44 protein-coding genes, 1 tRNA gene and 1 pseudogene (1 of these 46 running past the window's edge) are annotated in these 57,671 nt (G+C 46.8%); 16 read left to right on the top strand and 30 right to left on the bottom strand.

All coding sequences use genetic code 11. The features are described from left to right. Positions 1 to 138: 138 nt before the first annotated feature. Positions 139 to 1,920, bottom strand: a complete 1,782-nt coding sequence (locus Q1A40_RS19930) for an autotransporter domain-containing protein (RefSeq protein WP_300004492.1) — start codon at positions 1,918 to 1,920, stop codon at positions 139 to 141. A 629-nt stretch (positions 1,921 to 2,549) separates the two neighbouring features. Between Q1A40_RS19930 and Q1A40_RS19935 the strand changes: the two genes are divergently transcribed. Further along, positions 2,550 to 4,133 (top strand): MFS transporter, encoded by a 1,584-nt coding sequence (locus tag Q1A40_RS19935; RefSeq protein ID WP_300004338.1) that lies wholly within the window; start codon positions 2,550 to 2,552, stop codon positions 4,131 to 4,133. 4 nt (positions 4,134 to 4,137) lie between these two features. After that, positions 4,138 to 5,277, top strand: coding sequence for a glycoside hydrolase family 105 protein (locus tag Q1A40_RS19940; protein ID WP_300004341.1), 1,140 nt, complete (start codon positions 4,138 to 4,140; stop codon positions 5,275 to 5,277). A gap of 230 nt (positions 5,278 to 5,507) precedes the next feature. Here Q1A40_RS19940 and narI read toward each other — a convergent pair whose 3' ends face one another. The 5 genes from narI to Q1A40_RS19965 form a co-directional block, all read right to left on the bottom strand. Next, positions 5,508 to 6,185 (bottom strand): respiratory nitrate reductase subunit gamma, encoded by a 678-nt coding sequence (narI, locus tag Q1A40_RS19945; RefSeq protein ID WP_300004344.1) that lies wholly within the window; start codon positions 6,183 to 6,185, stop codon positions 5,508 to 5,510. Between the two features lie 2 nt (positions 6,186 to 6,187). Continuing rightward, a complete protein-coding gene (gene narJ / locus Q1A40_RS19950; RefSeq protein WP_300004347.1) occupies positions 6,188 to 6,889 on the bottom strand; it encodes a nitrate reductase molybdenum cofactor assembly chaperone in 702 nt (233 codons plus the stop codon). Beyond that, on the bottom strand, positions 6,886 to 8,421 hold the full coding sequence (narH, locus tag Q1A40_RS19955; RefSeq protein WP_300004350.1) for a nitrate reductase subunit beta: 1,536 nt from the start codon (positions 8,419 to 8,421) through the stop codon (positions 6,886 to 6,888). Before narH ends, narJ begins: the two co-directional genes overlap by 4 nt. After that, complete coding sequence (locus Q1A40_RS19960; protein ID WP_300004353.1) at positions 8,418 to 12,164, bottom strand: nitrate reductase subunit alpha; 3,747 nt, start codon at positions 12,162 to 12,164, stop codon at positions 8,418 to 8,420. The genes narH and Q1A40_RS19960 overlap by 4 nt, the downstream gene beginning before the upstream one ends. A 527-nt stretch (positions 12,165 to 12,691) precedes the next feature. Next, complete coding sequence (locus Q1A40_RS19965; RefSeq protein ID WP_300004356.1) at positions 12,692 to 14,083, bottom strand: NarK family nitrate/nitrite MFS transporter; 1,392 nt, start codon at positions 14,081 to 14,083, stop codon at positions 12,692 to 12,694. Positions 14,084 to 14,389: 306 nt separating this feature from the next. Between Q1A40_RS19965 and narX the strand changes: the two genes are divergently transcribed. Further along, positions 14,390 to 16,174, top strand: coding sequence for a nitrate/nitrite two-component system sensor histidine kinase NarX (narX, locus tag Q1A40_RS19970; protein ID WP_300004358.1), 1,785 nt, complete (start codon positions 14,390 to 14,392; stop codon positions 16,172 to 16,174). After that, positions 16,167 to 16,817 (top strand): two-component system response regulator NarL, encoded by a 651-nt coding sequence (narL, locus tag Q1A40_RS19975; RefSeq protein ID WP_300004361.1) that lies wholly within the window; start codon positions 16,167 to 16,169, stop codon positions 16,815 to 16,817. Before narX ends, narL begins: the two co-directional genes overlap by 8 nt. 14 nt (positions 16,818 to 16,831) lie before the next feature. Here narL and Q1A40_RS19980 read toward each other — a convergent pair whose 3' ends face one another. Then, positions 16,832 to 17,548 (bottom strand): Crp/Fnr family transcriptional regulator, encoded by a 717-nt coding sequence (locus Q1A40_RS19980; protein ID WP_300004364.1) that lies wholly within the window; start codon positions 17,546 to 17,548, stop codon positions 16,832 to 16,834. Between the two features lie 148 nt (positions 17,549 to 17,696). Between Q1A40_RS19980 and Q1A40_RS19985 the strand changes: the two genes are divergently transcribed. Together Q1A40_RS19985 and Q1A40_RS19990 are read left to right on the top strand one after the other, a co-directional pair. After that, complete coding sequence (locus tag Q1A40_RS19985) at positions 17,697 to 18,044, top strand: cupin domain-containing protein (RefSeq protein WP_300004367.1); 348 nt, start codon at positions 17,697 to 17,699, stop codon at positions 18,042 to 18,044. A 3-nt stretch (positions 18,045 to 18,047) separates the two neighbouring features. After that, on the top strand, positions 18,048 to 18,818 hold the full coding sequence (locus Q1A40_RS19990; RefSeq protein ID WP_300004370.1) for a class I SAM-dependent methyltransferase: 771 nt from the start codon (positions 18,048 to 18,050) through the stop codon (positions 18,816 to 18,818). A gap of 120 nt (positions 18,819 to 18,938) precedes the next feature. Here the strand turns inward: Q1A40_RS19990 and Q1A40_RS19995 are convergent, their stop codons facing one another. From Q1A40_RS19995 to Q1A40_RS20005, 3 genes and pseudogenes are all read right to left on the bottom strand, one after another. Next, entirely contained in the window at positions 18,939 to 19,193 is a 255-nt protein-coding gene (locus Q1A40_RS19995; protein WP_300004373.1) for a putative Se/S carrier-like protein, read from the bottom strand. Beyond that, positions 19,183 to 20,262, bottom strand: a complete 1,080-nt coding sequence (yedE, locus tag Q1A40_RS20000; RefSeq protein WP_300004376.1) for a YedE family putative selenium transporter — start codon at positions 20,260 to 20,262, stop codon at positions 19,183 to 19,185. The genes Q1A40_RS19995 and yedE overlap by 11 nt, the downstream gene beginning before the upstream one ends. A gap of 136 nt (positions 20,263 to 20,398) precedes the next feature. Further along, positions 20,399 to 21,732: pseudogene (locus tag Q1A40_RS20005) on the bottom strand (NCS2 family permease). 173 nt (positions 21,733 to 21,905) lie between these two features. Between Q1A40_RS20005 and adeD the strand changes: the two are divergent. Next, positions 21,906 to 23,672: an adenine deaminase gene (gene adeD / locus Q1A40_RS20010; protein WP_300004379.1), complete on the top strand. Its 1,767-nt coding sequence runs from the start codon at positions 21,906 to 21,908 to the stop codon at positions 23,670 to 23,672. 46 nt (positions 23,673 to 23,718) lie between these two features. Here adeD and Q1A40_RS20015 read toward each other — a convergent pair whose 3' ends face one another. The 3 genes from Q1A40_RS20015 to Q1A40_RS20025 are packed head-to-tail and all read right to left on the bottom strand — an operon-like array spanning position 23,719 to position 28,391. Next, the gene (locus tag Q1A40_RS20015) at positions 23,719 to 24,084 is read right to left on the bottom strand and encodes a helix-turn-helix transcriptional regulator (RefSeq protein ID WP_300004382.1); all 366 of its coding nucleotides are present in this window, start codon (positions 24,082 to 24,084) and stop codon (positions 23,719 to 23,721) included. 48 nt (positions 24,085 to 24,132) lie between these two features. Continuing rightward, positions 24,133 to 27,234 carry an efflux RND transporter permease subunit gene (locus Q1A40_RS20020; RefSeq protein ID WP_300004385.1) on the bottom strand — a complete coding sequence of 1,034 codons (3,102 nt, stop codon included), beginning with the start codon at positions 27,232 to 27,234 and terminating at the stop codon, positions 24,133 to 24,135. A gap of 29 nt (positions 27,235 to 27,263) precedes the next feature. Continuing rightward, positions 27,264 to 28,391 (bottom strand): efflux RND transporter periplasmic adaptor subunit, encoded by a 1,128-nt coding sequence (locus Q1A40_RS20025; RefSeq protein WP_300004388.1) that lies wholly within the window; start codon positions 28,389 to 28,391, stop codon positions 27,264 to 27,266. 134 nt (positions 28,392 to 28,525) lie between these two features. On the opposite strand from Q1A40_RS20025, the gene Q1A40_RS20030 reads away from it, so the two are divergent. Both Q1A40_RS20030 and Q1A40_RS20035 read left to right on the top strand, forming a co-directional pair. Then, positions 28,526 to 29,221 carry a response regulator gene (locus tag Q1A40_RS20030; protein ID WP_300004390.1) on the top strand — a complete coding sequence of 232 codons (696 nt, stop codon included), beginning with the start codon at positions 28,526 to 28,528 and terminating at the stop codon, positions 29,219 to 29,221. A gap of 4 nt (positions 29,222 to 29,225) precedes the next feature. After that, positions 29,226 to 30,275 (top strand): ATP-binding protein, encoded by a 1,050-nt coding sequence (locus Q1A40_RS20035; protein ID WP_300004393.1) that lies wholly within the window; start codon positions 29,226 to 29,228, stop codon positions 30,273 to 30,275. 45 nt (positions 30,276 to 30,320) lie between these two features. On the opposite strand, the gene tolA is transcribed toward Q1A40_RS20035, so the two are convergent. The 8 genes from tolA to ptsP form a co-directional block, all read right to left on the bottom strand. Beyond that, positions 30,321 to 30,683 (bottom strand): cell envelope integrity protein TolA, encoded by a 363-nt coding sequence (tolA, locus tag Q1A40_RS20040; protein ID WP_300004396.1) that lies wholly within the window; start codon positions 30,681 to 30,683, stop codon positions 30,321 to 30,323. 258 nt (positions 30,684 to 30,941) lie between these two features. Next, the gene (locus Q1A40_RS20045; protein WP_300004495.1) at positions 30,942 to 31,328 is read right to left on the bottom strand and encodes a PTS fructose transporter subunit IIB; all 387 of its coding nucleotides are present in this window, start codon (positions 31,326 to 31,328) and stop codon (positions 30,942 to 30,944) included. Next, positions 31,328 to 32,182 carry a helix-turn-helix transcriptional regulator gene (locus Q1A40_RS20050; protein ID WP_300004399.1) on the bottom strand — a complete coding sequence of 285 codons (855 nt, stop codon included), beginning with the start codon at positions 32,180 to 32,182 and terminating at the stop codon, positions 31,328 to 31,330. The genes Q1A40_RS20045 and Q1A40_RS20050 overlap by 1 nt, the downstream gene beginning before the upstream one ends. Before the next feature lie 248 nt (positions 32,183 to 32,430). Further along, entirely contained in the window at positions 32,431 to 33,381 is a 951-nt protein-coding gene (gene tal / locus Q1A40_RS20055) for a transaldolase (RefSeq protein WP_300004402.1), read from the bottom strand. Between the two features lie 68 nt (positions 33,382 to 33,449). Further along, positions 33,450 to 33,767: a PTS fructose-like transporter subunit IIB gene (locus Q1A40_RS20060; RefSeq protein ID WP_300004405.1), complete on the bottom strand. Its 318-nt coding sequence runs from the start codon at positions 33,765 to 33,767 to the stop codon at positions 33,450 to 33,452. A gap of 18 nt (positions 33,768 to 33,785) precedes the next feature. Next, entirely contained in the window at positions 33,786 to 35,039 is a 1,254-nt protein-coding gene (locus Q1A40_RS20065) for a class II D-tagatose-bisphosphate aldolase, non-catalytic subunit (protein WP_300004409.1), read from the bottom strand. A 16-nt stretch (positions 35,040 to 35,055) separates the two neighbouring features. Next, on the bottom strand, positions 35,056 to 36,117 hold the full coding sequence (locus tag Q1A40_RS20070) for a PTS fructose transporter subunit EIIC (RefSeq protein WP_300004412.1): 1,062 nt from the start codon (positions 36,115 to 36,117) through the stop codon (positions 35,056 to 35,058). Between the two features lie 40 nt (positions 36,118 to 36,157). Continuing rightward, positions 36,158 to 38,668, bottom strand: a complete 2,511-nt coding sequence (gene ptsP, locus Q1A40_RS20075) for a phosphoenolpyruvate--protein phosphotransferase (RefSeq protein WP_300004416.1) — start codon at positions 38,666 to 38,668, stop codon at positions 36,158 to 36,160. A gap of 389 nt (positions 38,669 to 39,057) precedes the next feature. Between ptsP and Q1A40_RS20080 the strand changes: the two genes are divergently transcribed. Both Q1A40_RS20080 and Q1A40_RS20085 read left to right on the top strand, forming a co-directional pair. Further along, entirely contained in the window at positions 39,058 to 39,777 is a 720-nt protein-coding gene (locus tag Q1A40_RS20080) for an HAD-IA family hydrolase (RefSeq protein WP_300004418.1), read from the top strand. A gap of 33 nt (positions 39,778 to 39,810) precedes the next feature. Continuing rightward, positions 39,811 to 40,545, top strand: a complete 735-nt coding sequence (locus Q1A40_RS20085) for a phosphatase (protein ID WP_300004420.1) — start codon at positions 39,811 to 39,813, stop codon at positions 40,543 to 40,545. Between the two features lie 448 nt (positions 40,546 to 40,993). Here Q1A40_RS20085 and Q1A40_RS20090 read toward each other — a convergent pair whose 3' ends face one another. Both Q1A40_RS20090 and Q1A40_RS20095 read right to left on the bottom strand, forming a co-directional pair. Continuing rightward, entirely contained in the window at positions 40,994 to 41,914 is a 921-nt protein-coding gene (locus tag Q1A40_RS20090) for a formate/nitrite transporter family protein (protein WP_300004423.1), read from the bottom strand. Positions 41,915 to 42,567: 653 nt separating this feature from the next. Beyond that, positions 42,568 to 42,644 (bottom strand) — tRNA-Ile (locus Q1A40_RS20095). Positions 42,645 to 42,767: 123 nt separating this feature from the next. Between Q1A40_RS20095 and mug the strand changes: the two genes are divergently transcribed. After that, on the top strand, positions 42,768 to 43,274 hold the full coding sequence (gene mug, locus Q1A40_RS20100) for a G/U mismatch-specific DNA glycosylase (RefSeq protein WP_300004425.1): 507 nt from the start codon (positions 42,768 to 42,770) through the stop codon (positions 43,272 to 43,274). Positions 43,275 to 43,368: 94 nt separating this feature from the next. Here the strand turns inward: mug and rpoD are convergent, their stop codons facing one another. The 3 genes from rpoD to rpsU all read right to left on the bottom strand — a co-directional run bounded on the left by rpoD (position 43,369) and on the right by rpsU (position 47,485). Next, a complete protein-coding gene (rpoD, locus tag Q1A40_RS20105; protein ID WP_300004427.1) occupies positions 43,369 to 45,213 on the bottom strand; it encodes an RNA polymerase sigma factor RpoD in 1,845 nt (614 codons plus the stop codon). 153 nt (positions 45,214 to 45,366) lie between these two features. Then, positions 45,367 to 47,112 carry a DNA primase gene (dnaG, locus tag Q1A40_RS20110; RefSeq protein WP_300004429.1) on the bottom strand — a complete coding sequence of 582 codons (1,746 nt, stop codon included), beginning with the start codon at positions 47,110 to 47,112 and terminating at the stop codon, positions 45,367 to 45,369. Between the two features lie 157 nt (positions 47,113 to 47,269). Then, complete coding sequence (rpsU, locus tag Q1A40_RS20115) at positions 47,270 to 47,485, bottom strand: 30S ribosomal protein S21 (RefSeq protein WP_001144069.1); 216 nt, start codon at positions 47,483 to 47,485, stop codon at positions 47,270 to 47,272. A 242-nt stretch (positions 47,486 to 47,727) separates the two neighbouring features. Between rpsU and tsaD the strand changes: the two genes are divergently transcribed. Next, on the top strand, positions 47,728 to 48,741 hold the full coding sequence (tsaD, locus tag Q1A40_RS20120) for a tRNA (adenosine(37)-N6)-threonylcarbamoyltransferase complex transferase subunit TsaD (protein ID WP_300004456.1): 1,014 nt from the start codon (positions 47,728 to 47,730) through the stop codon (positions 48,739 to 48,741). A 76-nt stretch (positions 48,742 to 48,817) separates the two neighbouring features. Here the strand turns inward: tsaD and plsY are convergent, their stop codons facing one another. After that, complete coding sequence (gene plsY / locus Q1A40_RS20125; RefSeq protein WP_300004458.1) at positions 48,818 to 49,450, bottom strand: glycerol-3-phosphate 1-O-acyltransferase PlsY; 633 nt, start codon at positions 49,448 to 49,450, stop codon at positions 48,818 to 48,820. A gap of 106 nt (positions 49,451 to 49,556) precedes the next feature. Between plsY and folB the strand changes: the two genes are divergently transcribed. Next, positions 49,557 to 49,925 (top strand): bifunctional dihydroneopterin aldolase/7,8-dihydroneopterin epimerase, encoded by a 369-nt coding sequence (gene folB, locus Q1A40_RS20130; protein ID WP_300004498.1) that lies wholly within the window; start codon positions 49,557 to 49,559, stop codon positions 49,923 to 49,925. A gap of 199 nt (positions 49,926 to 50,124) precedes the next feature. Here the strand turns inward: folB and Q1A40_RS20135 are convergent, their stop codons facing one another. From Q1A40_RS20135 to Q1A40_RS20145, 3 genes are all read right to left on the bottom strand, one after another. Continuing rightward, positions 50,125 to 50,973 carry a DUF1460 domain-containing protein gene (locus Q1A40_RS20135; protein ID WP_300004460.1) on the bottom strand — a complete coding sequence of 283 codons (849 nt, stop codon included), beginning with the start codon at positions 50,971 to 50,973 and terminating at the stop codon, positions 50,125 to 50,127. 282 nt (positions 50,974 to 51,255) lie between these two features. Next, a complete protein-coding gene (locus tag Q1A40_RS20140) occupies positions 51,256 to 52,503 on the bottom strand; it encodes a multifunctional CCA addition/repair protein (protein ID WP_300004463.1) in 1,248 nt (415 codons plus the stop codon). A 142-nt stretch (positions 52,504 to 52,645) separates the two neighbouring features. Beyond that, on the bottom strand, positions 52,646 to 53,266 hold the full coding sequence (locus Q1A40_RS20145; RefSeq protein WP_300004465.1) for a TIGR04211 family SH3 domain-containing protein: 621 nt from the start codon (positions 53,264 to 53,266) through the stop codon (positions 52,646 to 52,648). Between the two features lie 473 nt (positions 53,267 to 53,739). On the opposite strand from Q1A40_RS20145, the gene Q1A40_RS20150 reads away from it, so the two are divergent. After that, complete coding sequence (locus tag Q1A40_RS20150) at positions 53,740 to 55,038, top strand: inorganic triphosphatase (protein WP_300004467.1); 1,299 nt, start codon at positions 53,740 to 53,742, stop codon at positions 55,036 to 55,038. Between the two features lie 22 nt (positions 55,039 to 55,060). Next, positions 55,061 to 57,671: the 5' portion of a bifunctional [glutamate--ammonia ligase]-adenylyl-L-tyrosine phosphorylase/[glutamate--ammonia-ligase] adenylyltransferase gene (glnE, locus tag Q1A40_RS20155; RefSeq protein WP_300004470.1), read on the top strand. It continues 245 nt past the right edge of the window; the window shows 2,611 of its 2,856 coding nt (coding positions 1–2,611); the start codon lies at positions 55,061 to 55,063; the stop codon falls past the right edge of the window.

Here is a 57,671-nt window from a genome sequence, read left to right on the forward strand (position 1 = left end):
GAACCGCCGTATACGGAACCGTACGTACGGTGGTGTGAGAGGACGGCAGGAGTGATCCTGCCTCCTACTCGATGTGCTCCCCACGTTGATGGGGAACGCCGGATGGAGAATAAAACCGTACCCTTGTGACAGTATTTATCAGAAATTAATGGTTAAACGGGTGTTCGCAGAATTTTCATGCACACCCGACCCTAGCTGACCAATATACGAAATGCCAAGCACAGCGCTTGAGGTAAGATTAAAATCGATACCGGCTTCCATCATCCCCACATTTTTAGCTACTGCGGCGCCGGTCACGGTGAATGAGTCACCGGAGGCAAAGCGCTGGCTGGTGGACGGAGTGATATCACCAAAGGCATGATGCCAGCCCAGTCCGGCGCGAGCAACGGAGGGTACGCCAGCAAGGTCAAACGCCGTCTGTGCATTGAAACCTAAAGTGGAGAAGGTCGTATCCATAGAGGTGCCGTTTGACGTGAGCGCAGCAGCCCCTCCTGTTTCTGAGAAACTGTTTGTTTTAGACCAGACATGAGCAAGGCCTGCATAGGGTTCGATGCTCAGCTGATCGGTACCAATCGTGTAGCCTAATTCACCGAAAACTTGATAAGTATTTCCATTACGATCTGAGGAGAGTGTATTGTATAGCGACGAATCGCCCATCGCCGCAATATTCACGCTACGGTCTGTCTCAATGCTATGTCTGGTATAGCCAAAACCTGAGCGGAAAGACAGCGCGTTTATTTTGGTTCCACCATAGATGCCGACATGATAGTCATGACTTTTTCCTGATGAATATGATTCGTCAAACTTGGTACGGCTATATCCACCGCTCAAACCGACAGTCCATGTATCAAATACTGTTGCATCAGCCCCCATCAATAACCCCCCGACATTTCTGTCAAGGCCATGACTGTAGGAGCCTTTAGAACCCAGCCCCGTCATCCAGAATGCGTTATTTTGTGTCTCTGTCGGTGTCTTCAGCTCTGAAGCGTTACGAAGACGATTAGTGATCGCACTACGGAAAAGCTGTGTATCCTGAACCAGAATTGATTGCACTGAAGCATTGCTTGATCCTGTCAGTTGTTCTAATGCAGAAGAAACGCCATCATTTGCCAGATATGTTGCACTGTAAACATCGCTCAATGGCGCCATATCGTTGATAACTTCGGCTACTGCTTTCTGGTTTGAGTTGGTCGCAGCAATGCGGAAGTCAGGGCGCAGATGAACGTTTTCTTTCAAAAACTTCATGCTGTTAGCGATGGTCTGAGCGGCATCATTCGGATTATCGTGTTCAATCAAGTAGAGTTCAGCACCAGACGCATAGACTGCCGGAATGATTGCTTCCCAGTCCATGACACCGGATCCGACATCGGCAAAGCCACTTTCAGGAAGCGTATTGTAGCCGTCCATACCCGTCCCAACTAATCCTTCGATATTGTCTTTTGCATGAACGGCATAGATGCGACCGTGTAGCCGTTTGAGAACTTCGACAGGGTCGGCACCCGCACGCGTCACCCACGCCAGATCAAGCTCGCTTTTTACATCCGGGCCTGCAGCATCAAGCAAAATCTCAAGCGCGTACTTGTCACCAAAGCGCTCTAATTCATCATTATGATTGTGATAAGCAAGAGTCAGTCCTTCGGCTTTGAGTTGCTCTGATATCCCCTTCAGTTTTGTTCCTAATGCAGCCCAACCAGCAGCATCTGTTGGGCGAACGTCTGCATTTAAATAAGGCAATACAAGCACATCATTACCAATGGTTTTGTTGTAAGCGATAAGTTCGGGTAACTCATTTTCGAAGTCGTTCAGTTGAATATGGGTCGATGTCACTTTCATATCGTACTTTGTCAGCAGGTCTTTTAACTCGCCAGCGTCATATTTTCCTGTCTGACAGGAGGTTTGAGATGGACTTTGTCTGTGAATTGCAAATCGTCTGCAAACATGACGACCGAATGGTTGATGGTAATAACCTGATCTAAACGACTTTTGCTTCCTGTGAAAGGATAACTGTCACGTCTTTTAGGATCCTGAAATAAACACTCAGTTTGAAAGCGCAATATCTTTTTTGACCGCAATACCACGGTAATACGTATTCAAATAGAACATTTCCTCCTGAGTAAGCCAGCAAAATAGCTGTCTGTTCCTGAGTTGTACTGACAGGATTACAGAAAGTCATTTTATTCGGTTATTAATATCCCGTCGTACTTCAAGTTTTCTGGGAATTGCGGGCGTGAGGCGCGTCTACAAGTCACTCGAATTATTTTGGGTATAAATCCACAAAATAACTATGTGGAATTAATTTCTTTTTAAAAATTTTCTTTATCTGTCATTGTGACAATTAAATTGACCCATCGTTTTTATTTAAAAGAAACGTTATTTTATAAATTAGTGACAAGCATAAGGAGACTCTTTGAATTTTTGCCATTTACCCCTTTTGGGTGGCAGAAATAGAAAGGTATCAAGCGTTTGATGCTTTTACTGTAGCTGCGTATCCACTCCTGAATGATCTTTGCTTACAGGGAGTTCCCTAAAATTGATTAAGGTTGGTGGCAATGAAAACACGTAAAATTGGCTTAGCAAATTATCTGGCTTATGGGTCAGGTGACTTCCTGGGGGCGGGAACTACCGCCCTTACAGCAGCCTGGCTTTTATATTTTTACACGACTTTTTGTGGACTTACCCCGATAGAAGCAACCTTTATCTTTGCCGCGGCAAGGGTACTGGATGCGGTTATTAGTCCGTTAATGGGCTTTATGACGGATAATTTTGGTACAACCTGGCTTGGTAAACGTTTTGGTCGTCGAAAGTTCTTTATTTTGCTTGGTATTCCCTGTGTATTCAGTTATTCCCTGATGTGGGTAGGGGATATGAATTTTTGGTATTACCTGTTGACCTACCTGGTATTTGATATTGTCTATACCATGATTCTGGTGCCGTATGAGACGCTGGTACCGGAAATGACGGATGATTTCAAACAGAAAACCAAATTCTCGGGCGCCCGTATTTCTATGGCACAAATGTCGGCGATCCTCGCTTCATTCCTGCCTGGGGTCTTGCTCACCCATTTTGGGAAAGACAATGCTATCTCCTTTTTCTACGCCAGTTTAGTTTTCTCCATACTGTGTGCGGTGATGCTGATTTTTGTCTGGTTCTTTACCTGGGAACGTCCGCGTGAGGAGTGGAGTGAAGCCGCGTTGCGTGCAGAAGAAGAAAAGAAACAACTCTCTCTACGGCAGAGCATTACCCGTTTGTTTGTCGAATTAAGTTCGACTCTGCGTATTAAAATTTTCCGTCAGCATCTGGGAATGTATCTTGGTGGATATATTGCGCAGGATGTTTTTAACGCTGTCTTCACCTATTACGTCGTTTTCGTTTTGATGCAGGAAGCCTCTGTGGCATCTAATTTGCTGGGCACAATGGCCATCTTCCAGTTTATTGCAGTGATAGCCATGATCCCACTCTGTATCCGTTTCGGGGCTGCACCATCCTACCGTGTTGTTGTGGTGTTATTTGGTCTGGCTTCTCTTTCTTATGCCCTGCTGTATTACGCGGGTCTGAGTGATATCTACTCATTGTTACTGCTGATCTCTGCAGTCGCGGGTCTGGGACGTGGGGGCATCAACTATGTTCCGTGGAATACCTATACCTATATTGCTGACGTGGATGAAGTTATTACCGGCCAGCGTCGTGAAGGGATCTTTGCGGGCATTATGACCCTGACACGTAAGGCCTCTCAGGCGGGAGCGATAATGTTGGTGGGGATTATCATGCAAATGTCCGGCTTTGTGAGCGGTCAGAAAGTTCAGTCTGCTGAAGTCAGCGACACCATACTGGTGATTCTGAGCGTGGGCACTCTTGCTGTTCTGCTGTGCGGTTTCCTGGTTTCTCTGCGTTTTAAACTGAATTTACAAACACACAGTGTATTACGTGAAGAAACGGCAAAAATGCGTGAGTCGGGTCGTGCTATGCCAGAAACAGCAACACCGCAGGCCCGTGCGACGGTAGAAATGCTTGCCGGTATGCCTTACGAATCATTGTGGGGTAATAACAATATCGGTTATCTGAATCGCAATAAACCCGCAGCACCTTTGTTGAAGGACAGTGCGGTACTCAATTCGACATATAACAGAGGTTAACATTATGAAAGTTTGGCCTGTCAGACAGAGTCCGCTATTACGTCAGCCAGAGCATTTTATCACCCGGGATGAATTGAAAGCATTAATCCAGAAAGTGACACATAACCTGGTCAATATTCAGGATACGACGGGTGAGTTTTTACTGCGACTGGATGACGGGCGCATCATTGATACCAAAGGATGGGCGGGCTGGGAATGGACGCATGGCGTAGGTCTTTATGGTATCTGGCAGTATTACTGCCAGACCGGCGATAAGGCGATGCGCGATATTATTGATAGCTGGTTTACCAACCGATTCGCAGAAGGTGCAACCACTAAAAATGTGAATACTATGTCACCGTTTCTGACTCTGGCATACCGGTATGAAGAGACAAAAAATCCGGCATGGTTACCCTGGTTAGAAAACTGGGCGGAATGGGCGATGAACGAAATGCCGCGTACTGACCATGGCGGCATGCAGCACATCACTTTGGCAGAAGAAAACCATCAGCAGATGTGGGACGATACGCTGATGATGACGGTATTGCCGCTGGCAAAAATTGGTAAGTTGCTGAATAAATCTGAATATGTTGAAGAAGCGGTATATCAGTTTCTACTGCATATACAAAACCTGATGGACAGAGAAACAGGCTTGTGGTTTCACGGCTGGAACTACGATGGACACCATAACTTTGCGAATGCCCGATGGGCGCGCGGCAATAGCTGGTTAACCATTGTGATCCCGGATTTTCTTGAGTTAGTCGATTTACCTGAAAATAATGCCGTACGCCGTTATCTCGTTCAGGTATTAAATGCCCAGATTTCAGCTCTGGCACAATGTCAGGATAGTAGCGGTCTCTGGCATACGTTGCTCGACGATCCGAATTCTTATCTTGAGGCATCTGCCACGGCTGGATTTGCCTACGGTATTCTGAAAGCGGTACGCAGGCGTTATGTGAAGGCTGAGTACGCTGAGGTAGCGGAAAAAGCAATCCGGGGCATTGTGAAAAATATCTCGCCGGAAGGTGAGTTGCTACAAACTTCATTTGGCACCGGCATGGGCAGTAATCTGGAGTTTTATCGTCAAATCCCACTGACCTCTATGCCCTATGGCCAGGCGATGGCTATCCTGTGCTTAACGGAGTATCTGCGGAAATACTTCTGAATACAGAGGCTATCTGAACCAAGAAAATACCTGGCTTTCGCCAGGTATGAGACTGATGACAAAGCTAAAGTGATATCTAATTCTCAGCGCTTATTTATGAAAATAAACAGGAAAATCAATTCATTGATTTTCGGCTGATAACACAAAGAAGGAAAAACCACGTTTTTTCCTTCTTTGTCAGCAATCTGATACCTGGCTTTCGCCAGGTATTTTTACATCAATCATTCAGCTTAGCGGCGTGTACGAACCAGCTGATATTTGCGGGTCAGATATTCCACCGGTGCGCTCCAGACGTGCACCAGACGGGTGAACGGGAACAGCAGGAACAGGGTCATACCCAGCACCAAATGCACGCGGAAGATAAATGCCACACCGTCGAGATGCTGAGAGGCATCACCACGGAAGGTCACCACGGTTTGTGCCCAGGCCACCAGTTTCATCATCTCGCTACCGTCCATATGCTGAGCTGAGAAGGGTATGGTCAGTAAACCTAAAGCACACTGAATCATCAGCAGGCTGAGGATCAGAATGTCCGCCGTGGAGGAAGTTGCCCGGATCCGGGGATTGAACAGGCGGCGTTTAAGCAGTAACAAACCGCCCACGAGCGTCATCACGCCACAGATCCCCCCGGCAATCATGGCCAGTTTCTGTTTTGTTTCGACAGCCAGAAACGGCTCGTACACCCAGTGTGGTGTCAGCATGCCAAAGAAGTGTCCGAAAAAAATCCCCAGAATACCGATATGGAACAGATTCGAAGCCAGATTCATGCCTTTGCGATCCAGCATCTGGCTGGAACCTGCTCGCCATGTGTATTGTCCGTAATCGTAACGCAACCAGCTTCCTATCAGGAACACGGTGCCGCAGAGATACGGATAAATGTCGTAGAAGAACACGTTAAGAAATTGCATGATTATTGTCCCCCAATATTCAGGTATTGCGGCGCAACGGCCCCGGCAAAACGGCGCTGATGCTGGCTAATTTCAGACTCTCCACAACCCGCCTCGGCAATAAATTTCACTTGTTCTTCTTCCCAGACCGCATCGAGAGCTTGAAGGGTATCGTCCCGGGCTTCACCGGCGATTTGCTCGCTCACACTCTCAACAGCAACATTGCTTTGTGACAGGCTAAGCAGCACATCAAACAGCACTGCATAACCGCTTTCACGTTGCTTCAGGCGTGCTGCAAGTAATGCCAGAATTGGCGCAATATCTTGTAAACCATCACGGGCTTCTGACTCGTCTCGCTGAGAAAGATATTCCAGATACAGCGGCAGATAGTCTGGCAGTTCACGACTATCGATCTCCATGCCTGCCTGCTGGTACTGGCCCATCAGATTGACCATGGCCTGGCCACGGTCACGAGACTCGCCATGCACATGTTCAAAAAGCAATAGTGATGTGGCACGCCCTCTGTCGAAGAGTTCGCTGTAGCTTGCCTGGGCATCAAGCAGATCCTGACGGCATAAGTCAGCAATAAACTGATTCAGCTGAGCGGCCTGTTGTAAGGTCAGTGCTTCACCTTCAACCAACGCCTCATGAAGTTCCTGCTGATGCTGCCACAGGGCAGCATCCGGATACTCAAGCACACGGGAAATAACCAGAAGTTCAATCATGAACGTGTCTCCGTTTTACTGGACACATCAATCGCATCAATACGCTTACTATTGAACAGATTGAATTTACTGTCTGAACCATGGCAACCATCCCCAAAGCTGAAACCACAGCCATTACGCTCAGGGAAAGCGTCTGCTGCGAGCTCACGATGGCTGGACGGCACCACAAAACGATCTTCGTAGTTGGCAATTGCCAGATAGCGATACATCTCTTGTGCCTGAGCTTCAGTTAAGCCAACCTCTTCCAGGGCGCGAGTATCATTAATCCCTTCTACGGTTTCAGCACGTTTATAGTGGCGCATAGCCATCATGCGTTTAAGTGCGCGTAATACCGGAGCGGTATCACCAGCGGTCAGCAAGTTCGCCAGATATTCCACCGGAATACGCAGACTTTCTACATCCGGCAAAATACCGGTATGGGGTAATTCACCTGCGTCAGCGGCAGACTGAATCGGCGACAACGGCGGCACGTACCAGACCATCGGTAGGGTGCGGTATTCCGGATGCAGTGGCAGGGCGAGTTTCCAGTCCATAGCCATCTTGTAGACCGGAGACTGCTGCGCCGCATCGATAACACTCTGTGGCACGCCATCTTTCAGCGCCTGTTCGATAACCGCCGGATCGTTTGGATTAAGGAAAATACTTAACTGACGTTCGTAGAGATCTTTTTCATTCTCAGTGCTGGCAGCCTGTTCGATAGCATCCGCGTCATACAACAACACACCGAGATAACGAATACGGCCGACACAAGTTTCGGAACAAACGGTTGGCATTCCGGCTTCGATACGCGGATAGCAGAAAATACACTTCTCTGACTTACCACTTTTCCAGTTAAAGTAGATTTTTTTGTACGGGCAACCGGTGATACACATCCGCCAGCCGCGGCATTTATCCTGATCAATCAGTACAATGCCGTCTTCTTCACGCTTATAGATAGCGCCGCTCGGGCAGGTTGCGACACAGGCCGGATTCAGGCAGTGTTCACATAAGCGTGGCATATACATCATGAAGGTATTTTCAAACTGGCCGTACATCGCCTTCTGCATATTCTGGAAGTTCTGATCTTTGGCGCGTTTCTCAAACTCACCGCCAAGAATTTCTTCCCAGTTAGGGCCGGTGGTGATTTTGTCCATCCGTTGTCCGGTAATCAGTGAACGCGGGCGGGCAATAGGCTGATGCTTTCCTTCCGGTGCGTTGTGCAGATGCTGGTAGTCAAAATCAAAAGGCTCGTAATAGTCATCAATCCCCGGCAAATGTGGGTTGGCGAAGATTTTGCCTAATAGCGTGGCCTTGTTACCCATGCGCGGTTGTAACTTGCCATTGATTTTACGTACCCAGCCACCTTTCCATTGCTCCTGATTTTCCCAGTCAGCGGGATAACCGGTACCCGGTTTACTTTCGACGTTGTTAAACCACGCGTATTCCATACCTTCACGGCTGGTCCAGACGTTTTTGCAAGTCACAGAACAGGTGTGACAGCCGATGCATTTATCAAGATTCAGCACCATGCCGACTTGTGAACGAATTTTCATTTTACGCTCTCCTGTTTCTGGTCATTGCCTTCACCATCCAGCCAGTCAATATTTTTCATTTTACGCACAACAACGAACTCATCGCGGTTGGAACCGACTGTGCCATAGTAGTTAAAGCCGTATGCCAGCTGGGCATAGCCTCCGATCATATGGGTCGGTTTCGGGCTAATACGGGTCACTGAGTTATGAATACCACCACGCTGGCCAGTTATTTCTGAGCCCGGTATATTCACGATGCGTTCCTGGGCGTGGTACATCATTGTCATACCCTCAGGAACTCGCTGGCTTACTACCGCGCGTGCTGTCAGGGCGCCATTATTGTTGAATACTTCAATCCAGTCGTTATCTTCGATGCCCAGATCTTTGGCGTCGATTTCACTCATCCAGACAATCGGACCGCCGCGTGACAGGGTCAGCATCAGCAAGTTATCGCTGTAGGTAGAGTGAATGCCCCATTTCTGGTGCGGGGTCAGGAAGTTCAGCGCTTTCTCAGGGTTGCCGTTGGACTTCTTATTCATCACGCCTCGTACCGAACGCGTATCAATCGGTGGACGATAGACCAGCAGGCTTTCACCAAAATCACGCATCCACTGATGATCCTGATAAAGCTGCTGGCGGCCTGACAGGGTGCGCCATGGGATCAGTTCATGAACGTTGGTATAACCGGCACTATAAGAAACGTGCTCATCTTCAAGGCCGGACCAGGTCGGACTGGAGATGATTTTGCGCGGCTGGGCCTGAATATCGCGGAAGCGGATCTTCTCCTCTTCTTTGTTAATCGCCAGGTGGGTATGGTCGCGTCCGGTAAACTCACTCAGAGCAGCCCAGGCTTTCACAGCTACCTGGCCGTTAGTTTCGGGTGCCAGGGTCAGGATCACTTCTGCGGCATCAATCGCTGAGTTGATCATCGGCTGGCCTTTGGCCGGACCTTCGGCTTTGGTGTAATTGAGTTTGCGCAGTAGATCCATCTCTTTCTGGGTATTCCAGGCAATCCCTTTGCCACCGTTACCCAAGGTATCCATCAATGGACCAACCGACGTAAAGCGCTCATAAGTGGCCGGATAATCACGTTCAACCGCTACCAAATGTGGCGCCGTTTTACCCGGGATCAGGTCGCATTCACCTTTTTTCCAGTCCACCACACCCAGTGGCTGCGCCAGCTCCGCGGCAGAGTCATGCTGGACAGGTAAAGTCACGAGGTCGGTTTCTTTACCTAAATGTCCGACACAAACTTCAGAGAATTTTTTGGCAATGCCTTTATAAATTTCCCAGTCGCTTTTTGACTCCCAGGCTGGATCCACGGCAGCAGAAAGAGGGTGAATAAACGGATGCATATCCGAAGTATTCATATCGTCCTTTTCATACCAGGTAGCGGTTGGCAGCACAATATCGGAGTACAGACAGGTACTCGACAGGCGGAAGTCCAGGGTGACGACCAGATCCAGTTTGCCATCCAGTCCGTTATCGACCCATTCGACCTCTTCCGGCATCACGCTGCCTTCTTGGCCCAAATCTTTCCCCTGAATACCGTTCTCAGTACCCAGCAGATATTTGAGCATGTACTCATGGCCTTTACCGGAAGAACCCAGCAGGTTGGAGCGCCAGACGAACAGATTGCGTGGATGGTTGTTACCCGCATCTGGCTGCTCAGCGGCAAAACGGATCTCGCCACTTTTCAGCTGTTGAGCGGTGTAGTCCGCCGGGCTCATACCGGCCGCTTCTGCCTGTTTCGCAATGGTCAGTGGGTTGGTATTAAGCTGAGGCGATGACGGCAGCCAACCCATACGTTCAGCCCGCACGTTAAAATCAATCAGGTTGCCACTGTAGCGGGATTTATCCGCCAGGGGGGACAGCAACTCCTCAGCCTTCAGTGATTCATAGCGCCACTGGCTGGAATGGTTATAGAAGAATGAGGTACTGTTCATATGGCGCGGCGGACGCTGCCAGTCGAGGGCGAATGCCAGCGGGGTCCAGCCCGTTTGTGGGCGCAGTTTTTCCTGGCCAACATAGTGGGCCCAGCCGCCTCCGCTTTGACCAATACAGCCACAGAACACCAGCATATTGATCAGACCACGGTAGTTGCTGTCCATGTGGAACCAGTGGTTCAGCCCTGCACCGACGATAATCATCGAACGGCCGTGGGTTTTATTGGCGTTATCGGCAAATTCACGGGCGATACGGATGATGTTCTGACGTGAAACACCGGTAATTTTTTCAGCCCATGCCGGGGAATAGGCTTTGACATCGTCATAACTTGTGGCGCAGTTTTCGTCGTTCAGACCACGATCCAGGCCGTAGTTTGCAAGCGTCAGGTCATAAACGGTAGTGACTAGCGCAGAACTTCCGTCCGCCAGAGAAATACGTTTCACTGGCAGTTTATGCATCAACACGTTGTCGAGTTTCACGTTATTGAAGTGCTCTGAACTTTCACCACCAAAGTAAGGGAAGCCGACATCTGCGACATCATCATGATTGCCCAGCAAGCTTAAACGTAGTTCAGCTTCTTCACCGCTGGTGCCATCACGTTGCTCGAGATTCCATTTGCCTTTTTCACCCCAGCGATAACCAATCGAACCATTAGGTGCCAGTAACTCACCATTCTGGCTATCGATAGCGACAGTTTTCCACTGCGGATTATTTTCCTGGCCCAGACCGTCAATCAGATCAGAGGCACGCAACATGCGCCCTGCAGCATAGAATCCGTCACGTTCTTCCAGCATTACCAGCATCGGCATGTCGGTATAGCGACGCACGTAATCGGTAAAGTACTGGCTCGGTTTATCGAGATGGAACTCACGTAACATCACATGGCCCATCGCCAGCGCCATCGCGGCATCAGTACCTTGCTTAGGTGCCAGCCACTGATCGCAGAGTTTGGCTATTTCGGCATAATCTGGCGTGACAGCAACGGTTTTGGTGCCTTTGTAGCGTACTTCTGTGAAGAAGTGGGCGTCAGGAGTACGTGTTTGCGGAACGTTAGAACCCCAGGCAATGATATAGCTGGAGTTATACCAGTCTGCGGACTCCGGTACGTCGGTTTGCTCACCCCAAGTCATGGGAGATGCAGGAGGTAAGTCGCAATACCAGTCGTAGAAACTCAGACAGGTCCCGCCTATCAGAGACAGATAACGCGCGCCAGAAGCGTAAGAGACCATCGACATGGCCGGAATAGGTGAGAAGCCAGCGATACGGTCAGGGCCAAAAGTTTTGGCGGTGAAGACGTTTGCCGCGGCAATCAGCTCATTCACTTCCTGCCAGCTTGAACGGACAAATCCGCCGCGACCACGCGCTTGTTTATAACTTTTTGCCTGCTCGGGATCGTTGATGATGGAAGCCCAGGCATCCACTGGATCCGCGTGCCTTGTTTTCGCCTCGCGCCACAGTTTGATCAGGCGTTTACGCATTAAAGGGTATTTCAGGCGGTTGGCGCTATACAGATACCAGGAATAGCTTGCACCACGCGGGCAGCCACGTGGTTCATGGTTGGGCATATCCGGACGCGTGCGAGGGTAGTCGGTCTGCTGAGTTTCCCAAGTCACCAGGCCGCTTTTAACATAGATCTTCCAGCTACAGGAGCCCGTGCAGTTTACGCCATGTGTGGAACGGACAATTTTGTCATGCTGCCAGCGCTGGCGATAGCCTTCTTCCCAGTCACGATTGGTATCGAGCTGCTGGCCATGTCCATCGGCAAAAGTTTCACCTTTCTGTTTAAAGTAACGAAACCGGTCAAGAAACTTGCTCATCGGTGTTCTCCTGATGTGGAGCCTGGAGGCTCTATCTTATAAATACGACATTGCTTATTTGATTTGCACGATATCCCGACTCATTGCGTGGATAATTGATAACGATCAACTGTGAAAGGGATGATTGAGGCGGTCGTGGGATATATACCACTAAAGTATCAATAGGCTAACCTCTCTCAATCAATTGAAAATAATATGTTTTTTATAATAAATACCTGATTGTGGTGATGGCGATTGAGGCTGTCAGTTATTAAGGGGTAAGTCTCAGCGGAGAAGAGGAAGTGAATGGTGCAGCCATTCATACAGGGAATTTTAAGATAAAAAAGTGCGGCCTGAGCCGCACCGGGAATGATGAAAAACCTTAAGTTAACTCTGAATAAATAAAGACCGCCTAATAAAAACAAGGAAAATCAATTTATTGATTTTCGGCGGCTTACCACAAAGAAGGAAAAACCACGTTTTTTCCTTCTTTGTCAGCAATCAAAGTGCGGCCTGAGCCGCACCATAAATTACGATATTCGGTTGCACTATTTTGAAGATTTACGGCCGTAAACAGCCCAGGTCACCACCACACAAACGACATAGAACACGAGGAAGATTTTCATCGCTCCTGCGGGAGAACCGGTTAATGCCAGTGAGGTTCCGAATGCTTTAGGAATAAAGAATCCACCAATGGCGCCAATCGCGGAGATAAAGCCGAGCGCTGCAGCGGTATCAGTGGCGGCCTCACGTAGCGCCTGATCTTCACTTCCTCCCTGTGCTTTGATGCGATCCATGGTTAATTTGCGGAAGATAACTGAGATCATCTGGAAGGTAGAACCACTCCCCAGACCCGCGGTTAAAAACAGCATCAGGAACACCACGAAGAAGGCAATAAAACTGCCCCCAACCCCGTTATTAGGCAGTGTGAGGAAGAGTAGTGCGCTGAAAATGGCCATAAAGATAAAGTTTATCAGCGAGACTTTAATTCCGCCGAATTTGTCGGAAATAGCACCCCCAGCGGAGCGCGCTAAAGCACCCAGTAACGGACCAAAGAAAGCAAAATGCAGGATATTGATATCAGGAAACTGGGTTTTTGCCAGCATGGCAAAACCGGCAGAAAAGCCAATAAACGAACCAAAGGTTGCCAGATAGAGTGCGCCCATAATCCATAAATGCGCACGCTTAAGCACCGGTAACTGCTCTTTTAAAGAGGCTTTAAATGTTCCCAGATCGTTCATACCAAACCAGGCCGCCAGCGTACATATTGCCAGCGGTAGCACCCAGATCCATGCCGCATTTTCAAGGTATAGCTTTGTGCCATCTGCCTGGTCAATACCCGTTCCGCCGAAGACCGCAAACATAGAAAGTGAGATAGCCAGCGGCGCAATCAGCTGCATCACGCTCACGCCCAGATTACCCAGCCCACCGTTAATACCCAGGGCTCCACCTTGTTTGGCTTTCGGGAAGAAGAAACTGATATTCGCCATGCTGGAAGCAAAGTTTGCCCCGGCAAAACCACAGAGTAACGAGATAGTGATAAACACGCTAAACGGCGTTTCCGGGTTTTGTACCGCTATGCCTAACCACAGACAAGGGATCATCAGGATCCCGGTGCTGAATGCCGTCCAGCGACGGCCACCACATATCGGGATCATAAAAGAGTAGGGCACCCGCAATAAAGCACCGGAAACAGAGGGGAGTGCGGTTAGCATAAAAAGTTGATCGGTGGTGAAGTTAAAACCGGCCCTATTCAGATTAACCGCAACGGCGCTGAATAGCATCCAGACACAGAACGAAAGCAATAAACAGGGTACTGAAATCCATAAATTCCGTCGGGCAATACCTTGCCCTCTGCTTTGCCAGAATACGGGATCTTCTGGTCTCCATTCGGTGATAAGAGATCCCGTGTTTTGGCGACTATCGGGTGACTGAGACATAAACACCTCAAAAAGTGTGGGTAAATCTCGTCACATTAGGTATTCACCAGGAATTAAAATTGATGTGAATCAAGGGACAACCTATCAGATTAACAACTGAAAAAGAGACATCATTCTTAGTGAGTAATACAAAACACGGAAAATAGTGTGTTTTTTCACATGGCTGAAAACGATTCGCTGTCAGTCTGTATCTTGATATACCGCCTTTGGCAATTAGTGAGTAATCCTTACGGAGTATGGGTATACTCCGACTAATGTCCGAGAATATTTGACTGGCTTTTCTCTTGCCCCGGAGATCCTTTGTTCATGCTTAAACGTTTATTGACACCACTCACTCTGTTCAACCAACTGGCCTTAATTGTGTTGGTATTGGCGCTGTTGGGGGTTGCGGGCATGAGTCTTTCCGGCTGGCTGGCTCAGGGGATTCAGGGGAATGCACACGCAATCAATAAAGCGGGATCGATGCGTATGCAAAGCTATCGTTTATTGGCAGCAGTTCCGCTAAATGAACAAGATAATGCCCTGTTAGAGGAGATGGAAAAAACCACGTTCAGTGTTGATCTGCAAGTCGCAGCAGAACAGGACTCTCAGCAAGACAGACTAAAGGCACTGCAGCGTTACTGGCGTGAAGAGTTAGCTCCCTCCCTGCGGCAAGCGAAAAATATTGAGCAAGTTAAACCATATATTACTGATTATGTCGGGAAGATTGATCGGTTAGTGACGAATTTTGATCGTATGACCGAATCACGTTTGCAGCGCATTGTGCAGCTCCAACTGGGTATGGCCGTGTTGATGGGGTTGCTGATTATTTTTACCGTTATCTGGCTATATCAGCGATTGATACGCCCGTGGCAAGAATTACTGCTAACAGCAAAGGCTATCGGAAAACGGGATTTTACCCACCGTGTAAAAATCCGGGGGCGTAATGAGATGGCGAGCTTAGGGGTGGCCTTAAACAGTATGTCCGCGGAGCTGTCAGCAAGTTATGCCAGTCTTGAACAGCGAGTGAGTGAGAAAACCACCGGACTTGAGCAAAAAAATCAAATACTGTCATTTCTCTATCAGGCCAATCGACGCCTGCATTCGCAAGCACCGTTATGCCAGCGTTTGTGTTCAGTGCTGAATGAGTTACAGCATTTAACCCCACTACAAAATATCGAACTGCGGGTTTATGAATATGAAGATGAAGAGAGCTATGAAAAATATTCTTATCAACCAGACAGTAAGTGCGCGGCCCGGAGCTGTACTCTCTGTCCCCGTGAAGCCCCCCCACCTGTTGGTGAAGGCGTAGTGCAAAAATTTCGTCTGGCCGATAACCATACCCAGTATGGTTTGGTGCTTGCTTTGCTGCCGGAAGGCTATACGCTCACGAATGATGAGCAACAGTTTATTTTAACCTTGATGGAGCAGCTGACCGTTACCCTGGCCCTTGAACGGCAGTTTGAACGCAAACAGCAACTGATGGTCATGGAAGAACGTTCAGCGATTGCCCGCGAGCTACACGACTCTATCGCACAATCCCTTTCTTGTCTGAAAATGCAGGTCAGTTGTTTGCAAATGCAAAGTGAGGCGCTGCCCGGTGAAATGCAGACATTGTTGGGGCAGATGCGTAATGAACTGAATACCTCATGGCTGCAATTACGGGAATTACTGACGACCTTCCGGCTGCAGTTGACTGAGCCGGGTTTGCGGCCGGCACTGGAAGCCTGTAGCCGGGAATTTAGTGAAAAACTCGGGTTCACGGTTAGTCTTGATTATCAGGTCCCACCGTACTGCGTCCCTTCACATCAAGCGATTCACTTAGTGCAAATTACCCGGGAAGCACTCAATAATAGTCTGAAACATGCTGGTGCCACCGCCTGTGGCATTAACGTCATTTATAATAATAACCAAATAACATTAACTTTATGGGATAACGGTCGGGGGATATCCGACAACGGTGAACGGAAAAATCATTACGGAATGATTATTATGCGGGACCGCGCGCAAAGCTTGAAAGGTGACTATCAGGTGAGCACACGTCCGGGTGGTGGTACCCAAATCATCGTCAGCTTTCATCCCGAAATACCCACAGGAGTAAATCATGAGTAATCCGGAAGCATCGACTATTTTACTGATTGATGATCATCCCATGTTGCGCACCGGCGTTAAACAATTGATCGGTATGGCCCCTGATCTGAAGGTCATCGGTGAAGCGGGAAATGGGGAAACCGGCGTAATGCTTGCTGAGGAGCTGGATCCGGATTTGATTTTACTGGATCTTAATATGCCCGGTATGAATGGCCTGGAAACGTTGGATCGTCTGCGTGAAAAATCGCTCTCTGGCAGCATTGTGGTATTCACCGTGTCAAACCATGAAGAAGATGTGGTTACCGCGCTGAAAAGAGGTGCAGATGGTTATCTGTTAAAAGATATGGAACCGGAAGATTTACTCAAAGCATTACAACAAGCGGCCTCAGGGGAAATTGTTTTAAGCGAAGCATTAACCCCGGTACTGGCGGCAAGTTTGCGGGCCAACCGGGCAACATCTGACCGGGATGTTAATCTCCTCACCCCGCGTGAGCGCGATATTCTGAAACTTATCGCCCAGAGTTTGCCTAATAAAATGATTGCGCGTCGCCTGGATATTACGGAAAGCACGGTAAAAGTTCATGTTAAGCATCTGCTGAAGAAGATGAAGCTCAAATCCCGTGTTGAAGCTGCGGTGTGGGTGCATCAGGAACGTATTTTCTAGCGTTTTCCCGGATATTAAAACGGACGCTGGGCAGGTATTGCCAGTGCTGTCAGATAGGATATGTCAATAATGTGTATCCTGTCTTTATCTATGTCAATCAAGGCTTTATGTCGCCATCCAGAAAGCAGGCGACTGAGCGTTTCATAGCGAATACCCAATTTTGTTGCTAACTGCCCGCGCGATAACGGCAGCATGATGTCATCGGATTGCTGACGGCGTTTGAGATCAAGCAAATAAGCGGCCAGACGCTGCTCTGCGGTACTGGAGGTCAGCCAGTCAATATGGTTAATATTTTCGTAAAGCTGCAAGCTGAACTTAGACAAAAGCTGAACCATAATGGCCGGGCAGGCATGGCACAATGACAAAATAGCCTGTTTTTCCAGCATCAGTGCACTACCTCCTGTGTGTGCCCGCAGGCTCATCGGAAAGCGATTATGGGGCATAAACACTGCAGCAATAGCCACCAAATCTCCCGGAGTAAACATCCCAAAGACTTTTTCTTCACCCGACCAGGTATGACGTAACACGTCAATCTGTCCGGTAATGATTAGCGGGCAGACTTTTACCTCCTCACCTTCACGGCTAATCAGCGTCTCTGCCGCAAACTCACGATAGCTGCAGGTCTTGAGAAGCACAGCTAAATCGTCCTCTTTTGCTGCTTTAAAGAGTGGGCAGGATCTGAGAATTTCCAGGGATTGTTCGGGGGGAAGGGGCTTTGTGACAAATGTCATAGGTCTTTCCTCTCAGTGCGGCCAGAATGTAACGCAAATAATAACCACTCGCATTAAGTAATGTACCTCATCCTTTTGTATTAAGTACAGGCGCTGAGGCTATATGACCAGGCCCGGTATTGACCTATAAAATTTAAGGATATCGAATATGACGACCAATACGATTACACCTGCAGAAGCTCTGACAATTACAGGCCTGGTGAATTATACCGAGCAGGGGATTGCCAGCCGCGTTCTTGCCAGAAACGGTGGCGGTAATATTACCCTGTTTGCCTTTGATAAAGGCCAGTCACTGTCTGAGCATAGCGCGCCATTTGATGCGATTGTCATGGTACCAGAAGGTTCACTAATCCTGACGATTGCCGGTAAGCCCGTACTGACAAAACCGGGGGATATTGTACGTATGCCTGCCAATATTCCCCATGCTGTTGATGCGCCTGAGCAAGCCAAAATGCTGCTGGTGATGTTACGTGAACCAGAGAAAAAACAGGATTAAATCATGGACAGCGCAAATACAGGTCATGAAGCCGGACACAAATTTTTAGCTCGCCTGGGGAAAAAACGTTTACGTCCTGGGGGGCGCATAGCCACCGAATGGCTGCTATCACGCAGTGGTTTACACGCTGACAGTCAGGTCTTAGAAATTGCCTGTAATATGGGTACCACTGCAATTGAAATTGCTCAGCGTTTCCAGTGCCATATTACCGGGATTGATATGGATAAGCAGGCGCTGACTAAGGCCCGCGCCAATATTCTTAGCAGTGGACTGTCTAATCTGATTACCGTGCAGGAAGCGGATGCCTCAAAGCTACCATTTCCGGATAATCATTTTGATGTAGTAATCAATGAAGCGATGCTGACGATGTACGCTGATAAAGCCAAAGCGCGTTTATTGCAGGAATATCTCCGGGTACTGAAACCGGGCGGGCGTCTGCTGACCCATGATATTTCTCTGACAGTTCCGCGAGAGGAGGATAATGTCGCCCAGAAAATGCAGGCGGCTATCCAGGTGAAGGCCCAGCCGATGCTGACTGATGCCTGGCTGACATTGTTCCGCGGTGCGGGTTTTCATGACGTCAGCTATTCAGAAGGAATGATGACTCTGATGACACCAAAAGGCATGTTATATGATGAAGGAGTATTCGGAACGCTGAAAATTATCCGTAACGCGCTTAAAGCCGAAAATCGCCCGCAGTTTTTAAAGATGTTTCGCCATTTTCGACAGAACCGTAATCGGTTGAGATATATTGCAGTGGTCAGTACCAAATAAGCAATGATATAGCGAAAAATACTTAGCCTCACTTGTTTATGGGGACGGTAATCGCCCCCATTCATCCATCGGAAAGAGTAGAGGCGCTGATATTCAGGGCGTCTGCACTCTTGGAAATCGTCACACTAACTTGTCTTTCCATACTCGCTGGTAAGCTAATCCGTTCACCCTCCAGACTTCACGGATATTTTCATCGGTGTAGTCCAGATAATCATTTTCAGCTGAAAACTGTGCGGACAGGGCTATCTCACATTCTGTGGTTATTTTGCGTGGTGCATCGATTATAGATAATGCCACTGAATTTTCCTGTAAGCGGTTTTTCAGTTTTTTCACTCCGTAAGGCACATGAAATAGAAACAGGTAGTTATGTGTCATTTTCAGTTCCGGATTTTTTATTGGCCAGTCGGGTATAAATAGTACCGATAATAACAGTCAGTACGAGACCGATAATAATAATCGATTTGCCGTTTTCAGTTATACCGGCAGGACTTGAGGCAAAGGAAAAATTATGGGCAAATGCTGCTCCGGTTATCATGCCCAGTACACTGACAGCGGCGTCGGTATTTCCCTGTCCGGCATTAGCTAACTGCCGCAACGGGCAACCAGTTATAAATACGCCGCATAATCCGACCAGTGACATAGACAGAAAATTCCACAGTCCGTCATTATGCGCAATTGGTTGATTATCAAATCCAATATTCATTTTACCGGTGAAGATATTCCCGGCAATAACCACAAGCAGCAGAGCGAGAACACCGATTGCCATGGTATAATTACGGAACAGAAAAATGTTTTTTGCCATACCGATAAAACAGAAACGGGTGCGCTGTATAATTATACCGGTAATAAGGCCAGCAGTCATTGCCATCCAGACAGGAGCATGTGAGGCTCCCGGACCTTTGATGCTGGATTTAAAAATTGAATTATCGATAATAAACAGCACAAATAATACCAGGCATACAGCCGGTAAGATTAACCCTTCCACCATAGATTGTTGGTGGTTTCTCGGTAGTGAAAAGCCTTTTTTAATAAATAGACTGCCAATACCGATACCTGCAACCAGACCAAACAACCCGACAACCGCATTTAAATCACCGGCGCCAATCCGCAGGATCATCCTCAACGGGCAGCCTAAAAAGACCAGACAACCCACCATCATTAGAAATCCAAGCGTAAAGTGGATCACTGGTGCGGAGCCAGCTTTGGACTGGAATTCTTTAAAAATAACGGCTGCGCCGAATGAACCGAGAATAAAACCGAATATTTCAGGGCGAAGATATTGAACTGTTTCAGTGTTATGTAATCCCATACTACCTGTGCTGTCCCGGAGGAAACAGGCGACACAAATCCCCATGTTTGGCGGGTTTCCGTATATTCCAAGGAGTAGTGCACTGATTCCTATAATTATACCGGAAATAATGATAGTTATTTTTGTTGCTGACATTAGATCACTCCGTTATGGAGATGTTATCTCCTGACTAATAGAACCTATTAAGTCCAACATCAACTTACAACAGTAGAAAATAATATGCTTTACCGCGAACAAAAACTTGGGAAAAACTCATTCAATATGATTTTAGTTAATCCACCAGAATGATTTTCAGCGCGAAGAGTAGCGCCACTAGCAACACGCACAGGTTCAGTTCACGCCAGCGTCCGGTAAAAATTTTCATAATGCAATAAGACATAAAACCAAGCGCAATGCCTTCGGTGATGGAGAAGGTAAAGGGCATCATTACTGTGGTCACGAAGGCCGGAACCGACTCGGTGAAATCATCCCAGTTGACGCGCGCGAGACTTGATGTCATCAGCACACCGACAAAAATTAGTGCTCCCGCCGTCGCATATGCCGGAACCATTGCCACTAAAGGTGAAAAGAACATGACAAGCAGAAACAGTATTCCCACCACTATGGCTGTCAGACCTGTACGCCCCCCGACTGCTACACCTGAGGTACTCTCAATATAGGCAGTAACCGAGGAAGTGCCGATAAATGCCCCGACAACTGAACTCAGGCTATCGACATACAGTGCCTTATTCATATTAGGAAATTTACCTTTCTCATCGATTAACCCGGCTTTATCCGTCACGCCTATTAGTGTTCCCGAAGAGTCAAATAAGTTGATTAGCATAAATGAGAAAATAATACCGGCCAATTCCAGAGAGAGTGCGCCGCTTAAATCGACTTCGCCGATTACACACTAATACTGGGTGGCAGAGAATAAATACCACTGTAGTGAACATCGCCAAAAAATAATCCGCAGCAGGAGGTCACCACAATGGAGACTAGAACAGCGGCATGAAAGTTACGTGATGAGAGTACCGTTATAATAAAGAAGCCTAAAATACCCAGTAATACACCGTGCGAACTTAGATCACCAATCATTACCAGAGTATCTTTATTAGCGATAATCACACCGGTATTTTTTAATCCCATCAGTGCAATGAATAATCCGATACCGCTAGTAATACCAATTCGTAAACTCAGCGGAATATTAGCAATCATCCAGTAGCGAATGCGAAACAGTGTAAGTAAAAATAGTCCGACCGCCCCCCAGAAAATAGCCCCCATGCCGATTTGCCAGGTGATGCCCATAGCACCGACAATTACAAAGGCGAAAAAAGCGTTCAAGCCCATTGCTGGCGCCAGCGCCACTGGCAGGTTGGCAACCAGCCCCATCGCAATACTGCCTGCTCCGGCAATCAGGCAGGTGGTGACAAACACAATAGCGGGATCCATATGTGCTGCACCCAATATTTGTGGATTAACGAAAACGATGTATACCATCGTTAAAAATGTCGTCATTCCAGCAATTATTTCCGTCCGTACGGTAGTATCATGTTGCTGAAGTTTAAATAATTTCCCCAAGGCTCCTGAGACATTTTTCTGGCTATCACCTTTCTCATTATTCATGGCTATTTCCATTGATGAAATATATCTACTATCCTTTTAAAGCAAATTTCATCCTTGATGCAGTGATAATTATCACATTTCAATAATGTATTAGGCGATAAAGTATAAATAATTCCAGTCTATTTTAAGGCTGCGAGATAAAATCAAAATGATAAAATCAAAATGAGAAATATATGAATAATTATATAAACGATAAATTTCACCAAATTAGCCGAAAACAACAACAAGAATTATTGGCTGTTGCGCGTGGTGAAGCGACTGCTGATTATATTATTGATAATGTCATCGTCATGGATTTGATAAACGGTACAGAGATAGACGGCCCGATTGTGATTAAAGGCCAGAATATCGCGGGTATCGGCCCGGAGTATGCTGATACTCCAGCACTGCAGCATATTGATGCTCGTGGCGCAATGGCAGTACCAGGCTTTATCGACGCTCATCTGCACATAGAGTCCAGCATGATGACGCCGGTAACTTTTGAAACAGCAACACTGCCACGTGGCCTGACTACTGTTATTTGCGATCCCCATGAGATAGTCAATGTTATGGGGGAAGCAGGGTTTGCCTGGTTTGTTCGCTGTGCTGAGCAGTCACGGCAAAACCAATATCTACAGGTAAGCTCCTGCGTTCCAGCCCTGGAGGGTTGCGATATCAATGGTGCCACCTTTAGCCTTGAACAGATGTGCCAGTGGCGGGATCATCCGCTGATAACCGGGCTGGCGGAGATGATGGACTACCCTGGAGTGATTGCCGGGAAAGATGCGCTACTGGATAAGCTGGATGTATTTGGTCATCTGACACTTGATGGCCACTGTCCGGGGCTGAATGGAAAAGCGCTAAATGCCTACATTGCTGCCGGAGTTGAGAACTGTCACGAGAGCTATCAGCTCGAAGAAGGGCGCAGTAAATTGCAGCGTGGTATGGCGCTGATGATCCGCGAAGGCTCCGCCGCCCGCAATCTTAATGCGCTGGCACCGCTGATTAATGAGTTTAATAGCCCACAGTGTATGCTCTGTACCGACGATCGTAATCCGTGGGAGATTGCTCATGAAGGGCATATCGACGCTTTGATCCGGCGGCTAATTTTAGAACATCATGTGCCGTTACATGTGGCCTATCGGGTTGCCAGCTGGTCTGCTGCACGCCACTTTGGCCTGAAACACCTCGGGTTGCTGGCACCAGGCAAACAGGCCGATATTGTCCTGCTCAGTGATGCACGCAATGTCACTGTGCAACAAGTATGGGTGAAAGGTGAGCCCATCGATACTGATAGCCTGCAGGCAGATGAATCCGCACGCCTGGCGCGCACTGACCCTCCATATGGCAACACCATTGCCCGTCAGCCAGTTTCGGCCAGTGATTTTAGGCTTCATTTCACCCCGGGTAAAAACTACCGTGTGATTGAAGTCATCCCCAATGAGTTGGTTACCCGCGCCAGTACCAGCCTCTATAGCGAAAATGGTTTTGAGCGCAACGATCTCTGCTATATCGCAGTAGTAGAGCGTTATGGTCAACAGCTTGCTCCTGCCTGTGGTCTGTTAGGCTGTTTTGGGCTACGTGAGGGTGCGCTGGCGGCTACTGTCAGCCACGATAGTCACAATGTTGTGGTGATTGGTCATACCGTTGAAGAGATGGCTATTGCAGTTAATCAGGTTGCTCGTGTCGGAGGGGGGCTGTGTGTGGTGCGTGATGGTCAAGTGCAAAGCTACTTAGCATTACCGATTGCCGGGCTGATGAGTACCGAGACAGCAGAATTACTGGCTGAACAGATTGATGCCTTAAAAGCCGCCGCGCGGCAATGTGGCCCGATACCGGATGAACCCTTTATCCAGATGGCATTCCTCTCTCTGCCGGTTATCCCCGCGCTGAAACTCACCAGTCAGGGGTTATTCGATGGCGAGAAATTTGGTTTTACCTCACTGGAGGTCAGGGACTAACAAGGACATTTTTTATTCTGGCATTTAGCAACAAGAGGTATTTTTGCTATTTCAATAAACTCATTTTTTGCTCATCGGATAATCGTCTGATTTCTCCCGGATTCATCCCCGTATAACTTTTTATCGCCCGGGTAAAAGTTTGCTGGGATTCGTATCCATACTGAAGTGCAATAAAAATGATCGGATCATCTCCTGTAATTAATTCAACAATCGCCTGATCCAGACGGATATTTTTAATATACCTACCGAGTGTCATACCCGTATGCTTTTTAAACATTCTCTGGAAGTGCCAGCGTGAAAAACCCGCCCGCTCGGCAACCAGACTGATACTGATAGGTTTGTCCGGTTGTTGAGCAATCCACAGGAACAGTTCATCAACAATATTCTGATGAAAATCATGTACTGATGCCATAGGTTCCCCACTATGACGGGCATACCTTGTGATATGCCCGTCATAAAATTACGCTTTTCTGCGGGTAAATTTTTCTACTCCCTTCATGACAGAGAAGTAGAAAACAGGGACAAAGAAAATCGCCAGGACAGTGCCGCTTACCATGCCGCCAAATACCCCGGTACCGATAGCATGCTGTGTCTCTGCGCTGGCCCCGCTGGCAATCACCAGAGGAACAACCCCAAGGGTAAAGGCCAGAGAAGTCATCAGTATCGGACGCAGACGCATACGCGCAGCCTGCAATGTGGACTCAAGCAGGCCTTTTCCACTTTTATGCATTTGTCTGGCGAACTCGACTATCAGGATGGCGTTCTTTGCCGACAGACCAATGATGGTAATCATGCCGACTTTAAAGAAGACATCGTTCGGTAACTCGCGCATCATGATTGCCAGCACTGCGCCTAATAGTCCCAGAGGAACTACCAGCATGACTGAGAGTGGAACGGTCCAGCTTTCATACAGCGCAGCCAGCACCAAAAATACCACCAGCATTGAAAGCACCATCAGCATCGGAGCTTCTGAGGCTGACTGCTGCTCCTGTAATGACAGACCCGTCCACTCAATAGCGAAGCCTTCCGGCAGTTGTTCAGCCAGACGCTCCATCTCTTTTATGGCATCGCCACTTGAGTAACCGGGAGCCGCATTACCAGTGATTTTTATAGCCTGATAGCCTTGATAACGCACCAACTGCAACGGTGACTGTTCCCATTTTGCCTGGACAAACTCGGATAGCGGAACCATGCCCCCGGTGCTATTGCGTACATAGAGTTTGAGAATATCTTCCGGCTGCATGCGGAATGGCGCATCTGCCTGGACGATAACCTGTTGCATCCGGTCGGCATTCGGGAAATCATTCACATACAGTGAACCGACAGCCCCTGATAATGTCTGGCTGATTTCATCAAATGCTACGCCAAGTGCGAATGCTTTCTGACGGTCAATCTGCAGATTAATCACCTGTCCATCAGGCAAGCCATCAACGTAGACGCCCTGAACGACCGGACTACTCGCTGCCAGCTCAAGTAATGTCTTGTTTGCCTCTTTAAGCGCTTCGTAACCTTTACCCGCGCGATCTTCCAGACGCATAGCAAAACCGGAAGAGTTGCCCAGCTCATCAATTGCTGGTGGTGTCAGGCTATAGATTTCAGCCTCAGGATGGCCATATAACACCTTCATGACACGATCCGCTTCTGATGCAGCCGTTGCGCCTTGACGCTGATCCCAGTCTTTTAGCGTGGTAAAAGCCATCGCCGAGTTTGGTCCGGAACCTGAGAAACTAAATCCCATAATAGATAAATTTGCCGCGATACCTTCACTACCCAGGACCGTATCTTCAAACTCTTTTACGACATTTAAAGTGCGCTCTGATGTGGCATCAGCAGGTAACTGAATCGACGTCAGGAAGTAACCTTGATCTTCTTCCGGCAGGAAGGCGCCTGGAATACTTTTCATGGTGAAAAACAGCAGCAGGCAGAGTGCTGCATAGACCGCCAGTGAGCTTCCGGCTCGTTTTAGCATGCGTGCTACGCCCTTTTCATAGCGGTTGGTCATGACGGAGAACTTGCGGTTAAACCAGCCGAAAAAACCTCTCTTCTGATGATGATTTTTATCAATTGGTTTCAATAGCGTGGCGCACAGTGCAGGTGTCAGGCTAAGAGCCAGAAAAGCGGAGAACAGAATTGAAACCGCCATCGACATTGTGAACTGACGATAAATAGCGCCGACCGAGCCACTTGCCAGTGCCATAGGGATAAATACCGCGCTAAGAACTAGCGTGATACCAATAACTGCACCTGTTATCTCTTTCATCGCTTTCTGCGTGGCTTCTTTCGGCCCCAGGCCTTCTTCAACCATAATGCGTTCGACGTTTTCCACCACAACGATGGCATCATCGACAATGATCCCGATAGCCAGCACCATACCGAACATAGTCAGAACGTTAATGGAAAAGCCGGACATCAACATAACGGTGAACGTCCCCAGGAGTGCAATAGGGGCAACAATCGCAGGGATAAAGGTATATCTGACATTCTGCAAAAACAGATACATCACCAGGAACACCAGTACCATGGCTTCAATAAAGGTGTGTATCACTTTCTCAATTGAGACTTTGATAAATGGCGTGGTATCAAACGGAATGGTGTATTCCATTCCTTTTGGCATCGCTTTGCCTAAGTCTTCAAGGCGTAATTTTAGCTGTTCTGCAGTTCTTACTGCATTGGCCCCCGGAGCAAGCTGAATTGCGGCACCGGTTGAAATGCGCCCATTTTCGCGGGTTGAAAAACCATAACTTTGCTGTCCTAATTCCACACGGGCGACATCAGAAAGCACCACCCGAGAGCCATCCCGATTTGCTCTCAAGGTGATATGAGCAAACTCTTCAGGCGAACTCAGCTGGCCACGAACCAGCAAAGGATATGTCACCTGCTGTCCCTTTATGGCTGGAGAGTCGCCGGTTCGTCCCGGTGATATTTGCGTGTTCTCGGCAGCTATCGCCTGGCTGATATCATTAACCGTCAGACTGTACTGATTGAGTTTTACCGGATCGACCCACACACGCATGGCTTTTTCAGCACCAAAAAGCTGGACGCGACCGACACCCTCTACCCGGCGTAACTCTTCCATCATATTACGGGAAAAATAATCGCTTAAATCGCTGTCCGACATATCCTGCTGTTTTGAAGATAATCCAATAACCATCAGGAACCCTGAGGAGGAGGCTTCAACATTAAGGCCATTTTGACGTACGACCTGAGGAAGTCTGGGCTCGACGATTTTAAGCCGATTTTGCACATCCACTTGAGCGAGCTCGGGATCGGTTCCCGGCTTAAAGGTGACGCTAATGGTCGCCTGTCCGGAGGTATCACTGCTTGACTCAAAATAGAGCAGGTTTTTAACCGAAGAGAGTTCACGTTCGATTAAGGCGACGACGTTATTGTTCATCATTTCCGGAGTTGATCCCGGATAACTGGCATAGATACTGACACTTGGTGGAGCCACTGACGGATAGCGGGCAACGGGGAGTTTGGGAATGGCGAGGATCCCAAACAGCACGATAAAGATAGCAATAACCCAGGCAAAGACCGGGCGATTAATAAAAAACTGCGGCATAAAATATCCTGGATAAAGTGAGGGTGAGATTATGGTTGCGCGTCTTGTACAAGGTGCAGAGATGCACCCTCCTGTAGCCTGCTCATCCCTTTAATCACTAACTGGTCACCGGCTTTAAGGCCGTTTTTAATCCAAAAATTAGGTCCGATAGCTTCACCTGTCTCAACCTTGACCGCTTTAGCCCTGCCCTTATCATTGAGCCAGACGTAAGTTTTATCGCCTTCGCGTATCACGGCTTCACGAGGAACCACTAAGCCATTTTGTACCAGCAGGCGTGAAATTTTGGCCTGTACATACATACCAGGCAGTAAGGTTCGTGCCGAATTATCAACCTGCAAACGCATCACCACATCTCCGGTACTGGCATCCACAGTGACGCCTGTGAACAAGATTTGTGCCTGATTGTTATAGGGGGTTCCGTCAGCCGCGATAATGACTGCGGAGGCTGTATTTTCACCACCGGCCAATGTGCCTGCAGTTGTTTGCAGCATATTTATCTGGGAAGCTGGCTGGCGAACATCGACATAAACCTTGTCTATCTGCTGAACGGTAGCCAGCGCCTGGCTGTCACTGGCACTGACCAGCGCGCCTTCAGTAATAAAGTTTTGATCAACGCGTCCGCCAATAGAGGACTTCACCGTTGAGTAGGAGAGATCCAGCTGTTTACGTTCCAGTACAGCCCGTGCTTCCGAGACGCTGGCTTTTGCCTGTTCAGCGCCAGAAAGGGCTTCCTCATAATCTTGATCGCTGACCGCGCCAGAATGCCTTATTTTTGCAAGGCGACTGAGCTTGGCCTGTAATTGTCGGTAACTGGCTTCGGCTTTTTGTAGCGAGGCGGCAGCGCTATTAACTTCAGCCTTAAAGGGAGCGGGATCAATCTGGAATAACACCTGACCCGGCGTTAATTCACTTCCCTGATTAAACTTCATTTCAGTGATAATTCCGCTGACCTGAGGACGAATTTGGGCAATTCGAAAAGCGGCAACCCGGCCCGGAAAAATGTGTTCCTGGAATACCGGCTCTACGGCGAGTGTTGCCACATCAACCATTGCCGGTATTTCTTCTGTTTGAGCGGTGGCTTCAGAAGCCGAATCGCAGGCAGATAACAGCCAGATAAGGGATAACACTGTTATTTTTGCTGTTTGTTTTAACATCATTCTAGTGACTTCCTGATATTTAAAATAGATATCACGTGTTAGAATAATTATATAATTCATATGTTTACATTGCGCGTAGACTGTGTGGAGATTATGTGGAGCATGATAAATATGAGCGAATACAAGGAGCAAAATTGAAAAACATCAAAGTTCTGCTCGCGGAAGATGAAAATGAGATTGCAGAAATTCTCACCGCATATTTGCTAAAAGAAGGGTTTACCGTTATTCGGGCAAAAGACGGGCGGGAGGCTATTTCCCTGGTGTTATCTGAATCACCTTCATTTGTGATCCTTGATATTCGCATGCCCTATGTCGATGGCTGGCAGGTGCTCAGTGAAATCAGGCGCAATAATGATGTGCCGGTGATGATGCTTACTGCGCTGGATGCTGATATCGACAAGATTCAGGCATTACGAACGGGAGCCGATGATTACCTGGTTAAGCCTTTTAATCCGGCAGAAGTGATAGCCAGAATTCACGTGATTTTAAGGCGCATGTCGTACCATCAGTCGGACAGCACTCAGCTTTCATTCAGTACGCGTCATATCAGTCTGAACGTCACTCATCACTCTGTGATTATCAAACCTGGCCATACCGATATTGGCAGCCAGCTTACGTCAACCGAGTTCAAGATTTTGCTGCATCTTATTCGTTATCCAAAAAGGGTATTTTCACGTCAGGAAATCCTCGATTACTGCCTGCCAGAAGGTGATGCCAGTGAACGTACTGTTGACAGCCATATCAGCAAACTGAGAAAGAAAATTGAGCAGGCGGGGCTGGCATCGGTACCGGAAAGTATTCGTGGCTTTGGCTATCGGCTGGGGGATTAAGAAGATGAAAACAGGAATTCGCTATCAGCTATTTATCCTGACATCTAAAGTGGCAGTCAGTACGCTGATACTGCTGTCAGTGGTGTACAGTATCTATTTCACCATTTTCGCGGATAATTTTCCTGAATATGACTGGATCCCCGCCTCTCACGACTGGGCGCTGACGATAATTTCTTGTTTATTATCTTCAGTAACGGCACTTGGTTTCGCATGGTCTTTTGCCCAGAAAGTGATAACTCCCTTGAATACGGTGGCAGAAAGCGCGCGTAAAATAGCGGAAGGACAGCTGAGTGAAAGAGCAAGGCATAGTACGCGTGAAATCAGGGAAACAGCATTACTTATCGATGATTTCAATACGATGGCAGATAAGCTGGAAGTGATGTCCAGTGAGATGAAAAAATGGAATGCGGCTATTGCTCATGAACTGAGGACGCCGGTCACGGTATTACAAGGCCGAATTCAGGGGATCAGGGATGGTGTGTTTGAGAAGGATGACAGGCAGTTTGCGATTTTGCTGAACCAGACCGAAGGGTTATCAAGACTTATCGATGATTTAAGAGTGTTAAGTCTCTCCGATAGTGGGCAACTTTATCTTTATCGTGAAACGGTACAGATGGATAAACTCATTATTAATAGCGCAGAACTGTTTCGCAATGAGCTTGAAAATAAAGGTTTGAAACTGGTTATTGAAGCTGAGGAAATGGCGGGTTTTGTCGATAAAATGCGTATCGGGCAGGTCCTGTCGGCATTATTGAGTAACGCCATTAAATATTCCGTTCCCGGTAAAATCCTGGTGACCTGCCATATGATAGCGGGCGACATCCGTATCACGGTTGAAGATGAAGGCCCCGGTATTCCTTCAGAGGAAAGTGCGACTATTTTCGACGCTTTTTATCGTACTCTGAGTGTCCGTTCAGAGAAAACGGATGGGTCAGGGCTTGGACTGGCGGTGGTGAGTGCTATTGGCCGGGCACATGGTGGGAAGGTCTGTTGTAAGCAAAGTATCCTGGGAGGCTGTTGTATTGAGTTGCGCTTGCCTGCAGAAACCAACTGAATCAGCGTTGATTGCACAGAGGTTATCTGTGCTTTTTCAGGTTTGCTATAGCTTGAAGTCGAGCGCTGCATTTTTGAAGATGTTGTACATCTTATCGTTAATAAATGGTGGATATTTTGCCTGGCTGGCAGCCTCAAGAGCAGCATGACATAGCTCAGGATCGCCCCCTTCCGATTTTACCGAGAGCAATGAGGCATCTGGCGCAAACTGGAGGCGCAGAGTACAGCTTTTGCCAGAAAATGAGGAGATATTGTAGAACTTCTTCTCTATTGCTTGTTTTATCTCGGCAGCTTGAGAATTCAACTGTTTATTGATAGATGAATTCTTGGCAACTTTTATTGTCGGTGATTTATTTGCACAGGCACTCAAAGAACAAGATATCAGGATCGCTATGGCGATGCTTTTCATGATTATTCCTTGTTATTTAGTCAGTGTTTCAGCCGGAAAAATGGTGATGTTTTTATCATACAGTGAATCTGTATTGACAGAAAACGGAAGGTTCAGCGCTGAATCTGAATATTGTGAAACATATAGCGGGCCGGTGAGTTACAGCAGAGTGTTCAGGCATGCAAATGATATCAACTTCGGGGCAGCATCAGTCCTGACATGAAAAGATAAACCGCCTTTCAATTGAAAGACAGATAATGACAGGCAAACAGAGAATCACTAAATATCAACAACCTTACCCTTAGGCTGATTAATGATCCGCTTTATTTGCGCCATAACTTCTGAGGGGTTAATCAATAACGAACTGATTTTAACATTAATCACTCTGAATCCTTCAAAGCGCAGGGGAGAATCAATCATGATGTCCGATGCAATAATCACCAAGTCGCACTCTTCTATATCTTTATGGGTGATTTTATTTTTGATGCCCAGAACCCCCTGAGTCTCAATTTTTATAGAAAAACTATACTCTTTTGCTAATTTTTCAAGCTGTTCTGCCGCCATATAAGTATGCGCAACACCCGTTGCACAGGCTGTTACCGCGACGAAATGCAGTTTTCTGTCACTGCCACCGAGTATAAGACCTTCTTTGCCTGAACGCGTCATCACACACTAGCTCCCTTATTTTTACGACGATACTCAAGTGGCGTACAGTCGTTTATTTCTCGGAAAACCTTACAAAAATAGTTAGTATCGGTAAAACCGCATTTCCCAGAGACTTCATTAATTTTTAAATTCGTGTTGATGAGTAGCGTTCGCGAGCGTGAGATCCGCGCATGCTTCAGGTACTCATTAAACTTAATATCTGAATCTTTAGAAAAAAGTCGGGATAAATAGCCCGGTGAAATATTAAAAATCTCAGCAACGCTTTCACGACTGATATCATCATGAAAATGGGTGTCGATATACCGCTTAATCTCATCGATTAAAAAGACTGAACTCTGTGGCTTATGCATGCCTTCAGTTAGCTGGTATAAGATATCGTTAATCAGCGCATAAATAATATGGGAGAAAGTCCCGGTGGTTTTGTTTTGCCCCCAGGCCAGAGACTCCGCTATTTCAATTAGCTTATCGCGTATCGTACTGCTGGTATTTTCTAAATTGAATTTTTCAACTTCAGTAAACTGAGTCCCATCCCAGTTACTGATACTGAATCCGATATCCTGCTTCCAGAATACAATCGACATACAGATAACCGGTTCATCCCACAATGGAGAGTTCCATCCCTTAGCCGGTATATACGTGATAGTGCCGACAGGACGTTCATACTTAACGATTTTATCGACCCCTTTGGGGATAAGCATGCTAAGTGTTCCTTTAACGGTCAGCTCAATCCGTGGAACAGGCAGATGATAGGCCATCGCCGGAGCCTGAGCATTTCCGCTCGCGACCAAAATTGTTCCTGTATTGGTGGACAGACTACTGAACTCACTGAGTATCGATTGTATAAATACGCTCATAGGTAGCCTGTAAACCCGTTGTTAAAGGACAGGATCGTAGCAATGCTGAAGACATATAACAATGTTTCTGCCTCTACATTTCCCGCCCATATCTTCCTCATCTGTACCCAAAATAATTCGAGTCGCAGGACAAAACGTTAACGTTTTGAACAACGCTTTACGTTAGCCCACCTGGACGAGACGTATTTATGAATCTCGTAGCACGGCAAGCGAACCCATCTGTAGCTTGAATTATGGCGGGTATACACTCAGAGATACTGACTGAGTAATGCCTCAAGGTTATTCTGATCGACGGCAAACAGACGAATACCTTCAGCAAGTTTCTCGACCGCCATGGCATCTTGGTTATGTGCCCAATAAAATTCCGCTTCAGAAATCGCGACCGGTTTAGCATGGATTTCACCGCTGTAGTGAAGCGGGGAGGGTATTGCTCCCTGACTATTGTTGAGTTTATCCAATATTGGCGGTGATACTGTCAGGCGATCGCAACCATTCAGGGCTAATACCTGTTCTGGAGATCGGAAACTGGCTCCCATAACCACAGTACTGTAGCCGTGCATTTTATAGAAATTGTATATTTTAGAGACTGATTCAATACCCGGATCGTTTTCAACGCTAAAACTGACATCAGGCTGATTTTTCTTATACCAGTCAGAGATACGGCCAACAAATGGCGAAATTAAATAAACCCCTGCATCTGCACAGCCACGCGCCTGAGCAAATGAGAATAATAATGTCAGATTACACTTAATTCCTTGCTTCTCGAGGACTTCAGCAGCCCGAATTCCCTGCCAGGTGGCAGCAAGTTTAATCAGCACGCGTTCCTTCGAAACACCTTGTTGTTCATAGAGCCCAATAATATCCTGTGCTTTTTTAATACTGGCTTCAGTATCAAAAGAAAGTCTGGCATCCACTTCGGTTGAAATACGCCCAGGAATACTTTTCAGAATAAGACAACCAATACAAACCGCGAGATAATCAGCGATATCACTGAGCAGTCTGGTTTTATCCTTTTGTTGTGATTTAACAACCGTGACGGCATCTTGTATCAATTGATGGTACTGAGGTAATTGAGCCGCTTTAAATATCAGTGACGGATTAGTTGTCGCATCTTCGGGTTGATAATTAATAATACTGTCAATATCGCCACTGTCAGCAACAATAATAGTATGCTGCTTCAACTGTTTAAGCTGATTCATTGAATACACCTGTAGATTATTTGTATTTCAGAACATAATAAGGATGGGCCCCTCCTTATTATATGTTCTTAATTCAGACCAAGATTTTCAGAAATCTTCTGCATAATTTTATCACCATGTCTGACCGCTGTATTTGCGCCGACGCGGACTATTTTTTTACCTTCAAATCTTGCTTCATTTTTTATCGTGATATCATTGGTTAAAATAACAATATCGGCTTTTTCGATATCAGATGCAGTCAATTCGTTTTCAATACCTGTTGCACCTTGCGTTTCGACTTTAATTGTCCACTCTTTCTTTTTAGCGGCAATTAATAATGCTTCTGCAGCCATATAGGTATGTGCAACCCCAGTAGGACAAGCTGTCACTGCGACGAGAATAGTCATGATATTTACCTGCGTATATTATTTTGCGGCGGCAACTCGTGAAGTTAAGCCAGGCATATTAAAACATTCAGCTTCGTTCTGGATCATATCTTTGATTTTATTAACCACATAGCGCTCTGGCTCTACGCCGAAAGATTTCAGATTGGTAAACATCTTGCGCATTTCAACGACGACTTCTGGTTTTTCATAATTATAATGGCCGCTGAGTTCGAGAATTTCTTTGAGTAGTCCTGGTTCATTAAAGATCTGCTCTTCCGACTTATTTTTATGCTCATCAGTCATCCATTTTTCCCATTTATGACTGAGAACACATTCCCGTGTCAGGACATTCTTAAGATTTGAAGCTGACTGAATAAAACCTTTTGTCGCCAGATCCTGTTCGACTTCAGCAAGTTTCAGATAGGCGCGGGTTTCGATAGTGCCATACGCAGGAGCCACGTTCATTGCCGTGATACCCAACCCCGGGTGTTTTAACAGAATGTCGTCTGGCAGATAGTCACCATTATGCTCTTTCAGACCGACACCATATCGGGTACTGATAGCAGAGAGTTCTGCCGATTGCACATCGTTAAAATGTCCCACATTTTTGGTTAAACGAGTTAGTGTTCCTGTCTGGCCTACGATAAATAGTGGCTGAGGCAAACCTTCTGCCTCCAGACGTTTGCTCAGCTCAACAATAAACCCTTCATAAGCACTGATATCAGTCAGACCGCCATTGGTTTCTTCGGTACCGACTTCATAGAAGAACTCTTTGAGGCTATTCGTTTTACGGTAATCTTCACAGAAACGAATTAATTCAACAGTACGGCTGAGTACCAGTTCAATATCAATCACTTTACCTACAACGTAAGGGTCTTTAGTGGGGTCAATGTGCAGCAAATCAAAACCGGCATCCATATCGACTTGATAAGAACGACGGGCCAGTTTCATCGCTTCTTCTTCAGGAATATGCTCCTTACGTTCTTTATCACGCTGCCATGGGCCCCCGTGGTCACGACAGAGGAAATAATCACCCTCAAAGCCAACCTTTAAGGCCATGGCCTTTAAGTCTGCGGCAAAACGGAACTGATCCCAGTTATTGACATAACCTGCACCAAATTCATCTGCATCAACCTGGTTACGGCTGGCAATAAACATCAGCGGCAGATCTTTTTCTTTACCCAATTCAAAACAGGCCTGAATAAGCGCGGGTGACATTGGGCCAATACCCAGCATGGTTGATTTGCCGCCGTTAACGATATAATCAACATATTGCTTCATCGTATTTTTCATATTAACTCCTGCTTTTTCATTCAAACGAAATATCAAGATCATCTTTTTCGTTTTTTACGGATGACTTGGGTTTCAGTACAGTTTTAAGAATTTTTACGGCTATTGCTGTGGTTATTGCACCTGCAATAATCGCGATAACATAACCAAAAGGATTACCAATGACGGGTAAGACAATGAGCCCGCCCCAAGGTGCTGCATTGGTTGCGCCAAACCAGAGGGAGATAATAGAGGCGACTGCGCCACCTATCATATTGGCTGGAATAACGCGCATCGGATCGGCTGCTGCAAAGGGAATGGCACCTTCGCTGATCCCGACGCAACCCATGATTAATGCAGGTTTACCCGCTTCACGTTCTACGTCAGTAAAAATGCCTTTAAATAAAAAGGTTGCCAGAGCCATACCTAAGGGGGGAGTACAAACAGGGGCGGCAACAGCAGCCATTAGCTGAGGGTTAGTGGTTATCAAGGCAACGGCAAAGAAAAAGGCGGTTTTATTCATTGGACCACCCATATCAAAGGTGATCATGCATCCCAGAATAATGCCAAGTACAATAAATGATGCCCCTTGCATACCCGATAACCAGACACTGAGCCAGTTCATTAGCCAGGCAATGGGTTCACCGACCACATAATAAATAGCGAGGCCTGTCAGAAAGGTACCGAGCAGTGGAATAATAAAAATAGGTAAAATAAGGCGCAGGAAATCAGGAACTTTCATTCTGGCGATGCACTGTAACAACGCATATACCACGAGACCTGCAATAATACCGGCGAACATACCACCGAGAAAACCAGCACCCATCTGATTAGCCAGCAAACCACCAATCGCACCAGGTGCGATACCGGGTTTTTCAACCATAGAGTAAGCGATGAATCCGGCCAGAATTGGAATGAATAAAGTCAGCCCGGCAATACCGATTTGCGACATTGCTTTTAAAAAACCGTGCTCAGGCACTGCGGCTTTACCACTTAACATCACTGATAATGCGAGTAATACTCCCCCGGCAACGACAAACGGGATCATATAGGACACCCCAGTCATAAAGTGTCTTTTAGTATTCTTTAATAGATTTAACATAAAAACCTCGGCCAGTTATAATGAGGTAAGCTATTTATATTCAGACTTCTAATGTTCTGAGAATAAGTTTGTAGAGTACTTGCGATGTTACCGAACCTTTTATTTCATTCCTGAACTCCTCATTCATTAATTTTCTGGCAAGGGTTGAGAAATATTTCATGTGCTCATTGTCGCCAGCTGATTTATTTATTGTTAGCATGAAAACAGTTTCAACTTTCTGATCGCCCCACAGAACTGGTTTTTTAAGCCTGGCAACACTGATTGTTGAATGATTGATATATTCTGATTTTGTGTGAGGTATAGCGAAACCATATCCTACTGCTGTCGGATAGGAATCTTCGCGATTCCAGATATCGTCACATAATTTATGTCTGTTGTCGCTGCGGTGGTGTAACCAAAGATTATCTGTCATTTTTTTAATCACTTCATTTCTATCATCGGCATCAAGATCACAAAGAACAAACTCAGGTGAAAGAATAGGCTTTTTAGTGATTTCTTTTATATCAGGGAAACGAATGATTTCTTTTACTTCAGCAGATGTCTTAACGTCGACAATATTTAAAGCCAGTTTCTGACACTTAGAATAATTAAGCTCTTTCAGGGTATGTTTTACTGTTGGAATTGAAGTATTGCTCATGCTTAATTCATCGAATCCCATACCGGCTAATATCGGCAGGAAATCTTTATTCGCGCCGAGTTCACCACAAATGCCGATCCATTTTCCGGCACGATGGACTTCTGTAACAGCAAACTGCATTGCTCTTAAAAATGATGGTGAATAACTGTCATAAACACTTTCAACGCGTGTATTGCCTCTGTCAGCGGCAAAAAAGTACTGAGTCAAATCGTTGCTGCCGACACTAAAGAAATCGGCAAATTCAGCGATCTCAGGAATAGAAAAGATAACCGATGGGACTTCCAGCATAATACCGAGCTCGATATTCTCCCGAAAGGGGAGTCCTGCACTGCGCATTTCGTCTTTAACTGACTCCAGTACTTCACGACACCAGATAATTTCCTCTACCCTGGCAATCATCGGGATCATGATTCGAACAACGCCTGAAGCTGAGGCTGTCAAGATAGCTTTCAGCTGTAAGGTAAACAGTTCAAGGTATTTCGGATAAGTACGGATAGCCCGGAATCCCAGGAATGGATTCTCCTCTTCGCCAATATTCAGATAATCAACAGGCTTATCTCCCCCAATATCGAAGGTTCGAAAGATAACGGGTTTGTCGCCCGCGAGACTTACGACTTCGGTATACAGGGCTGCCAGCTCGGAATAGTCTGGCGGTGTGTCTCTGTCCATAAAGGACATTTCGGTGCGAAATAATCCAACACCTTCGGCCCCATTAAGAAATGCCGTTCTGGCTTCTTCAACGCTGGCTATATTGGCTGCTATTTCTATAGAGTGCCCATCGGTCGTGATAGCGGGTTCGAAGACGCTGGCTAACATTGTCTGCTGCATTGCCTGTTGAACACGCATTTCATCCTGGTAATAGCGAAGCACTTGTTCATCAGGCGAGGTGATCAGGATCCCCGGCTCGCCATCAATGATGACAGGTTGTTCTGAATTAAAGTGAATGGATGAAAAATCAATATCCGTTAAGGTTGGAATTCCCAATGAGCGGGCAAGGATTGCTGTATGTGACGTTTTTCCTGTTGATGACAACACCATACCAGCCAGACAGTTTTTGTTAATACCGAGAAATTTACTAGGAGTCAGGCTATCGGCAAGAATGATTGAGGGCTCTTGTAGTTCAAGAGAATTCTGTGGCAGAGCATGCTGCCCATAGATTGTGGTGAGTAACTGGCTTGTGATATCCAGAACATCCAGAGTTCTTTCCCTAATATATTTGCTGGAGGAGCGATTCAGTATTTCACAGAATCCCATCGCTGCCGCCACAATCGCTGACCAGGCATTGCTATTATTATTAATATATTCAAGCACATTATCCTTAAAAGTCAGATCGGTAATGATGGAAATATGGGCCTGAATAATGTCGTGTTCTACGCCATTTTTTTCACCCAATGAGGCCTGTTTCTCATTTTTTAGCGCTGTTAATCCATTCAGAAAAAGCGCTTTGTCATTCTGAGTATCACGCGTTTTTACTGGATTACGGGCAAGCATATCTTCAAAGGTCAGGCTTTGAATCACAACAGGTTTGGCGATGATAACCCCGCTACTGATTCGGGTTCCCTGAATAAAACGCAGCTGGGTTTCACGTAGTGAGCGCGGTAGATAGCCGCTGGCATCCTTGTTCTCCTTGGCCAGAACAACTTCAAAAGAGGAGAGTTTTTCCAATAATTCAGCCAGTTGCATAGATGCATCGAACTCGTCTTCTCCATCGATGATGATTTCGCAACTATCTTCAAACAAGGTGTCTGTTGCCACAACAGACAAGGCGCTCTTGCCATTTCCTTCGAGGCCGGTGCGCGTATTTTTCCAGCAAACAGATGCTGTGAAGGTATTGCAAAGTCGCTCAATATGCCCTGCCGGCCTGGCATGAATACCCTCCTCGAGCTCACATTTGTAAACGAGTATCTCTGGCATAACGACTCCCGACAGATTTAATTAAGTACGGCTAAATTTAACTGAACAGCGATGGTGTCCCGTCTTGCATGTTTCTATCCTTCACTGTTCGCTGCTAACTTAATATAGAAAAAAAGTAACCTTTTCTTGAAAAAAGTATCCTGATTATGATTTTGTGATTTGTGTCAAGTTTCAAAATCAGTCAAAATTAAGCGTATTGATATGATTTGTAATGATTTTATGGGTGTTTGTTGGAATGATTCTGATTGAGATCGTCGTCACAATTATCAAACAAAACGCTATAAGGATATATTTTTTCTATAAATGGCTCTTTTTTACCATTTAATCGATGGGGTGTTTTAAGTTAAAAAATAAACAGGTATTCAGAAACCCTATAGCAGGTGGGTACGATGAACTTTAATGGCATGCTGTTTGATTTAGATGGAACATTGGTTAACTCCCTTGATTTTGTTGAAAAATCATGGAGCATCTGGGCTGGGAGAAAAGGTCTGAGTAGCGAAGAAGTGCTGCAGTATCTTCACGGAAAACCTGCTATAAGTACCCTCCGACACTTTATGCCTAGTGCCAGTGATGAAGCGATAGAGCAAGAATTTACTATTCTTGAAGACTATGAAGCTAAGCATGTTGACACCATTACTCCTGTGGCCGGGGCGGTATCATTTTTATCCTCTCTTCAGCAGTTATCCGTTCCCTGGGGAATCGTGACCTCCGGATCGCTAAAGGTTGCCAACGCACGCATTAAACAGGCGGGGCTGCCTTTTCCAGAAGTACTTATCACTAGCGAAGATATTCAGTATGGCAAGCCGCATCCGGAACCATTTTTAATGGGAGCCTTAAAGCTCAATCTTTCTCCCCATAGCTGCATTGCTTTTGAAGATTCCAGCGCCGGAATGGTATCTGCCAGACAGGCTGGATGCGTGGTGGTTGAAGTGACCACTGCCCAGTCAGTTATTCATGATGTCGACACTTACCTCAGGCTTGCTGACTACCTGCATATTTCTGTTCAGAGCCTTGGCGGGAGCGATTTTCTTCTGAAAGTGAAACAGGTGGGGAGTGAATATGCCAGCCAGAAGCAAAGTGGTGAATGTAATACATATGCGAAGTATTGATATTGCGCAGGAAGCAACTCGAAAGGAGTAGTTATGTACCCTGTTGATCTCCATATGCATACCATTGCAAGCACACATGCATACAGTACCGTTCATGATTATATCTCTGAGGCTGTCAAAAAAGATCTCAAGCTGATTGCTATTACCGATCATGGCCCTGAAATGGTAGATGCACCGCATGCATTTCATTTTACCAATATGCGCATTCTGCCAAGATGGGTTAATGGTGTAGGAATATTACGGGGAATTGAAGCAAATATTCGTCCTGACGGTATGACTGACTGCACAGAGAAAATGCGTGCTTCTCTCGATGTCATCATTGCGGGTTTCCACAAGCAAGTTTTTGCTCCTGCAACCCTTGTTGCACATACTGATGCACTTCTTTCTGTAATAAGCAGCGGTCATGTTCACATTATTAGTCATCCTGGAAATCCGGAATATCCCATTGATATTAAATCCGTTGTGGCAGCAGCTAAGCAATATAACGTTGCGCTGGAAGTGAATAATGCTTCCTTTATACACTCACGAAAAGGCAGTTTATCCAACTGTCTGAAAATCATTGAAACCGTGCGCGACGAAGGGGGGCTTTTATCTCTGGGAACTGATTCTCATAGCGCTTTTAGTCTGGGAGATTTCACTGAATGCCAGAGATTAATTGCGAGAACTGAATTTCCACAAGACAGGATCCTCAATGTTACGGCGCGACGAGTCCTGAACTTCTTACAGTCCAGGGGAATGGCTGAGATAAAAGAGTTCAGTCAGCTGTAACCCTGACGTGAGTATTGCTTGGGCTTTGTTTTATCCCGTTACTATCCTCCACAAGTAATTCCAGTAGGGTAATTTGGGTTTATTGATAATCACGGCTCCATTCCCTGTGAAAATAGAAAATGTAGCATGTTAAAAATCTACTGAGATCACTCATGGTGATGAAAATAGAGTGCTGCCCTGTTTTTATAATGAGACTTTATCATTTTTTATTTGTTCAAATTAATCTAAAAACTTTGATGTTGCACCGTAGATATTCTATGGAGGCTAATGACGCACAAAAAGCAACTGCTTGATAATATAAAGACTGTTATGGCCAATGTTCACCCGACTATTTCTAATAAAAAACTCCTGGAAATGAACTGCACCTTACTTAGTTGTGTGTCCAACTTTTGGGGTGCAGTTCAGAAAGGAGCCTTTTTATGGTACACCGAAAAGAGAATATAATGTTTTAATCGATGTTATCGTTTTTCCGCTCAGACTTATGTTTTTGGTATTTCTCTTGGGCTTTTGCCTCAATTCGCTTTTTATTGTGCATATCATTGCGGATTTGCGCATGACTTATCAGGGCAAAAATAAAGGTACCGCCAATAATATTTCCCATCAGGGTGGGAATGGCAAAGGGCCAGATAAAGGCTTGCCAAGAGATATCGCCGTTGAAAATCAGATAAAAAATCTCTACTGAACCAACAACAATATGGGCTAAATCTCCCAGCCCAACGAGCCAGGTCATCAGGATAATGACCCAAATTTTGGCAGCTCCGGCGGAAGGAAGCATCCAGACCATAGTGGCAATAAGCCAGCCAGAAACGATGGCGTTAGCAAACATTTCATCTGATGGATTCCCCATGACTTTCATGCTGATGTTAACGAAGGCCGATCGAGTTGCATCATCAAAAATAGGAAGATGGATAAATGCCAGTGAGGCTAGTGCAGTACCAATAAGATTTCCTAGTAACACCAGACCCCACAGCCTCATCAATAACAGCAGATTGCCGGCGGAAGGCTTTTGCATAATCGGCAGTACTGCGGTTACGGTATTTTCAGTAAACAGCTGCTGACGTGCCATAATGACGATAATAAAACCAAAAGTATATCCGAGGTTTTCCAGCAGAAACCCGCCGGGTATATCATGCAGATGGACCTGGAAAATTCCTTTTGCCATGAGTGAGGCCCCCATGGAAATACCGGCCGCAATAGCTGAGAGCAGCAGAGCCATCCCGTCCCGCTCCAGCTCTTTCTCTCCGTCCATACGAATTTGTTCATGAATAGCAGCGGCGACAGAGGGTAGTTTTTCCTCGTCAACCTCTATCTCTTCCCCTCGTTCACTTTCTTCGCTTTTGACTTCTTTATTGTCGGTATTATTTATCATGTTTATAACTCTCTCAAAAAGTCACCATAAATGATAAGTGCAGCGGAATATTTCAACGTAAAAACAACCATAGTAAGAATATCTAGCCTGGAATATGATTATTTTCGTTAGGAAATATCTGTAAGTTAGGGGGTGAGTAATATAAACCGCAAAAGTGAAAGTGGATAATACACAAATAGTTCGATGTATTTTGTTGTCCGAACCCGTGTTAAGAAGATAATTTTCCTATTAATATCGGAAATGTACATGAATTATTACTGCTCTAAATATATTAACGAACCTATTTCATTTAAATATTTTTATTTAATTAACACATATGTAAGCCATACTGTTCTCTCAATAAAAAACACCACCTGTACTGGCGCTTTTTCAGCGCTGACGGTAAATCCTCGCGATGTTCACTGGGCTGATATCCCTTCATCATGTAACGCACCCGTTCACGCTTTTCAGGTGGCCAGCTTCATTAAACCACTACAATAAATACTAAAAGAGAGTCCCAATCCATAGCTTATCTCCCTCAGAACGATCGATAAAAGTGCAGAGGTATTTTGCAGGAAAAAAACTGATGCGACACTTTTGGGATAATGAGTATCAGATACAAAAAAGCCACTTCCTGAGAAGTGGCTTAATGTACTGATTAATCAGCTAAAATTTGGTGGCCCCTGCTGGACTTGAACCAGCGACCAAGCGATTATGAGTCGCGTGCTCTAACCAACTGAGCTAAGGGGCCTTGGGAACGAATTATAATGTAACTGACAGTGGCGATCCAGTGCTTCGTGTTCATCTGCTGGTTTTATAAACAAAGAAGAATCAGAATCTTATACTTTAAGTAGTGGAGATTTAAGGAAGGGTCATGATTAGCGATATTTTAGCACCTGGGTTGCGGGTGGTGTTCTGTGGTATCAATCCAGGTAAGTCGTCGGCGCATACCGGGTTTCATTTTGCGCATCCGGGAAATCGATTCTGGAAGGTGATTTATCAGGCCGGGTTTACTCAGCGTTTGCTGATGCCAGAAGAAGAGCAACAGCTTCTGGATACTCGTTGTGGCATCACTATGCTGGTGGAGCGGCCTACAGTGCAGGCGAGTGAAGTTCGACTGGCGGAGTTGCGTGCAGGTGGGCAGGAGCTGGCCGAGAAGATGCTGGAGTATCAGCCTGGTGTGCTCGCTATTCTGGGAAAACAGGCATTTGAGCAGGCATTTAATCAGCGTGGAGCGAAATGGGGTAAACAGTCGATACAGATTGGCGAGACTGAAGTCTGGGTATTACCAAACCCGAGTGGGTTAAATCGGGCGACACTTGACCAGCTGGTTGCCTCGTACCAGGAGCTTGAAGTCTCTTTGGTTGCCAGGGGGAGATAAGCGTCGTGGATGCGATGAAATAAAAAGGCCTGAGCCGGTGGATGCCGGGTCAGGCCTGATGACTACTGAGTTTTACAGCAGTGACTGGGCGGGATTAGTCGTCCAGGAAGCTGCGCAGGACTTCTGAGCGGCTTGGGTGGCGCAGTTTACGCAGCGCTTTCGCTTCAATCTGACGAATACGTTCACGGGTAACGTCGAACTGCTTACCTACTTCTTCCAGAGTATGGTCAGTGTTCATGTCGATACCAAAACGCATACGCAGAACCTTCGCTTCACGTGCGGTCAGGCCAGCCAGAACGTCGTGGGTAGCAGAACGCAGGCTTTCAGAAGTGGCAGAATCCAGCGGCAGCTCAAGGGTGGTATCCTCGATAAAATCACCCAGATGCGAATCTTCATCGTCACCGATCGGTGTTTCCATGGAGATAGGCTCTTTGGCAATTTTCAGCACTTTACGGATTTTGTCTTCCGGCATCAGCATACGCTCAGCCAGCTCTTCCGGCGTTGGTTCACGGCCCATCTCTTGCAGCATCTGACGGGAAATACGGTTGAGTTTGTTGATTGTCTCAATCATATGCACCGGGATACGGATAGTACGTGCCTGGTCAGCGATAGAACGAGTAATCGCCTGACGGATCCACCAGGTTGCATAGGTTGAGAACTTGTAACCGCGACGGTATTCAAATTTATCAACCGCTTTCATCAGACCGATGTTACCTTCCTGGATTAAGTCAAGGAACTGCAGACCACGGTTGGTGTATTTCTTGGCGATAGAAATAACCAGACGTAAGTTTGCTTCAACCATCTCTTTCTTCGCACGGCGGGCTTTCGCTTCACCGATAGACATACGACGGTTGATATCCTTAACCTGCTCAATAGTCAGACCCGTTTCTTCTTCAATATTTTGCAGCTTTTGCAGGCTACGCAATACGTCTTCAGAGACATCGTGCAGTTTTTCAGACCAAGGCTTATTCATGGCGATGGCTGCATTGAACCAGGTTTCGCTGGTTTCATTACCGGTGAACAGTGTGATGAAGTTTTTCTTCGGCATTTTGCACTGTTCAACACACATCTTCATGATCAGACGTTCTTGAGTACGAACGCGATCCATCATGACACGCATGCTGTTAACCAGGTAATCAAACTGTTTCGGTACTAAACGGAACTGTTTGAATACTTCGGACAGCTGTAGGATCTCAGCCGCGGCATCAGCATGGCTACGACCTTTAGCCTTGATGGTGTCACGAGCCAGTTCATACTGCCGACGCAGATCGCCGAATTTTTCGCGTGCTAATTCAGGATCGATGCTGTTGTCGTCATCAGCGTTATCGTCGTCAGAATCTTCGTCTTCATCTTCGTCATCATCCATTTCTTCCTGGGACAATTCAGAACCGACATGAGTGGCTGTTGGCGCTAAGTCTTCTTCAGCATTAGGGTCAACAAAACCGGTAATCAGGTCAGAAAGACGCGCTTCTTCCGCTTCAACACGATCGTACTGCTCAAGCAAATAGGTAATGGCTTCAGGGTATTCAGCAACGGAACATTGCACCTGGTTGATACCATCTTCGATACGCTTGGCGATATCGATTTCACCCTCACGGGTTAACAGTTCAACTGTCCCCATTTCACGCATATACATGCGCACAGGGTCCGTGGTACGTCCAATTTCGGACTCTACGCTTGACAACACTTGGGCGGCAGCTTCTTCCGCGTCTTCATCGGTGCTGTTTGAATTTTCAGCAAGCAACAAGTCATCGGCATCAGGAGCTTCTTCCATTACCTGAATGCCCATGTCGTTGATCATTTGGATGATATCTTCGATCTGATCTGAGTCGACGATATCTTCCGGCAGATGGTCATTGACCTCGGCATAGGTCAGATAGCCTTGCTCCTTACCACGCTGGACAAGAAGCTTAAGCTGTGACTGCGGGTTTTGCTCCATAAGACGGTATCCACACTTCAGTATTAAGGTTTGTGCTGATAGATATTGCCACCAGCAATAGCGTTACGAGGGCTGATTTATTTTATTGCCGCAGCCCATCTGTGCGGCGTTCGGGCTTAACCCGACCAATGTTCGGCACTGAAGCCGCAAATTTTACTTTCTGGTGCGAGATTCGATTATCACACGAACCTCTTCACGTTCTGACGGGGTTAGTCCACCGGTACGAGAACGTGCGATTAATTCTGAAAATCTTAATTCCAGCACTGAATCAAACATGTGATTCAGTGAGTCGGTAAATGTTTGTTCAGCAATCTCTCTATCTGCTATATCGTCCCAGGTTGAGAGTTTTTCAAGGGTTGCTGCTTCATTTTTACCGCGGTACAGCTCAAGAAGCTGTCCGGTTGTCATTCCTGGTTGCGCCAGACAAGTATTGACCAATTCGATAAAGAGTTCTAAGCCCGGCAGCTTCTGGGTATCGAGCCCATTTAACGATGGTACCTGTTGTGCTAACTCAGGGTTTTGTATTAATAGCCCTATAAGTATACGCATGGTTGTGCGTTTTAGCTGTGGGGCAGGGCGAGAAAAAGTACTTTCGGCATTTTTAGGCAACAATTTCTCAAGCTGGTTGTCGTCTAAAATACCGAGTTTATTACCGAGTTCCTGGCGCAGATAGATGCGTAATGTTTCACCGGGAACTTGTCCTATTAACGGTAATGCTAGCGTACTCAAACGCGCGGTACCGTCCGGGGTACTCAAATCAACCTGTGGTAACAGGCTGTTAAATAAAAACGTTGAGAGCGGTTGGGCTTGCTCTATTCTGGCCTCAAAAGCAGCTTTACCTTCTTTGCGAACCAGAGTATCCGGATCTTCGCCGTCAGGCAGGAACATAAAACGTAACTGCCGACCGTCCGTCATAAAGGGCAATGCTGTTTCCAGTGCCCGCCATGCTGCATCACGTCCTGCCCTGTCGCCGTCATAGCAACAGATGACGTTATCTGTTGCACGGAAAAGTAGCTGGATATGATCGGCGGTTGTTGCTGTACCCAGCGATGCAACGGCATAAGAAATGCCATATTGCGCCAAGGCCACTACATCCATATACCCTTCGACAACAAGTAATCGAGCAGGTTCCTGTTGATTTTGCTGGGCTTCATAAAGGCCATATAACTGGCGTCCCTTATGAAAAATCTCAGTTTCTGGTGAGTTAAGGTATTTCGGCTGAGCATCACCCAGTACACGTCCACCAAAACCAATCACCCTGCCGCGCTTGTCGCGTATCGGGAACATGACGCGTTCACGAAATCTGTCATAACAACGGCCCTGGTCGTTAGTGACCAGCATACCTGCATCTGTCAGTGACTGACGGTTTTCAGTATCGCCTCCGAAACGTTTGAGGACGTTATCCCAGCCTGCCGGCGCATAACCGATAGCAAAGCGGGCAATAACTTCAGCACTTAAACCGCGGGCTGAAAGATACTGACGAGCTTTATCGGCCTGCTGCTGCTTTAACGATTGCTGATAAAACTCATTCAGGCCGGTCATCAATTGATACAAAGTTTGTCGCTGATGACGCTCAATCTGACTCGGACCATTGCCTGCTTCGTAAGGGATCTCGAGATTATGCATGGTCGCGAGTTCTTCAACACTTTCGACAAAATCGAGTTTGTCATAGTTCATCAAGAAATCGAGGGCATTACCATGAGCACCGCAGCCGAAGCAGTGATAAAACTGTTTTTCACCATTTACAGTGAAAGAGGGGGTTTTTTCGTTATGGAACGGGCAACACGCGTGATAGTTTTTACCCTGTTTCTTGAGCTTCACGCGAACATCAATTAAGTCGATGATGTCGGTGCGCGCAATCAGGTCATTGATAAAAACACGCGGAATTCGTCCAGCCATAGGCCCCATATGCTATATCCGTCATCTCTCAGGCAATTCACTGAAAGCTCAAGGATATGTCAGTATATATAAACGAGAATAAGCCGCGCATTCCTTACGGAAGCACGGCCTTTATAACGACTACTCTGTCTGCAATGAGGATTAAACCCTCAGAAGACTAGTACAGACGAGTGCGGCGTGCGTTTTCGCGAGCCAATTTCTTCGCGTGACGTTTTACAGCAGAAGCTTTAGCGCGTTTACGCTCAGTCGTTGGTTTTTCATAGAACTCACGACGACGAACTTCCGCCAGAACACCTGCTTTTTCACAAGAACGTTTGAAGCGACGCAGTGCTACGTCGAACGGCTCGTTTTCACGTACTTTAATTACCGGCATGTAACTCTCACCTTTAATAATTCGGTTTGCCGCTGGCCTACGTGCCAGCTAATTCAAAATGGTGCGGAATTTTACTGCAACTATTGCCGCATTGTAAAGCACCGAACGCGATAAACCCGCCTTTTAAGGCCGATATCTTCGAAGGGCGAGAGTATACACGATATACGAAGCGATAGGCAGCAACGTTTTACAAAGCCTGGCAGTCAGCTTAAACTTCGCGACGGGTCAACGAGGTAAAAGCCATGCGTGTATTGGGTATTGAAACATCCTGTGATGAAACAGGGATTGCGATTTATGACGATGAAGTAGGGTTGCTGTCGAATCAGCTGTATAGCCAGGTCAAACTGCATGCGGATTACGGTGGTGTGGTTCCAGAGCTGGCTTCGCGCGATCATGTCCGTAAAACGGTCCCGCTTATTCAGGCGGCGTTAAAAGAGGCTGGATTATCTGCCCGCGACATTGATGGTGTCGCCTATACGGCAGGTCCGGGTCTGGTGGGCGCACTACTGGTTGGAGCAACGATTGGACGTTCACTGGCTTTTGCCTGGGATGTACCTGCGGTTCCTGTACATCATATGGAAGGTCATTTGCTTGCACCTATGCTGGAAGAGACTCCACCAGATTTTCCTTTTGTAGCACTCCTGGTGTCTGGCGGTCATACCCAGCTAATTAGCGTCACAGGGATTGGCCACTATACGTTGCTCGGTGAGTCTGTCGATGATGCGGCAGGTGAGGCATTTGATAAAACGGCTAAACTGCTAGGGCTGGACTATCCAGGCGGGCCTTTGTTGTCAAAAATGGCGGCACTGGGTACGCCGGGGAGATTTACCTTTCCTCGACCGATGACAGACAGGCCGGGCCTTGATTTCAGTTTCTCAGGTTTAAAAACCTTTGCTGCGAACACCATCCGTGAAAATGACGCCGATCCGCAGACCCGAGCGGATATCGCCCGTGCATTTGAAGATGCGGTTGTTGATACCCTGGCGATTAAGTGTAAACGTGCCTTGGAGCAGACGGGATTTAGCCGTTTAGTTATCGCCGGTGGGGTGAGCGCTAACCGAACTTTGCGTGCGAAACTGAAGGAAATGATGACAAAACGCCGTGGAGAAGTGTTTTATGCCCGCCCGGAGTTTTGTACTGATAATGGGGCAATGATTGCCTATGCTGGGATTGTCCGCCTGAAAGCGGGTACTGCAGGTGAACTGAGTGTATCGGTCAGACCTCGCTGGCCTCTGGCTGAATTACCGCCCGCCTGATAGCGCCTGAACGACTGCTGAGCAGAATGAGATAAAAGATATTTTCTCTCGGCTCAGCAGTTTAACTGCTACTCGGTCATTCCTTTTTTACGTCTTCTGCTTGTGATTTCTTTTTACGTCGCAGTCTGGGCCAGATTTTATTCTCCTGCCTACGGAACAGGCGCTGAATATTATCGTGGTGGCGCAGCAGTATCAGGCAAGAAAGCATTGCAACCGGAAAGGTGAACTGTGGCTTAAACCACCAGACGTAAAAGGGGGCAATCAAGGCACTGATAATTGCTCCCAGAGAGGAGTAACCGCTGAGCAGCACACTAAGCACCCAGGTTACAGCCATGACACCGGTCAAATCCCAGCCGATAGGCGCTATGGCACCAAAAGCCGTCGCAACGCCTTTCCCTCCGCGGAATTTAAAGAATACCGGCCAAATGTGTCCCATACAGGCGGCGATAGCCACCAGGCCCAGCCAGAAGGGGGGAACTCCTAAAGCATAAGCTGCCCAGACGGGAAGCATTCCTTTCAGCACATCAAAAATTAGTACCGCTACGGCCGCGCCCTTACCACCAATGCGTAACACATTGGTAGCTCCGGGATTACCTGAGCCGCTCTCGCGTGGATCGGGGAGACCGGCAATACGGCAAACCAAAATGGCGCTTGATATTGAGCCGCAGAGATACGCGATGAGGATCATACCCGGCGCGATTGCACTCATAATGCTGTTCCATTGTGAAAGTGTCGAAGTCTTCTCTGCATCTGTGGATAATACGCATATTTCGTCGGAAGTGGTATCCGGCACTACGAAAAACAAGGCAGAGATGATGGATATTGTATTTATAGAGCAACTCACAGTGATTACCACTATCGGTGTTTACGACTGGGAGCAAGAGATTCAGCAGAAACTGGTGTTCGATATAGAAATGGCCTGGGACAACCGCCCGGCAGCGGCCAGTGATAAAGTTGAGGACTGTTTAAGCTATGCAGATGTCAGCGAAACGGTAATAACGCATGTGCGTGATGGACGTTTTGCCCTGGTTGAGCGTGTTGCTGAGGAGCTGGCGCAAATTCTGCTGGCGAAATTTAACTCTCCATGGGTTCGCATTAAGGTCAGTAAACCCGGGGCAGTTGCGCAGGCAGCCAATGTTGGGGTCATTATTGAGCGTGGACAACGCCCGCCGGTACACCGATAAACCGACTCATGCCCCCCTGTTTTGACGTTAGCGCAGGGGGACGTAAAAATGAAACCCGTCATATTTCAAGTTGCTTGAATGTTGTCTGCGTCCAGCCAGCTGAATCACAGCGTTTAACTATGCTCATCGACGGGCTGAACTGGGCGCCTACAAACAACTCGAATTATTTTTGGTTTATATTATTTTAAGGATGATTAAATTATTGCAGAAGTGATGGTTTCGTTCTTAATACAATAATTCCCGGGGTCTTTAATAAATAAGGCATGAAAGGAGTGTCTACTACACGCCGGTTATCTTTGGAAGATGATGCATGACGAAATACCGGGCCTTGTTCCGTAGCAATAAACAAACCGACATGAGAGACATCCAGTCCTGCCAGGGGAGTATAAATACCAATGAGATCGCCGGATTTTAATTTGCTGATGAGCGTCATATCAATTGCCGAGCTGGGAATGTAGTTAATATTCCGTGATATAACGGGAATTCCAGGGAGGTATTTTTGATCTTTGTCTTTTTGATTAAGTAATTTAACGCATTTCAGGGTATGTGGACTCAGCTGGGTGGTGATATCTTCAGCTATTTTACATTCACGATCAGCCCAGTCAGTGAAGAAATGTTTTCTATTATAAAAGCTAACTTTTTCATCTATATAGCGAGTTTTGATAACCTTATGGATAAAATCATTTTGTGAGAGTGACATATGCAATGCAATAACATAATCCAGATAGGTGAAGCAGTCTAATCCTTTGAAGTCTATTATTAATTTCTCTGGTGTGATATCTGAGCCAACGAGCATATTACTTTGGTAGGGGGTGCCGAGAAATTTTTCTGAAATCTGTGATATTTTTTCACTCTGATCTGAATTTTTATTATTTGATATATCCTGTATTATTGTATTGGCTTTCCGTAATGTATAGGCATCAATGTTTTTGATCTCAGAATAAAAAAGTGATTCTTTTTTCTGCAGTGTCGCCGTAATAATAGGTTCTTGAAAATGACATTCTATTGGGAGAGCAAAGATGATAATGAGAAAAAATAATTTGTGCATACAACCTTCCGTGGTTCGGACAAAAATACATTTCCTGAATGGCACTGAATAGCTTTCAGAGAGAAATGAATAAACTTTTATTTCAAAGTACTTGTGGAGTAAATACAACTATTATTCTATAGGCTGGAGCGTTTTATGGAAATCTGTCACCAGCATATATTTTAGATGCGTCAGTATTACGTTAGGAATGTAATATATTGGTGTGCGGTATAAGATGTGTTATCTGTTCTGTCGAAAATGATTTCGTCAGACAGCATTGTCTGACGAACGAAACGGCGAATATCAAATATCAGACGGAGTTGGCAGACCATTCTCCTGTTTCCAAAGAGCGACTGCCAGGACTCTGCGTTTTGTTAGCTCCTCACGGATTTCTGGCCCCTGAAAACCTGCATCAATGACTTCTTTATTTGTAACACGCTGAGCGGCTTCCCACGCGGCACGGAGCTGACGTCCTTGTGGATAGTCATTGGCTTCAAACCCGGCACGCCCACGTGCATCTGCTTCACTGGTCAGGGCAATTTGTTCCACTCTCCAGGGTTTACGCCAGGCATCTATTTTATCAAACAGTTTAATTACTGTTTTCGGCTGCAAGACGGGGAAGGTATGAATCAAGTCGTGGAACTCGGCCACTAGCTTTGCAAGATCACGAATTTCTGTTGGAACACGCAGCCTGTTACACAAGCGTTCAACCAGCTTGACACCAGCCGGACCATGACCGTGATGGCTGGGCCACTTTTCTGGTGGCGTTAGCGCCTTACCTAAGTCATGACACAAGGTCGCAAAACGGACATCAATTTCAGGGCTAAGCTGAGCCGCGATTGTCAGTGTCATCAGGGTATGGATACCGGTATCGATTTCCGGATGCCATTTGGCAGGAGCCGGAACACCATAGAGTGCATCAATTTCCGGAAACAGTTCTTTCAGCGCGCCGCATTCGCGTAATACCGCAAAATAGATTTGCGGATTACGGTAACTCAGCGCTTTTTCTGTCTCTTTCCATACGCGTTCTGGAGTCAAATGTGCCAGGGAGTCATCAGCGGCTATCTCGCTCATCAATGCCAGAGTTTCAGGTGCGATACGAAAGTTAAGGTGCGCAAAGCGGGCAGCAAAGCGCGCCACGCGTAATACACGCAAGGGATCTTCGCTAAAAGCCGGTGATACATGACGCAGGATACGATTTTTTAGATCGCTCAGACCGCCATAAGGATCGGTAAGTGTACCGTGCTCATCTTCAACAATCGCGTTGATGGTCAGATCACGGCGCAGTAAATCCTGCTCCAGGGTGACATCAGGCGCGGCGTAACAAGTGAAGCCCGTATATCCCTGGCCTGATTTACGTTCTGTACGGGCCAGGGCATATTCTTGATGCGATTCTGGATGTAAGAAAACAGGGAAGTCTTTACCCACTTGCTGATAGCCTGCGTCCAGCATTTGCTGCGGCGTGGCACCGACTACCAGCCAGTCTTTATCTTTAACCGGCAGGTTGAGCAATTTGTCCCGTACCGCTCCACCGACCAAATAAACTTTCACCAGCAACTCTCCGGTAACGTAATGTTAACTTAAATGCTAAATATAGATGCAAGGTGAATCAATGGCTATATCCATCATATTTCAAGCTGCCAGGCTCTGGCCTGGCGGCAACCTGAGTCATGTTGGATATCAATCCTGTTAATCAGTTCATCCAGCGGTCATTTTTCTTGCGTCTTGGCAGCATTCTGGGCAGCAACAATCCGACCAACAGGCCAAAGCCAGCAACTCCGCCTCCGTAAACAAACCACTGTAAAATAATGGCGCGTTGTTTATCATCTAGCTGAACATTAGCAGCATTGACCTTTTTCTGGGCGACAATTAACTGGTTTTTGAGTTGTTGATTTTCTTCTTTCAGACCATTGATAACCTCATCACTTTGCGCGACTTTTTTCTGCATTTCTGCGGTGCGCTGGTTCCATGTGGTATCAATATTGGTCAGTTTATCGGTCAGCGTTTTGAGCTGGCTCTCTAATTCAGGCACTCGGGTACGGAGGCTCGGTGTATTGCTTAATTGCGCTAACGGGATCCAGGCTGTACGGCCATTACTTTCTCGTATTTGACCATATTTAGTCTCTTCATTACGTTGTAGTAAGGTAACTTCTTCCCCGGCATTAACGGTACCGACCAAACGATAACTATCATTCGGGCCACTACGAACCCAAGTATTCAGTTCATCAGAAACATAACGTTTTTCTTCAGCATGAGCTGTGACAGAAACACTAAGAGACAGCAAAGTGAAGCAAATTAGGCGTAAATTAAGCATTATTTCGACATTTTTTTCATGAGTTGTAAGAGGATAGTAGTGGTTACAGTGTGACGGTGCAATCTATAAACCGGAATGAGAATCATCCGGTATCCCCGTCATACTTCAAGTTGCCTGGGTGTTGCCTGCGTCCAGCCCGCCGAATCACATAGTTTGTCTATGCTCATCGCCGGGCTGAACTGGGCGCCTACAGGCAACTCGAATTATTTAGGGGATATAGCCGTCATACTTCAAGTTGCCTGGGTGTTGCCTGCGTCCAGCCCGCCGAATCACATAGTTTGTCTATGCTCATCGCCGGGCTGAACTGGGCGCCTACAGATAACTCGAATTATTTTGGATATAGTTCATTATTGCAATTTCTTACGGGTAAATACGCGACCTTTCTGCTTTTTTTGTCGTACTATCTGGAGTATTTCATGTTAACTCTGAGGCGTACTACGTTGTAGTGTGCTTCACCGGCAAGTAAAGAAGATATGGCTCAGGAAATCGAATTAAAATTTATTGTTAATCCACCAGTTATCCACTCATTGAGTGAAAAGTTGAATGCCCTGTCGCAAGAACAGCATGAGACTCGTCAGCTGGTAAATATTTATTATGAAACAGCAGATAATTTTCTGCGTCGCCATAATATGGGGCTGCGTATCCGCGGCAATGGCAATCACTATGAAATGACTATGAAAACCTCAGGTCAGGTGATCGGAGGCTTACATCAACGTCCAGAATATAATGTGCCATTGAGTGAACCTGTGCTCGACTTGACATTGCTACCCGCAGAAATTTGGCCGCAAGGCGTAGATATCGCTGAGCTTCAACAGCAGCTTAATCCATTATTTAGCACTAACTTTAATCGTCAGACTTGGGTTGTTCAGCAGGGAACGAGTCGTATTGAACTGGCTCTCGACCAAGGCGAGGTTGTCGCGGGTGATTTACAAGAGCCGATTTGCGAGTTAGAGCTTGAACTACTGGAAGGCGAAGCAGGCGCATTGCTTGTTCTGGCTGAGCAATTAGTGAATGAACCGGGTTTGCGTATGGGGCTCTTAAGCAAAGCTGCCCGTGGCTATCATCTTGCACAGGGCGCGGTTGAGAGGGCAGTGAAGCCACTTGGCTTGTTATCTCTGGCACCGAAAACCACTATTGAACAAGGTCTGAAAGCTGCCCTGGCCCAGTCGCTGGAAAGCGGACTCTATCATGAAGAACTCTGGTCGCGCGGTAATAAAGCGGCGAAACAACATATCATGCTGGCAGCAGGTAATGTCCGGCATGTTCTGGCGTTATTTGGCGGTATTATTCCACGCAAAGCCAGTTCACAGTTACGTGATTTGCTGCTCAGTTTCGAAACCAGCCTTGCAGAGCAGGATAAGGGCGATTCTGTTCTGTTCAGCGCTCAGGCCAGTATCACTAAACTGGTGTTAACCCGCTGGTTGTTTGAGTCCCAATGGCGTGACTTTGTTGATGAGAAAGGGCGTATTAAGCTCGACGGTTCTTTAAAACGTTTTGCTGACGGCCATCTTTCACGTCATTCAGCGGAACTAAGAGCGATTTTTCAGCGCCCGCTAGGTGATGCCTATGCCGATAAGCTTACGCGGCTGATACGTGAGTTAGATGCAGCACGTCTACTGGCCGGAATTTATCCTGTCGAACAAGCGTCCCCTTGGGTAGAAAACTGGCAGGGACTGTTTGATGCTATCAAAACAAACCAAATCGTTGAGATTGAACACTATCGTAACGAAGCCATTTCGCAGGCACCTTTCTGGTTACATAGTGGAAAATAACTGACAGGCAAGGAATACCACCATGATGTCGCTTACTCCGTTGTTACAGCACCATTTGCAGGTTGTATTATCACATTTCCCTGAAGATTTTGATGCCCAAAAACTCACTGATGAGGCGCGGGCCGTGCTCTCTGTAAGTGATTTTGTTAGCGACAGCATGGCGGTTTATCCGGCATGGTTGGATGATTTACAACGGAATGCCCCTCAGACAGAAGAGTGGCAGCACTATGCCAGCTGGCTGCAAGTCGAGTTACAGGACGTGACTGACGAAACGGTGCTAATGCGTGTTTTACGCCAGTTTCGTCGTCGAATCATGGTGCGAATTGCCTGGTCTCAGGCGCTGGCACAGGTTGATACCCTTGAGACACTCAAACAACTGAGTGTGCTGGCGGAAACCTTGATTATTGCCGCCCGTGACTGGTTATATTCTGCCTGTTGTCGTGAATGGGGCACACCGGTTAATGCCGAGGGCGTCGCCCAGCCATTATTGATTTTAGGAATGGGAAAACTAGGGGGAGACGAGCTCAACTTCTCCTCAGATATCGACCTCATTTTTGCCTGGCCGGAAAATGGTTCAACCATTGGTGGTCGTCGTGAGCTGGATAACGCCCAATTTTTTACACGTCTCGGTCAGCGTCTGATTAAGGTATTAGATCAGCCTACCGCAGAGGGTTTCGTTTATCGTGTGGATATGCGTTTACGGCCATTTGGTGATAGCGGTCCTTTAGTGATGAGCTTTGCTGCCCTGGAAGATTACTATCAGGAACAAGGGCGAGACTGGGAACGCTACGCGATGGTTAAAGCTCGTGTGATGGGGGATAACGACGATATCTGGAGCCATGAACTGCGTAAAATGCTGCGTCCCTTTGTTTTTCGTCGCTATATTGATTTCAGCGTGATTCAGTCTCTGAGAAATATGAAAGGGATGATTGCCCGTGAAGTCAGACGACGGGGACTGACTGACAATATTAAACTTGGTGCAGGAGGTATCCGTGAAACGGAGTTTATTGTTCAGGTCTTCCAGCTTATTCGCGGGGGACGTGAACCCTCATTACAGGCCCGGTCACTGATACCGACCCTTGAAGCTATCGAGCACCTCAATCTATTACCTGCTGATGATGCAGCCAGATTACGTGCCGCCTATCTCTATCTCCGCCGGCTGGAAAACTTGCTACAGAGTATCAATGATGAGCAGACGCAGACCTTGCCCGGTGATGAGCTAAATCGTGCGCGTCTTGCCTGGGGAATGCAGATGGCCGACTGGCATGAACTGGAACAAACGCTACAGCGGCATATGCACAACGTCCGTCAGGTGTTTAATGAGTTGATTGGCGATGATGAACCCGAAGCCGGAGAAGATAGTGACTCTGAAGCCTGGCGTGAACTCTGGCTGGATGCACTGGATAGCGATGAAACCACTCCGATACTTAATCATCTGACCCCTGAAGTTCGCCGTCAGGTTATTAAATATCTCGCTGATTTTCGTGAGGATACTAATAAGCGTACCATCGGCTCGCGAGGCAGATTAGTGCTCGACCAACTGATGCCGCGTTTATTACGTGAGTCTTGCCAGCAAGAAAGTGCTGCTCTGGCACTTTCCCGTATGATCCCGCTGTTACTGAGTATCGTCACCCGCACCACCTATCTGGAGCTATTATCGGAATATCCTGGCGCGCTCAAACAGCTAGTGATGCTCTGTATTGCCTCGCCGATGATTGCCGAGAAGCTTACCAGATATCCGTTGTTACTGGATGAGTTGCTGGATCCTAATACGCTGTATCAGCCGACGGCTACCGACGCTTATCGGGATGAATTGCGTCAGTATTTACTCCGTGTTCACGATGATGAAGAGCAACAACTCGAAGCGTTACGGCAGTTTAAACAGGTACAGTTATTACGTGTTGCAGCGGCAGATATCGCCGGAACGTTGCCGGTGATGAAAGTCAGCGATCACTTAACCTGGCTGGCAGAGGCCATTATTGATGCTGTCGTGCAGCAAGCCTGGGCTCAGATGGTCGCGCGTTATGGACAGCCTCGTCATTTACTGGGACAAAATAGTCGAGGATTTGCGGTGGTGGGTTACGGCAAGCTGGGGGGGCTGGAGTTGGGCTACAGTTCTGACCTTGACTTGGTCTTTTTGCACAATTGTCCGGCGAATGACACCACAGATGGTGAGCGTGAAATTGATGGTCGCCAGTTCTATTTACGTCTGGCCCAGCGCATTTTGCATTTATTCAGTACCCGCACGGCATCAGGTATCTTATATGAAGTGGATGCGCGTCTACGCCCATCAGGCGCGGCAGGCATGCTGGTGACCACGGTGGATGCATTTGCAGATTATCAGAAAAACGAGGCCTGGACCTGGGAACATCAGGCTCTGGTGCGGGCCCGTGTTGTCTATGGTGATCCGGTACTGAACCAACAGTTTACTGCTATTCGACATGAAGTGCTGTGCCGGCCGAGGGAAGGGACGGTACTGCAAACTGAGGTGCGAGAAATGCGTGAAAAAATGCGCGCGCATCTGGGTAATAAAAATCGTGAACGTTTCGATATTAAAGCCGATGCAGGGGGGATTACCGATATTGAGTTTATTACCCAGTATCTTGTCCTGCGCTATGCATCAATGAGCCCTG

This window comes from uncultured Cedecea sp., from assembly GCF_947498825.1.
GTDB lineage: Bacteria > Pseudomonadota > Gammaproteobacteria > Enterobacterales > Enterobacteriaceae > JGM124.

Excerpts from the sequence above, each read along its gene's own strand:
- Q1A40_RS19935 (WP_300004338.1), top strand. The coding sequence starts at position 2,550 with ATGAAAACACGTAAAATTGGCTTAGCAAATTATCTGGCTTATGGGTCA.
- Q1A40_RS19940 (WP_300004341.1), top strand. The coding sequence starts at position 4,138 with ATGAAAGTTTGGCCTGTCAGACAGAGTCCGCTATTACGTCAGCCAGAG.
- narI (WP_300004344.1), bottom strand. The coding sequence starts at position 6,185 with ATGCAATTTCTTAACGTGTTCTTCTACGACATTTATCCGTATCTCTGC.
- narJ (WP_300004347.1), bottom strand. The coding sequence starts at position 6,889 with ATGATTGAACTTCTGGTTATTTCCCGTGTGCTTGAGTATCCGGATGCT.
- narH (WP_300004350.1), bottom strand. The coding sequence starts at position 8,421 with ATGAAAATTCGTTCACAAGTCGGCATGGTGCTGAATCTTGATAAATGC.
- Q1A40_RS19960 (WP_300004353.1), bottom strand. The coding sequence starts at position 12,164 with ATGAGCAAGTTTCTTGACCGGTTTCGTTACTTTAAACAGAAAGGTGAA.
- Q1A40_RS19965 (WP_300004356.1), bottom strand. The coding sequence starts at position 14,083 with ATGTCTCAGTCACCCGATAGTCGCCAAAACACGGGATCTCTTATCACC.
- narX (WP_300004358.1), top strand. The coding sequence starts at position 14,390 with ATGCTTAAACGTTTATTGACACCACTCACTCTGTTCAACCAACTGGCC.
- narL (WP_300004361.1), top strand. The coding sequence starts at position 16,167 with ATGAGTAATCCGGAAGCATCGACTATTTTACTGATTGATGATCATCCC.
- Q1A40_RS19980 (WP_300004364.1), bottom strand. The coding sequence starts at position 17,548 with ATGACATTTGTCACAAAGCCCCTTCCCCCCGAACAATCCCTGGAAATT.
- Q1A40_RS19985 (WP_300004367.1), top strand. The coding sequence starts at position 17,697 with ATGACGACCAATACGATTACACCTGCAGAAGCTCTGACAATTACAGGC.
- Q1A40_RS19990 (WP_300004370.1), top strand. The coding sequence starts at position 18,048 with ATGGACAGCGCAAATACAGGTCATGAAGCCGGACACAAATTTTTAGCT.
- Q1A40_RS19995 (WP_300004373.1), bottom strand. The coding sequence starts at position 19,193 with ATGACACATAACTACCTGTTTCTATTTCATGTGCCTTACGGAGTGAAA.
- yedE (WP_300004376.1), bottom strand. The coding sequence starts at position 20,262 with ATGTCAGCAACAAAAATAACTATCATTATTTCCGGTATAATTATAGGA.
- adeD (WP_300004379.1), top strand. The coding sequence starts at position 21,906 with ATGAATAATTATATAAACGATAAATTTCACCAAATTAGCCGAAAACAA.
- Q1A40_RS20015 (WP_300004382.1), bottom strand. The coding sequence starts at position 24,084 with ATGGCATCAGTACATGATTTTCATCAGAATATTGTTGATGAACTGTTC.
- Q1A40_RS20020 (WP_300004385.1), bottom strand. The coding sequence starts at position 27,234 with ATGCCGCAGTTTTTTATTAATCGCCCGGTCTTTGCCTGGGTTATTGCT.
- Q1A40_RS20025 (WP_300004388.1), bottom strand. The coding sequence starts at position 28,391 with ATGATGTTAAAACAAACAGCAAAAATAACAGTGTTATCCCTTATCTGG.
- Q1A40_RS20035 (WP_300004393.1), top strand. The coding sequence starts at position 29,226 with ATGAAAACAGGAATTCGCTATCAGCTATTTATCCTGACATCTAAAGTG.
- tolA (WP_300004396.1), bottom strand. The coding sequence starts at position 30,683 with ATGAAAAGCATCGCCATAGCGATCCTGATATCTTGTTCTTTGAGTGCC.
- Q1A40_RS20045 (WP_300004495.1), bottom strand. The coding sequence starts at position 31,328 with ATGACGCGTTCAGGCAAAGAAGGTCTTATACTCGGTGGCAGTGACAGA.
- Q1A40_RS20050 (WP_300004399.1), bottom strand. The coding sequence starts at position 32,182 with ATGAGCGTATTTATACAATCGATACTCAGTGAGTTCAGTAGTCTGTCC.
- tal (WP_300004402.1), bottom strand. The coding sequence starts at position 33,381 with ATGAATCAGCTTAAACAGTTGAAGCAGCATACTATTATTGTTGCTGAC.
- Q1A40_RS20060 (WP_300004405.1), bottom strand. The coding sequence starts at position 33,767 with ATGACTATTCTCGTCGCAGTGACAGCTTGTCCTACTGGGGTTGCACAT.
- Q1A40_RS20065 (WP_300004409.1), bottom strand. The coding sequence starts at position 35,039 with ATGAAAAATACGATGAAGCAATATGTTGATTATATCGTTAACGGCGGC.
- Q1A40_RS20070 (WP_300004412.1), bottom strand. The coding sequence starts at position 36,117 with ATGTTAAATCTATTAAAGAATACTAAAAGACACTTTATGACTGGGGTG.
- ptsP (WP_300004416.1), bottom strand. The coding sequence starts at position 38,668 with ATGCCAGAGATACTCGTTTACAAATGTGAGCTCGAGGAGGGTATTCAT.
- Q1A40_RS20080 (WP_300004418.1), top strand. The coding sequence starts at position 39,058 with ATGAACTTTAATGGCATGCTGTTTGATTTAGATGGAACATTGGTTAAC.
- Q1A40_RS20085 (WP_300004420.1), top strand. The coding sequence starts at position 39,811 with ATGTACCCTGTTGATCTCCATATGCATACCATTGCAAGCACACATGCA.
- Q1A40_RS20090 (WP_300004423.1), bottom strand. The coding sequence starts at position 41,914 with ATGATAAATAATACCGACAATAAAGAAGTCAAAAGCGAAGAAAGTGAA.
- mug (WP_300004425.1), top strand. The coding sequence starts at position 42,768 with ATGATTAGCGATATTTTAGCACCTGGGTTGCGGGTGGTGTTCTGTGGT.
- rpoD (WP_300004427.1), bottom strand. The coding sequence starts at position 45,213 with ATGGAGCAAAACCCGCAGTCACAGCTTAAGCTTCTTGTCCAGCGTGGT.
- dnaG (WP_300004429.1), bottom strand. The coding sequence starts at position 47,112 with ATGGCTGGACGAATTCCGCGTGTTTTTATCAATGACCTGATTGCGCGC.
- rpsU (WP_001144069.1), bottom strand. The coding sequence starts at position 47,485 with ATGCCGGTAATTAAAGTACGTGAAAACGAGCCGTTCGACGTAGCACTG.
- tsaD (WP_300004456.1), top strand. The coding sequence starts at position 47,728 with ATGCGTGTATTGGGTATTGAAACATCCTGTGATGAAACAGGGATTGCG.
- plsY (WP_300004458.1), bottom strand. The coding sequence starts at position 49,450 with ATGAGTGCAATCGCGCCGGGTATGATCCTCATCGCGTATCTCTGCGGC.
- folB (WP_300004498.1), top strand. The coding sequence starts at position 49,557 with ATGGATATTGTATTTATAGAGCAACTCACAGTGATTACCACTATCGGT.
- Q1A40_RS20135 (WP_300004460.1), bottom strand. The coding sequence starts at position 50,973 with ATGCACAAATTATTTTTTCTCATTATCATCTTTGCTCTCCCAATAGAA.
- Q1A40_RS20145 (WP_300004465.1), bottom strand. The coding sequence starts at position 53,266 with ATGCTTAATTTACGCCTAATTTGCTTCACTTTGCTGTCTCTTAGTGTT.
- Q1A40_RS20150 (WP_300004467.1), top strand. The coding sequence starts at position 53,740 with ATGGCTCAGGAAATCGAATTAAAATTTATTGTTAATCCACCAGTTATC.